Genomic DNA, 52573 nt, shown 5'->3' with positions numbered 1-52573 from the left:
ACCCCGCCCGGCTGTCCCCCCGGGCGGGGTCATTCCGTTTTGGATTCCCGGATTTTGTTGCACCCGCGTCACACAGCAGTGCGAACTCTCCTCCGCGACACCGCAACGTGAGTTGCTCTTGCGAACTATTCGCAATAAGGCTTGTCGCAGGTTCAGGAACTTGAGACGAAGTCGAGGCGAATCGCGACCATCCCGGCCGGTCGCCTCGGGCGCGGAGGCGTGGTGACAGAATCGCCGCGACCCGGCAGGGACATCGCGGCGGGTGGGACACATTCGCGTTTGGGGGCGTGCGTTTGGCGTTGAGAGGTCACAGACACCGGTGCTTGCGAACGGCCGCGGCGATTGCCACGGGCGTGCTGGCTTTTCCGACCGCCGGCCGCGCGGCCGATCTGCCGCTGAAGGAGCCGGCCTTGAGAGCGGTCTATGACTGGACCGGTCTCTATATCGGCGCGCATGCCGGCTACAGCCATGGCTCGTCGCGCTTCGCGCTGAACGACGGCACCGCCATCAGCGACAACGGCGTCTTCAGCGGCATGATCGGCGGCGTGCAGGCGGGCTACAATTACCGCCTCAACTCCGGCTGGCTGGTCGGCGTCGAAGGCGATTTTGCGTTTCCCAACTACATCACCTCGAACTCGATCGTCTCGTTCCTGGCAACGCCCGCCAACACCGTCACCCAGCAATGGGACTACGCCGCGAGCGTGCGCGGCCGCGTCGGCTACACCAGCGGTCCCTGGCTCATCTATGCCACCGGCGGCTTCGCCTGGATGGGGGAGCGCTATTTCGACGTGCCGGCCTCCGGCGCCGAAATCCCGAAGATCCTGAACACGCGGCCCGGCTGGGTCGCAGGCGCCGGCCTCGAATACGCCTTCGCGCCGCATTGGAGCGCGCGGCTCGAATATCTCTACAGCCGCTTCGACGGCGCCAACGTCGCCTTCTCCACGGGCGCGCAATACACGTCCTCGTCGCTCGACTTCCAGCAGGTCAGGCTCGGCCTCAACCGCAAGGTCGATTGGCCGGGCCTGCCGAGCTATGATCCGAAGAGCTCACTGATCGACAGCGAATCGGACCGCTGGGAGATCCACGGCCAGACCACTTATCTGCCGCAAGGCTATCCATCCTTTCCCGCGCTCTATACCGGGCCGAACTCGCTGTCGCCGTCGCGGCAGGCCAAGGCCACCTGGAGCAACAGCCTGTTCCTGAACGCGCGGCTGTGGGACGGCGGCGAGGTCTATTACAATCCCGAACTGCTGCAGGGATTTGGGCTGAACGACACGGTCGGTGCGGCCGGCTTCCCGAACGGCGAAGCGCAGAAGTCGAACTTCCCCTATCCGCATTACAACACCTCGCGCCTGTTCGTGCGCCAGACCTTCGGCTTCGGCGGCGAGCAGGAAGAGCTTGCGAGCGGTCAGCTCCAGCTGGGGCAGAAGGTCGACGTGTCGCGCCTCACGATTCAGGCCGGCAAGTTTCCGGTGATCGACGTGTTCGACGGCAATGCCTATGCCAAGGATACGCGCCGGGATTTCATGAACTGGTCGATCTGGGCGCCCGGCGCCTTCGACTATTCCGCCGACAAGGTCGGCCTCACCTACGGCGTCACCGCCGAGCTCAACCAGAAGCAATGGGCGCTACGCGGCGGCTATTTCCTGATGGTCTCCGAGTCCAACGCCAATCACTTCGACACCAGGGTCGGGGAGCGCGGTCAATATTTGCTCGAGGTCGAGACGCGCTTCTCGCTGCTCGGCCGGCCGGGCAAGCTCAGGACCATCGGCTGGCTCGATAGCGCCAACATGGGCAGCTTCCGCGAGACGCTGGACAATCCCGCGCTCAATCTCGACATCGCGCAGACCCGGCGCGGCCGCCTGAAGTACGGCTACGTGTTCAACCTCGAGCAGGCGATCACCGACGATGTCGGCCTGTTCGGCCGCTGGAGCTGGAACGACGGCAAGACAGAAACGCTGGCCTTCACCGACATTCATCGCAGCCTGTCCGGCGGCGTTTCGATCAAGGGCACGACTTGGGGCCGACCCGACGACGTGATCGGCGTCGGCGGCGCGATCAATGCGATCTCGCAGGATTATCGCGACTTCCTCGCCGCCGGCGGCCTCGGTGTGCTGGTCGGCGACGGCGCGCTGAACTACCGCAAGGAACGTATCCTTGAAACCTATTACGCCTATGCGGTGAACAAGAACATCACCCTCACCGCCGACTACCAGCTCATCGTCAACCCCGCCTACAATGCCGACCGCGGACCGATATCGGTGTTTTCGGGGCGGCTGCACGGGGAGTTCTGAGCGCGACGCGACTTCGGTGCGCGCCTCGTCCTTCGAGACGACCGCGTCGCGGTCTCCTCAGGATGAGGCTAAGCAGCACCGGCGCCCGTGGAAATAGCTGCCGCATAGTCCGTCCTCATCCTGAGGAGCCCGCGAAAGCGGGCGTCTCGAAGGATGGGCCGCGGGCACATCAATGCGATTGCCTCGCAAGTGGCGAGGGACGCTCGTCACGCCGCGCGGATCGCGTCCAGGAATTTTCCGACCTCGGTCTTGAGGCGGCTGCTTTCGCCGGAGAGCGACCTTGCCGATGCGAGCACGTTGGAGGAGGCCGATCCGGTCTGGCTGGCACCGCGCTGCACGTCGACGATGCTGGCGGAGACCTGCTGGGTGCCGCGCGCAGCCTGCTGCACGTTGCGGGAAATCTCGCGCGTCGCTGCGCCCTGCTCCTCGACCGCCGCGGCGATTGCGGACGCGATCTCGGACATGCGGGAGATGGTGTCGCCGATCGACTTGATGGCGCCGACGGAGTCCTCCGTCGCCGTCTGGATGCCCGAGATCTGCTGGCTGATCTCGCCGGTGGCCTTGGCGGTCTGCTCGGCCAGCGCCTTGACCTCGGACGCGACGACGGCGAAGCCGCGACCGGCCTCGCCGGCGCGCGCCGCCTCGATGGTGGCGTTGAGCGCCAGAAGGTTGGTCTGGCCGGCGATTTGGCTGATGAGCTCGACGACGTCGCCGATCCGCCCCGCGGCCCTGGCGAGCTCGCCGACATGCTCGTTGGTCCGCCCGGCCTGCTGCACAGCCTCGCCGGCGATGCGCGCGGAATCCTGAACCTGACGGCCGATCTCGTCGACCGACGAGGCCATCTCCTCGGCCGCGGCGGCAACGGTCTGCACGTTGGTAGAGGCTTGCTCGGAGGCGGCGGCGACGGTCGCCGTGACCTTCTCCGATTGCTCGGCCGTGCTCGTCAGCGTTCCCGCAGAGGCTTCCAGCTCCGAGGATGCCGACGAGACGGTGTTGATGACGCCGCCGATCATGGCTTCGAACTCGCGCGCGATCTGATCCATGCGCTGGCTGCGCTTCAGCTTCGCTTCCGCTTCGATCGCGGCCGCCTCGTCGGCGGACTTCTTGGCGAGCAGCGAATCCTTGAAATGCTGGAGCGAGCCTGCGACCTGGCCGATCTCGTCGCTGCGGCCTGTCGCGGGAATCTCGACCTCGTGCTGCCCGGCGGCGAGCGCGCCGATCACATCGGCGATCCGGCCGAGCGGCGTCACCACGCGCTTGCGCAGCATGATGGTCACGCCACCGAGCGTGCCGAGCAGGGCCAGCACGGCGACGCCGGCGAGCGCGAGCATCGCCAGCGCGCCGTCGCGCGCGGCCGAGGCGCGCTCGGCGGCTTCCGCCAGCGCAGCGTCGCGCACGCCGTAGAACATCTGGATGGCCGGCACGATGACCTTCGCCAGTTCGTCGGCGGTGATGCCGTACTTGCCGTCCGCCCTCGCCGCAGGCATCTCCTTCTCCACAGCCAAGGCCGCTTTTCCAAAATAGGATTCCGTCGCCGCCTTCAACGCGGTGGCGATCCTGGGCGGATTGCCGAGTTGCTCCATGCCGGCTTCGATACGCTCGCGATCGATTTCGACGCGTCCCTGCATGCGATCCATCAGCGAGAATTCGGCCGCCACCAAGGGGCGGCGTGCGGACAGCGCCGGCGATAATGTGGCGGCGCGGCTGCCGGCCGAAACGCGCAGATCCTGCGCGGTTCGCGCCAGGCTTAACAGCGCGGCGAGCGAGGAATCCGCATTGACGACCTGTCCTTCGAGCCGGTTCATGATGGGCTCGATGTTGCTGATAACCTCGGCAACGGCGGGCAGGAAGCCCTTGACCACAGCGCTGTCGCGCGCCGCAAGTGGAACGCTCATTGCGCGATCTGCCGCCGTGTAGACGTCCTTGAGCCGACGGGCGGCGCGACCCAGGGTTTCGATCAGCGTTGCGCTGTCATCGACCACCATGAGCGCGCGCCTTGCGGCCTCGAATCCGGCATCGGCCGCTTTCGCCGCCTTCGCGGCAGCTTCGGTCTGAGCCTGCGTTGCCGCGCCTTCCTGGAAGACGGGGGTGATGTAGGGCGCACGAAGGCCAGCGACGTGCTGGCTAACCGTTAGCATCGCGCCGAAAGCCTCCACCGTCTTGATCGCGTCGGAGCGGTTCGTGAAGATGCGGGCCTGCGGTATCAGCACCTCGGCGCCGAGAATGACTGCAAATACCGTCACCGTCAGCATCGACAGCGCAAAAAGCTTCCCGATCCGCATCCCTCAGGTTCCCCGACTTTACTTCTGCAATGTCGAAAACCTAGCCCGCGGGCCACTAAGGGCTCGTTAAGCAACGATCCGTAGTTCCGCGGGGTGTCAACGTCGCGGACGCCTTTAGGAACGCCGTCGCGCACGGGTTCCCTTTCGGTATGAATAAGCAGAATCGCCAGCACTTCCGCACTGAATACCTATATCAGTGGCTTGCCGGCATTCCCGGCCACACTTGCTTACCTCCGGAACGTCAATGCTTTCGCTCGAACTCGCCATCGTCGTCGTCCTGATCGTTATCAACGGCCTGCTCTCCATGTCGGAGCTGGCCGTGGTCTCGTCGCGTCCGGCACGGCTGTCGCTGCTCGCGGCCAAGGGCGTGCGCGGCGCCGAGCGGGCGCTGACGCTGGCGGCCGATCCCGGCAAGTTCCTCTCGACGGTGCAGATCGGCATCACGCTGGTCGGTGTGCTCTCCGGCGCGTTCTCGGGCGCGACGCTCGGGCAGCGGCTGACGCAATGGCTGCTCGAGCTCGGCCTGTCCCCAGGTATTGCCGACATCGTCGGCGTCGGCATCGTGGTCACGCTCATCACCTACGGCACTCTGATCGTCGGCGAGCTGGTGCCGAAGCAGGTGGCGCTGCGCGACCCCGAGAGCATCGCGGTGCGGGTCGCGCCGGCGATGCACGCGCTCGCGAAAATATCGCTGCCGCTCGTGTTTCTGCTCGACGTCTCCGGCAAGCTGATCCTCACGCTGCTCGGCCGCGGCGGCAAGGCCGAGGAGAAGGTCTCGGAGGACGAGATCCATCACCTCGTCAGCGAGGCCGAGAGTGCAGGCGTGCTCGAACCCGGCGAGAAGGAGATGATCGCCGGCGTGATGCGGCTCGGCGACCGGCCGGTCGGCGCGGTCATGACGCCGCGCACCGAGGTCGACGAGATCGACCTGAACGACGATTCCGCCGCCATCCAGGAGATCATCGCCAAGAGCCCGCATTCGCGCTTTCCCGTCTCAGACGGTGACCGCGACAAGCCGATCGGCGTGCTGCAGGCCAAGGATTTGCTGGTCGCCTATATGAACGAACGCAACCCGGACCTGCGCGCGCTGGTGCGCGAGGCGCCCGGCATCCCGGTGTCGGCAGATGCGCGCGACGTGCTGACCATCCTGAAAGCGGCGCCGGTTCACGTCGGGCTCGTCTATGACGAATACGGTGCCTTCGAAGGCATGGTGACGGCCGCCGACATCCTCTACTCGATCGTCGGCGCCTTTCATTCCGAGGAGGGACCGCCCGAGCCGGCCTTCATCAGGCGCGACGACGATTCGCTGCTGATCTCCGGCTGGATGCCGGTCGACGAGTTCGGCGAACTGCTCGGCATCGAGCTGCCGCCGCATCGCTACAACACGGTCGCAGGCCTCGTGCTGCAACAATTCAACATGCTGCCCGATGTCGGCGATGCCTTCGATTTCGGCGGCTGGCACATCGAGGTGGTCGATCTCGACGGGCGAAGGATCGACAAGATATTGGCGAGCCGATTGACTGAGGTCGAGACGGGGTGAGGCTCACCCTCCGCCGTCGTCCCGGACAAGCGCAGCTCTCGACAACGCGTAGCGTTGTCTAGAGCGGAGCGCTGATCCCGGACCCATAACCACAGGGAAGAGTTTGGCGAAGGCTGGGAGTTGCCAGCTCGCGCTTGCAACTTCTCCCTGGGGTTATGGGTCCCGGGCTCGCGACTTCGTCGCACCCCGGGACGACGGCGGAGTTTGACGCTAGAGCGCGCGTCGAACGCCGAGCTTCACCCGAACCTGACCCCGATCCGCTTTTCCTTGCGCCAGACTACCGTGCAGGTCCGATGCGTGCCGTCGGCCTGGACGAACAGGGTGAAATGATCGGGAATGCCGACGGGGCTGGCGACGTCGAGTGCGGCGCCGGTATCGGAGAGATTGCGGACGGTGCAGTCGATCGCGCCGCCGCCGAACTCGATCGTTCCGGCCTTCAGCACGCGATGTCGGGCCTTGTCGCGTCGCTCGTCCATGGGGCGAATCTACACCCAAAGTTGAACCAGCCGTTAAACCCCACCCTTCGCTCTCGGCAATTTGACCCCCCTTGGCCTATTGCAGCCGCCGCCGGCGTCTCACAGCGCCGGCTGGAACGTCTCGGCGCGCGCCATCTGCCAGGCGTCGCGGAACCGCGGGTCTTCCGTGCCTTCGAGCAGCTCGCCCGGACGCAGCGCCGGATAGAGCTGCGCGAAAGACTTCACCTGGGTCGTCGACGTCCGTTGGCTGAAATGGATCGGCCGCAGCTGCTGCGGATGTTCGAGCCCGGCCGCGGCGATCAGCTCGGTCAGCGAGTGCAGCGTGGCGTGGTGATAATTGTGCACGCGGTCGATCTTGAGCGGCACGTAGAGCGCGCGCGCCCGCGTCGGATCCTGCGTCGCCACGCCGGTCGGGCAGCGGTCGGTGTGGCAGCTCAACGACTGGATGCAGCCGAGCGAGAACATGAAGCCGCGCGCCGAATTGCACCAATCGGCGCCGATCGCCATGGCGCGCGCCATGTCGAAGGCGGTCGCGATCTTGCCGGAGGCGCCGATCTTGATGCGGTCGCGCGCATTGATGCCGACCAGCGCGTTGTGGACGAAATTGACGCCCTCGCGCATCGGCATCCCCAGATGATCCATGAACTCAAGCGGCGCGGCACCGGTGCCGCCCTCATTGCCGTCGACGACGATGAAATCAGGATAGATTCCGGTCTGCAGCATCGCCTTGCAGATCGCCAGGAACTCCCAGGGATGGCCGATGCAGAGCTTGAAGCCGGCCGGCTTGCCGCCCGAAAGGCGGCGCATCTCGGCGATGAACTGCATCATGCCCACGGGCGTCGAGAAGGCGCGGTGCGAGGCCGGCGAGATGCAGTCCTCGCCCATGGCGACGCCGCGGATCTTGGAGATCTCCTCGGAGACCTTGGCCGCCGGCAGCACGCCGCCATGGCCGGGCTTGGCACCCTGGCTGACCTTGAGCTCGACCATCTTGATCTGGTCGTCGCCGGCGACGCGCGCGAACGCTTCGGGATCGAAGCTGCCGTCGAGATGACGGCAGCCGAAATAGCCCGAGCCGATCTCCCAGATGATGTCGCCGCCCATCTCGCGGTGATAGGGGCTGACGCCGCCCTCACCGGTGTCATGGGCGAAACCACCCTTCTTGGCGCCGGCATTCAGCGCGCGCACGGCGTTGGGGCTGAGCGCGCCAAAACTCATCGCCGAGATGTTGAACACCGAGGCCGAATAAGGCTTTGCGCAATCAGGCCCACCGATCACGACACGGAATTTCTCCGTGGCATGCGCCTTCGGCGAGACCGAGTGATGCATCCACTCGTAACCCTCGCGATAGACGTCCTCCTGGGTGCCGAAAGGACGCTTGTCGAGCTCCATCTTGGCGCGCTGATAGACTACCGCGCGGGTGTCGCGCGAGAACGGCATGCCGTCCTTCTCGCTCTCGAAGAAATATTGCCGCATCTCGGGGCGAATCTCTTCGAGCAGGAAGCGGATATGCGCCGAAATCGGGTAGTTGCGCAGCACCGCGTGGCTCTTCTGCAGAAGATCGCGGACGCCGAGCAGGGTCAGCGCGCCGAAGATCAGGATCGGAATCAGCAGGATGTCGAAGATCTTGCCGTCGGAGATGCCGATGCCGATCAGGAGCGCCGTGACCACCGCGCAGATCGTCAGCACGATGAAGCGCGGCGAGAAGGGCAGCAGCAGGGTTTCCATGATCCCCTCCTCCGCCAGCGGCAGGCGTTTCGGGGATGCATGCGTCTTGTTGTCGTCGGCCACGATTCCGATCCTCTCGCCAGCAGAAGGCGTCACGATACGCCCGCGCCTGTCATACGGATATGACGCCGCCCTTGTTTCAGGCTAGCGAATTCGGCCGAGACAAATCAATCAGCCGGATGGACGAATTTTGCGGTGCAGCAGAGGGAGGAGGCGACAGCCGCCACTGAAACTCAGTTGTCGTCCCGGGCAAGCGTCAGCGCAGACCCGGGATCCATAACCACGGGATTACGTGGTGAGAGAAAGCTGTCACTCCGAGCCGTAACACGTCCTGTGGCTAATCGGCGCGCGCTTGGGGCGCGCTTGTCCGGGACGACGAGTGAGTGTGGCGCGCGATCGCGCCACTTCCTCAGCAAAACTCAGCGCTCGACGAAGGCCTTCTCGATCACGAAATGGCCGGGCTTGTTGCCGCTTCCTTCGACGAAGTCGCGGCTCTCGAACATCGCCTTGAGCTCTTCGAGCATCGCCGGGCTGCCGCACATCATGATGCGGTCGGTTGCGATGTCGAGCGGGCCCTGCCCGATGTCGTTGAAGATCTGCTCGGAGCTGATGAGGTCGGTGATGCGGCCGCGATTCCGGAACGGCTCGCGGGTCACGGTCGGATAATAGACGAGCTTATCCGCGAGCAGCTCGCCGAACAGCTCATCCTCGCGCAGGGTCGCGACCAGCTTCTCGCCATAGGCGAGCTCGGAGACCTGGCGGCAGCCATGCACCAGCACGATGGACTCGAACTGGTCGTAAACCTCGGGGTCCTTGATCAGGCTGGCGAAGGGCGCAAGGCCGGTGCCGGTCGAGAGCAGCATCAGCCGCTTGCCGGGAAGCAGGTTATCCGTGATCAGCGTACCGGTCGCCTTGCGGCCGACCAGAATGGTGTCGCCTTCCTTGATCTTCTGCAGGCGCGAGGTCAACGGACCGTCCTGCACCTTGATCGAGAAGAACTCGAGCTCCTCCTCGTGGTTGGCGCTCGCCATGCTGTAGGCCCGCAGCAGCGGCCGGCCATCGACCTCGAGGCCGATCATGGCGAACTGGCCGTTCTGGAACCGGAAGCCGGTATCGCGGGTGGCGCGGAAGCTGAACAGCGTGTCGGTCCAGTGGTGGACGGAAAGAACCTTCTCTCGGTAAAACGCGCTCATGATTTTCGATATTCCGAATAACTGCGGTTTTAGGACAAAAGCGTTGCCCGGCCCTGAAATCGGGGCGGCACCATTTGCCATGGCGGAGGATTTCGCGTGTGTGATCTACGCCATTGAGACCAATAATCAACCTCGTTTCGGATGCAATTGATGCCGGTCAAACCGGCATTTGCGGCAGAACTGGTCACATCATTAAGGAATTTGCTGCCTGGCGCGCGCGGAGGATAATTTCTTTTCCCTCCCGGCCTTCATTGCAGCACTTAATTTCCGGCGCGCTCGCAAGAATTTCATTAACAATAGCTCTGATTTTCAGCCGGTTTGGCGCCGATGCCCGCATTTTTGCGGCTTTTGGCGACAGGAATGACGAAACACCATGGCAAGCGGCGAGCGGATCTTCGTTTCTGCGATCAGGCGGTATTGCGCGGAGAGGGGCATCGCGGTCGATGTCCGCTCCGACGGCTGGCTGATCGCAATGCGCCGGGGGCCCCGGCGCCGTTTCGCCTTCGGCTACGACATCGGCCTCAACAGCGCCATCGCCCATCGCCTCGCCAATGACAAATCGGCCACCGCCGAGGCGCTGACGCTGGCGGAGGTGCCCTGCGTTCCGCATCGGCTGTTCCTCAACCCGAAGCTGGGCGTGCATGTCGCCGGCGCCGATTGGCGCGAGGGGATGCTGGCGCAGCTTGCCCAAAACCCGCAGGGCGTGGTGGTGAAGCCGAACGAGGGGACATCAGGGCGATCGGTGTTCAAGGTGACGACGGAGGCGGAGCTCGACCGGGCGGCCAGCGAGGTCTTTTCGATGAGTACGGGGCTCGTGATCTCGCCCTTTGTCGCGATCGAGGAGGAGGTCCGCGTGGTCCTGCTCGATGACATGCCGCTCGTCGTCTACAGCAAGCAGCGCGGCTCGGATTGGCGGCACAATCTCGATGCCGGCGCAAAGCCGGTGTTGCTGGAGGACGGCGAAGTCCGCGCGGCCTGCGCAAAGCTCGCGATCGATGCCGCGTGCGCCATCGGCATCGTCTTTGCTTCGATCGACGTGGTTCGCGTGAACGGCGAATGGAAGGTGCTCGAGATCAATTCCGGCGTGATGATGGAGGCTCTGGGCAAGCTGCATCCGGAGCTGGTGCAGGCGGCGTATGACGCGGCACTGGATCGGGTGTTTGGCGAGCTTCGCCACGAGCGATAATCACTGCCCATTATTCGCCCCGCGGAAATCGTCGGCCGCGTTGAACGCCTTTGCCGGCTACAACGTAGTCGGCACGTTCACGTTGGCTGGATGTTCCCGTTGTGAAATGGAACGCCGCGCTCTAGCCTTCACGCAACGCATGACGCTTGTGGCCTGCACGTTTCCGGCGGCTGCATCAATAGTCGTCAAGCAAATGAAGGGGGAAACGCCATGAGCGGCAACATCAATCGCCAGATCCTGCTGGTGGAGAAGCCCAGCGGCAAGCTCGGTCCCGAACATTTCAGGATGGTCGAGGGCGCGATGCCGGAGCCGAAGGACGGCGAGGCCTTGCTGCGTGTGCGCTATATCTCGCTCGACGCAGCCAATCGCGCCTGGATGCACGGCGCGACCTATCGTTCCGCCGTCGAAGCCAACAGCGTCATGGCCGGCGGCGCCATCGCCGAGGTCGTCAGCTCGAAGGCAGCGGGGCTTGCGCCCGGCGACATCGTATTCGGCGACACCGGCTGGCAGGAATTTGCCGCCGTGCCGGCGAAGCATCTGACCAAGATGCCGAAGCTCGAGCCGATGACGCACCTTCTCAGCGTGTTCGGCATCGCGGGCCTCACCGCTTATTTTGGCCTGCTTGAGATCGGCAAGCCCAGGGAGGGCGAGACGGTCGTGGTCTCCGCGGCCGCGGGCTCGGTCGGCTCGATCGTCGGACAGATCGCCAAGATCAGGGGATGCCGCGTCGTCGGCATCGCCGGCGGCGCCGACAAGTGCAACTGGCTGACCGCCGAGCTCAGCTTCGATGCCGCCGTGGACTACAAGGATGGCGCGGTGTTCAAGGCGCTGCGTGCAGCGGCGCCTGATGGCATCGACGTCTATTTCGACAATGTCGGCGGCGACATCCTCGAAGCCTGCCTGCCGCAGATGAACAATTACGGCCGCATCGCCTGTTGTGGCGCGATCTCGCAATATGACGGCGCGCCTGCCGCACATGGCCCGCGCGGCGTGCCCGGCCTGATCGTGGTGAAGCGGCTGACCATGCAGGGCTTCATCGTGATGGACTACATGAAGGACAGCGAGCGCGCGCTCGCCGATCTCCAGGCTTGGGTGAAATCCGGCAAGCTCAAGGTGCAGGAGGACATTCTCGATGGACTTGAGACCACGCCGAAAGCGCTGATCGGATTGCTCGCAGGCGAGAACCGCGGCAAGCGCATGGTGAGACTGACGACGTAGTCGCGCCCCAATTGCGCCGACAGAATTGACTTGCGGTAGAGGCCGAAGCGGCCAAAGATGCCGCTCGCGAGCTGACCCTCGCGACGATTGCGCTTGCATATTTTTTCAGGATGGTCGGCGTTCCCGATCGGGCAGGAATTCATTCAAATGTTCAAAACGTTGAAGCATGCGTCGACGCGCACAGCGTTGCTGGCGACAGCACTCTTCGCAACTGCAACAGGAGCGTTCGCGCAGACCGAGGCCCAGAAAAGCGCGATCCGGTCCGCATGCCGCTCGGACTTCATGGCGCATTGCTCGAGCGTGACGCCTGGCGGAGTGGAGGCATATCAATGCCTCGCCAAGAACATGTCGAGCCTGTCGTCGGGCTGCCAAGCTGCGGTTCGCGCGGTCGAACCGGCCGCCGCGCCGAAGACCGAAGCAGCGCCCGCCAAATCTGAACCGGCCAAATCTGAACCGGCCAAGTCTGAACCGGCCAAAACGGAAGCGGCGCCGGCTGCCGCGCCAGCTTCCAAGCCGGGAGCGGCGGCGGCGCCGAAGGCAGCAGCAGCAAAGCAGCCGAGCCCCGCGCAGGTTTCCGCGATCAAGAGCGCCTGCCGCGGCGATTATCCCAAGGTCTGCGCCAGCGTGCCGCCCGGCGGCGCGCCCGCGCTCGAATGCCTGGAGAAGAACAAGGCGAAGGTGTCGGCCGGTTGCGCCAAGGCGGTGAATGCGGCTTTCGGTGGCGGAGCGGCCGCGCCTGCTTCCGCTGCTGCACCGGCCGCAGAGGCGGCGCCTGCCGCGGCTCCGGCCGCCATCGTGCTGCGGCCATTGCTGCCGCGCGAAGAGCTGTTCATCGTGCGGTCGGCTTGCGGCGCCGACATCCGCACCCTCTGCGCCGGCGTGGCGCCCGGCGGCGGCCGGATCATCCAATGCATTTCCAACCGGGCGGCATCGCTCTCGCCGGCCTGCAAGGAGGTGCTCGCGCCTTTCGCGGCGAGGTAAGACGAAGTGGATGGTGTTCATCCGCAGCACGGAGATGAATTGCAGCGTGCGCGACCGGATGTTCGCACGCTGACACGGATACTTTCTTCAGACGCAATTTCGATCACGACAAGCCCCGGGAGGACAACATGCGTTCATTGCTGCTCGTTGCTCCTGCGCTTCTGGCTTTCGCCGCCACCATGACCTTCGAGGCCACCGACGCCAACGCGGTGGTATGCGCGCGCGGCGTCGTTCGCGCCGGCTGCGCCGGCCCGAACGCGGCCGTGGTCGTCCGCAAGCCGGTGCCGGCGGTCCGCTGCACCCGGGTTCTGGTGAACGGGGTCTATGTGAAGCGCTGCGTCTGACCCCCCAGTGGCCAATCCGCCCCGGTTTGACTATGATTCGCACCTGACGGTTTCGGACCCGCAAAACGCGTGTCCGGACACGTGCTTTGGCGTGCCGCGCGCTGTGCAATAAATCCGCTGGCGCCGGACACCGGAGCACATTAGTCTACCCCTAGATAGTAAGTATACTGTCAATTAGGGAGGCAGACGTTGCGGATCGCCGTGATTGGCGGGGGGCCCGGTGGGCTCTACTTCGCCTATCTCTGGAAGAAGCGTCACCCCGAGGATCAGGTCGACCTGTTCGAACAGAACCCGGCCGACGCGACCTGGGGCTTTGGCGTCGTGTTCTCCGACCAGGCGTTGGAGTTCCTGCGCGCCGACGACCCCGAGACGGTCGATGCGATCGCCCCGCACATGGAGAGCTGGGAGAACATCACGCTGCACCTGCATGGCGACAGCGTCGCCATCGACGGCGTCGGCTTCTCCTCGATCGGCCGGCTGGAGCTGCTCAGATTCCTGCAGCAGCGCGCATTCGATATCGGCGTCACGCCACGCTTCGACACGCAGATCCAGGCGATCGACCAGCTCAACGGCCACGATCTGATCGTTGCCGCCGACGGGCTGAACTCGCTGGTGCGCCGCGCCTATGAGGGCGATTTCGGGACGTCGCTGTCCTACTCATCCAACAAGTTCGTCTGGTACGGCACCTCGAAACGCTTCGACACGCTGTCGCAGACCTTCGTGAAGACCGAGCGCGGCGCCTTCAACGCCCATCACTACCGCTATTCGCCGACCATGAGCACCTTCCTGGTCGAATGCGATTACGCCACCTGGCAGGCCTATGGGTTCGCCTACAAGGACGTCGAGCAGTCCAAGGGCGTCTGCGAGGAGGTGTTCGCCGACACGCTCGGCGGCCATTGCCTCGTCTCCAACAAATCGGTCTGGCGCAATTTTCCCTGGATATGGAACGAGCACTGGTCGTTCAAGAACATGGTGCTGCTCGGCGACGCCCTGCATTCGGCACATTTCTCGATCGGCTCGGGCACGCGGCTCGCGATCGAGGACGCCATCGCCCTCGTCAAGGCGCTGGAGTCGGATGCGCATCTTGCGACCGCGCTGCATCGCTATCAGGCCGCGCGCAAGCCCATCGTGCAGAAGCTCGTCAACGCGGCGCGCACCAGTGCGTTCTGGTACGAACATTTCGCCGAGCACATGAAGCTTCCCCTGATGGACTTCGCCTACAGCTACATCACCCGCTCCGGCCGCATCGACGATTCGCGGCTGCGCGCGATGTCGCCGGCCTTCATGGCCCGCTACGAGGCGGCCAGGAACGCCGGAGACGGCGCCGAAGACAAGGGCGGAGATGCGGCATGAGCCATGACATCCGCGACCAGGTGCCGGCGGACAGCGATGGCGCGCGCGAGATCGGCTTTGCCGTTCCCGATATCTACAATGCCGGCCGCGTGCTGTTCGACAATCTCGGCAAGGGCCGCGGCGACAAGCTCGCGCTCCTGGGGCCGGCAGGCACGCGCACTTATGCCGAGCTCTGCGCGGAGGCCTGCCGCTGGGGCAACGGTTTCGCCTCGCTTGGCCTTACGCGCGGCGATCGCGTGCTGTTGTTTCTCGACGACACGCCGGCCTACCCCGCTGCCTTCTTCGGCGCCGTGCGCGCCGGCTTCGTGCCGCTGCTGATCAACACGTTGACGCCGCCGGACCTCTTGCAATTCTACCTCGCCGATTCCGGCGCGACCGTCGCGGTGGCGGATGCGGAATTCGCGGCGCGCTTCAATGCCGAGGCTTGCAGGGAGACCAAGCTGCATACACTGATCGTAGCCAACGGCGCGGCCGGCGAGCACGCGGCGCCGCGGGCGCTCGCGGCGGAGAACTGGCTCGCGCAGTTTTCTGCCGAGCTAGCGGAAGCGCCGACGCAGCGCGACGAAATGGCGTTCTGGATGTACTCCTCCGGCTCGACCGGACGGCCCAAAGGCATCGTGCACCTGCAGCACGACATGGCCTACACCGATGCTGCCTTTGCGCGGAACGTGCTGAAGCTGACGCCTGACGACATCTGCTTCTCGGTGCCGAAGATCTTCTTCGCCTATGGCTTCGGCAATTCCGTCACCTTCCCGTTCTCAGCCGGCGCCGCAACATTGCTGCTGCCGGGCCAGCCGAAGCCTACGTCGATCTTCGCGGCGATCGAGCAGTACAAGCCGACGGTGTTCTTCGGCCTGCCGACGCTGTACACCGCGCTGACCAAGGCCGAGGGCGCGGACAAGACGGATTTCTCGTCGCTGCGCATGGCGCTCTCCGCCGCCGAGGTGCTCTCGGCCGAGGTCTTCAACGGCTGGAAGACGCTCACGGGGCTCGAAATCGTCGAAGGCCTCGGCTCGACCGAGGTGCTGCACATCTATCTCTCCAACCGGCCCGAGCAGAAGAAGCTCGGCGCTGCGGGCCTGCGCGTTCCCGGCTACGAGGTCGCGCTGCGCGACAAGGACGGCCGCGACGTCGGCGACAACGAGGAAGGGATTCTGTGGGTCCGCGGTGATTCCAACACGCCGCTGTACTGGAACCGGCCGGACAAATCCGCCGAGACCATCCGCGAGGGCGGCTGGATCTACACCGGTGATCGCTTCGTGCGGGATGCCGACGGTTTCCACTTCTTCCGTGGCCGCGCCGACGATCTCATCAAGATCTCCGGCCAGTGGGTCTACCCGCTCGAGGTCGAGCTGTGCCTCGCCGATCACCCCGACATCCGCGAATGCGCGGTGTTCGCCGCCGAGCTGCCGGACCGTCGCATGACGCTGAAGGCGGTGGTGGTGATGAACAACCGTGCGGTCGACCAGAGTGAGGCGACGCGCAGGCTGCAGGACTATGTCAAGGGCAGGCTGCTGCCGTACAAATATCCGCGCGAGGTGATCTTCATCGACGAGCTGCCGAAGACGGGCACGGGGAAGATCGACCGGCAGGCGTTGTTGCGGATGTGAGGCGGTAAGCTCACCAGTTTCTCAGTGTCATCGCCCGCGAAGGCGGGCGATCCAGTATTCCAGAAGCGGTCGTGTTTCAGCCGAGAGGCCGCGGCGTACTGGATTCCCCGCTTTCGCGGGGAATGACAGCGGAGATAGAGGCGACAGCATCGCCTCAAACTCCCCTCACCCAGCCTTCCCCAGATGCTCCAGCGCGTCCTCCGCGCGCAGCGGCACGCGTGAGGCTTCATTGTTGAGATCGACGAGCTGCGCCAGAAGGCCCATCAGGGTCTTGCGATCCGCCGGCTTGAGCGGCTCCAGCATCCGCCCTTGCGCGCGCTCGACGGCGGGGATGATCTCGCGCAGGATCGCAGCACCCGACTTGGTCAGATAGAGCAGCTTGATCCGCTTGTCCTCGGGTGCCGGCTTGCGCTCGATATAGGCCTTGGCCTGGAGACGTTCGATCACACTGCCGAGCGTCGAGCGGTCGAAGGCGATCACCGCCGACAGCCGCGTCGCGTCGATGCCGGGATGGGTGTGGATTGCGACCAGCGCGGCATATTGCACCGGCGTGAGATCGAACGCCCTGCACTCCTCCATGAAGATGGAGACCGCGATCTGCTGCATGCGCCGGAACAGATAGCCCGGCGCGGCATAGACTGCGTCGATCGTGATCGGAGGGGGCGGCTTACTCGGCATCGGGCTGCTTCTCCGGCGCGGCATCGGCAAATGCCGGCAGCGCCTTGGCGGCGGCCTCGGCCTGGAGCAGGCGCGGATAGGCGGAGACGTCGACGCCGAAGCGGCGCGCATTGCCGAGCTGAGGCACGAGGCAGAGATCGGCCAGCGTCGGCGCATCGCCGAAGCAGAATGGGCCCTTCTCGCCCTTGATCAGCGTCTCGCAGGCCGACAGGCCCTCGCGGTTGACCCAGGCGGCCCAATCCTGGACCTTCTCCTCGGGCAGGCCGAGCTCACGCAGCCGCGCCAGCACTTTCAGGTTCTGCACCGGATGGGTGTCGCAGGCGATCGCCAGCGCAAACGCCCGCACCTTGGCGCGACGCAGCGGATCCCTCGGCAGCAGCGGCGGATTGGGATGGGTCTCGTCAAGCCATTCGATGATGGCCACCGATTGCGTCAGCACCCCGCCCCCATCGTCCTCCAGCGCCGGCACCAGGCCCTGCGGGTTGATGGCGAGATAGCTGGGGGCGCATTGCTCGCCCTTCCGCAAATGATGCGGCAGATGCTCGGCGCCGAGCCCCTTGAGGTTCAGCGCGATCCGCACGCGATAGGCGGCGCTGGAGCGGAAATAGCCGTGCAGCTTCATTGAGACCTCCCTGCTTTTGTCATTCCGGGGCGACGCGCCAGCGTCGAGCCCGGAATCCATACTCCCGATCGTGGTTATGGATTCCGGGCTCGCCGGGCCACGCGTTGCGCGGCCCTTCGCCCCGGAATGACAACCTTGTATGTCATCCGTCACGTTGACGCTACCTAGATCCTCAGTATACTGTCAATCAACAAACGATCGGGAGCAGCAACCATGGAAGCCGTGACCAAGACGCCGGAACGCGAGGCGTTCTACCGGAAGATCGACGGCGAGAATCTCACCGCGCTGTGGACGGTGATGAGCGACCTGATCACGCCGGAGCCGAAGAGCGCCTGCCGGCCACACCTCTGGAAGTTCGACGTCATCCGAGACTACATGACGGAGGCCGGCAAGCTGATCACCGCCAAGGAAGCCGAGCGGCGCGTGCTGGTGCTGGAGAACCCGGGGCTGCGCGGGCAATCCAAGATCACGACCTCGCTCTATGCCGGCGTGCAGATGGTGGTGCCCGGCGACGTCGCGCCTGCGCACCGGCATAGCCAGTCGGCGCTGCGCTTCGTGCTCGAAGGCAGGGGCGCCCACACCGCGGTGGACGGCGAGCGCACTGCGATGGAGCCCGGGGACTTCATCATCACGCCGTCGATGACCTGGCACGATCATTCCAACGAGACCGATCAGCCGATGTTCTGGCTCGACGGCCTCGACATTCCACTGGTGCAATTCTTCGACTGCTCCTTTGCCGAAGGCGCGAAGGAAGACCAGCAGAAGATCACCAAGCCCGCGGGCGACAGCTTTGCCCGCTACGGCCACAACCTCCTGCCCGTTGATGTGAAGCGGAGCTCGAAGACTTCGCCGATCTTCAGCTATCCCTATGCCTACACCCGCGAGGCGCTGGAGAAGGCCAGGACGAGCCAGGAATGGGACGCCTGCCACGGCCTCAAGCTGAAGTTCAGCAACCCCGAGACCGGCGATTTCGCGATGCCGACGATTGGCACCTTCATCCAGCTGCTGCCGAAGGGTTTCAACACCGCGCGCTATCGTTCGACCGATGCGACGGTGTTCTGCCCGATCGAGGGTAAGGGTCGGAGCCGCGTCGGCGATACAATGTTCGAATGGGGCCCGCGCGACCTGTTCGTGGTGCCGAGCTGGCATTGGGTGACGCACGAGGCGGATGAGGACGCCGTGCTGTTCAGCTTCTCGGATCGGCCGGTGCAGCAGAAGCTGGATCTGTTCAGGGAAGACCGCGGGAACGCGTGAGGCGCCACCCTCTCCTCCGTGATGGCCGGGCTTGACCCGGCCATCCACGTGCCGCTACGCCCGAGGAAAGACGTGGATGCCCGGGTCAAGCCCGGGCATGACGACCTAATCTGTGGCGCTCACCTGCGTCCTCATCGTCGTTCGCGCCTACCGCCAGTGCAACAGCCGCATCTCCAGCCAGCCGATCACCTTCCCCACGACGAGCCCAAACGCCGACAGGATCACGACGCCGGCGAGCAGCTGATCGGTCTGCATCAGGTTGCCGGCCTGCAGCACGAAGGCGCCGATGCCGTATTGGGCGCCGATCATCTCGGCGCTGACGACCAGCAGCAGCGCGACGGAGGCGGTGATGCGGAAGCCGGCGAGGATCGCCGGCAGCGCGCCCGGCCAGATCACCTTGCGCACGATGGTGACGAACGGAACGTTGAAGCTCTGCGCCATGCGGATCAGGTTGCGCGGCACCGCATCAACGCCGCTGTAGACCGAGATCGCGGTCGAGAAGAATACCCCTAACGCAATGGTCGCGATCTTCGGCTCTTCACCGATGCCGAGCCAGAGAATGAGCAGCGGCAGCAACGCGATCTTCGGAATCGGAAACAGCGCCGAGATGAAGGTGATGCCGACGCTGCGCGCAAGGCGCGACAGGCCGATGGCGAAGCCGACGGCGATGCCGGCCGCCGTTCCCAACAGCCAGCCGACGCCGATCCGCAGTAGCGAGGCCGAAACATGCTGCCAGAGTGCGCCGGAAACGGCGAGCTGATAGATCGCACGGACAATTGCGGAAGGGGTCGGCAGAAACAGCGCGTTGACGAGGCCGGCGCTGCCGGCCGCCTGCCAGATCACGATGAGGAGGCCGAGCGCGATCCAGCCGCCATACCGGCTCGAGGCAGGCACGAAACGGGCGCCGCGGAAGCGGACGGGCCGCGTCGCTTCGTTCTTGGCCGCCGTGTCCGTTGCCGCGCGATCAAGCATGCTGGACCTCGCGCTCGGCATCGATCGCCTCGTTGCGGATCAGCGACCAGATCTGGTTCTGCAGGGCCAGCAGTTTTTCGCGGGCCGCCGCTTCGCCGCGGGCCGCGCGCGTCATCGGCACGGGCACAACCTCGCGGATGCGGCCGGGCCGGCGTGACAGCACCACGATGCGGTCGGCGAGCCGCGCGGCCTCTTCGAGATTGTGGGTGACGTAGACCGCGCCCATGCCGCCATCGGCAAGCAGGCGGATGAAATCCTCCAGCAGCAGCTCGCGAGTCTGCGAATCCAGCGCCGACAGCGGTTCGTCCATCAAGAGGATCGCGGGCCTCACCGCAAGCGCGCGCGAGATGCCGACGCGCTGGCGCATGCCGCCGGAGAGCTGCTTTGGATAGGTCTGGCGAAAATCGGTGAGGCCGGTGCGACGCAACGCATCCTCGACCAGCGCGCGGCGCTGCGCGGCCGAGAGCTGGGTATGCAGCAGCGGGAATTCAACATTCTCCTCCACCGTCGCCCAGGGCAGCAGCGCAAAGTCCTGGAACACGAAGGTCAGCGGATTGAGACTGTCCGCCGGCGGCGCGCCGCGCAGCTCGGGCGCGCCGGAGGTCGGCTGCAGCAGGCCGCCGAGGATCGACAGCAGCGTGCTCTTGCCGCAGCCGGAGGGCCCGACGATCGCCACCACCTCGCCGGCCCCGACGGTGAACGAGACGTCGTCGAGCACGGCGAGATCGCCGAAGCGATGGGAGATGTGGCTGGCGATCAGGTCCATGGCGCCCCTTCACTTGCTCCGTCATTCCGGGGCGGCTCGAAGAGCCGAACCCGGAATCTCGAGATTCCCCGGTGCGCAATTGCGCACCTGAGGTCTGGTCCTTCGGACCATCCCGGAATGACAGCGACTATCAATCCGCCTTCACGAATTCCTTGGCGATGATCGCTTCCGCATCAAACCCCTTGTCGACGAAGCCCTGTTCCTGCAGCCACTTGATCTGGTTGTCGACGTTCTTCACGTCGAGCTTGCCGTCGGGATCGATGTAAGCGCAGTTGCCGACCACCTGCTCGACCGGCAGGTTGGTGTACTTGGCGATGATCTCCAAGAGCGGCCTGGTCTTGTCGTTGATCGGGGCGACACCGTCTTTCATCGCGGTGAGGATGACGTCGTGATATTCGCGGTCGGCTTTCGCGAGCACGCCGAGGAATTTCGTCACCAGCGCCTTGTTCGCCAGCGTCTTCGGCGCGGCGAATACCGCGCCCAGCTGCCACGGCGTCTCGTCACCGACCCAGCCCAGGAATTTCGCGCCGCCCTCGTCCATCAGCTTTCGCGCGGTCGAGATCGGCAGCAACGCGGCATCGACGGTCTCGCCCTTGAGCGCAGCGGCGGCATTCGACAGCGATTGCAGCGGCACGATCTTCACATCCGCCAGCTTGAAACCGTATTTGTCGGCGAGCAGGCCGAGCGAATAATGGAAGCTCGATCCGACCTGCGTCATCGCCACGCGCTTGCCCGCAAGGTCCTTCGGCGTCTTCAGGCCGCTCGCATAGGCGTTGTTGCTGGCGAAATAGCCGATCAGGGGATAGCCAGGCTTCTCGCGGCTCATGCCGCCGATCACCTTCAGTACCCCCTTGCCGCCGAGATTGTAGAGCCCGGCGGTGAAAGCGGTGACGCCGAAATCGACGTCGCCCGAGGTGGTGGCGACCGCAATCGGCTGCGCTGCATCGAAGAACTTCAGCTCGACCTCCAGGCCGGCCTCACGGAAATAGCCCTTGTCCAGCGCGATGAAGACCGGCGCCGACGAGGACAGGCGGAGCACGCCGACCTTGGCTTTAAGCGCATCCTCGGCCCGCCCAGTGCCCATTGCCATGATCGCCATCAGGCCCGCTACTGCGAGCCGCGCAATCCCGATCATCCCGTTTCCTCCGCTTTGTCTTGCAGTGCGTTTACAGGCCTTCGGGCACCGCCTGGTCCCGTCCGATGAAGGCGCCCTGTTGTTTCAACGTTTCCTGCAACTTTTCAATGGGGATTTCGCGTGGAATCCGGTTTCCGGACAGCGCCAGCGCGGCGGCGGAACCGGCGGCTTCACCCATCGCGAAGCAGGCACCGGAGACCCGGGCGGCCGACTGGCCCTCGTGGGTCATCGAGGCGCAGCGGCCGGCGACCAGGAGATTGTCGACGCCCTCAGGGACCAGCATCCGGTAAGGCAGCTCGTTATAGCCGCGCGATTCCGGGATCGGCGGGAAGGTGAAGACGACGTCGCCGGGCACATGGGCCTCGATCGGCCAGCCGTTGACGCCGATGGAATCCGCGAACGAGGCGCAGCCGAGCACGTCCTCGCCGCTGAGCTGGTAGCCACCCTTGATGCGGCGGGTCTCGCGGATGCCGAGCTGTGGCGGCAGGTCGACGATGTAGGACTGCTCGAAGCCCGGCACCGTGCTGCGCAGGAATTCGTACGCGGCGAGCGCCTGCTTGCGGCCTTCGATCTCGCCGCGGGTGAGATCGTCGGGCTCGATGCCGTTGATGGCATGGCCGTCCTCGCGCGCCACCTGCGTAAAGTTCACCCGCCATTCGATGCCGGATTTCTGTGGCCGCACGATCGCGCTTCTGCGCGGAAACCTGTGCGTGCCGGCCGCGACGGCCTTTTCCATCAATTGCGGAATGGTGCGCCAGGCCTCGCCGGCCTCTGCGGGATCGATGCCGTTGAGACGGAGCATCATCGAGGGGTAGAGCGGATGGCCATGCTCGTCGCCGATCTCGAACGGCGCGCCGGCCCACACGGCGAGATCGCCGTCGCCGGAGCAGTCGATGAAGATCTCCGCGCGCACCGCCTGCCGGCCGGCCTTGGTCTCGATCAGCATCGCGTCGATGCGGCGCTCATCGGCCATCACGACGCTGGCGCCGAGGGCGTGGAAGAGCATATTCACCTTATGGCTGGCGAGCAGCTGGTCGGCCGCGATCTTGTAGGCGGCGGTGTCATAGGCCTGGGCAAAAACCTTGCCGAGGATCAGATGCGGCGCGTTGAGGCCGTTCAAGCGATCGATCCGCCCCAGCAGCTCCGAGGCCAGCCCCTGCACCAGCCGCCGGTGCTCGCCATGGACATTGCCGTGCAGGCCGCAGAAATTGGTGACGCCGGCCGCTGTGCCCATGCCGCCGAGAAAGCCGTAACGTTCGATCAGCAGCGTCTTCCGCCCCGCGCGCGCCGCTGCGGCTGCCGCCACGATGCCGGCCGGCCCGCCGCCGAGCACGACGACTTCATATTCGCCATAGAGCGGCACTTTGCGCGCTGGTTCGTCGATCGTCGTGGCCCGCATGGCGCGTTCCTTCCCGGAATCTGGTTCGAACTGGATCACGGCTTAGCCGGCGGTCCTCATGCCCGCAAGATCGCGGTTGCTCGCTAACGGTGGACCTGAGACAAGTGCAGGCATGGATTCGTTCATCGTCAGATACTGCTTCGCCGCTTCTATCGCCCTCGCGATCTCGGCCGTTCCCGCCTCGGCCGTGGAGCAAAACTGCCGCTTCATCCCCGCCAAGCCCGATCGCGAAGCCTGCTACAAGCGGCAGGAGGAAGACCTTGCGGCCAAGCGCAAGCCGGCCGCGGCGGCGGCTGAGAGCACGACGCTCGAAACGCTGCGCCAGTTGCGGCAGGACGACGACGCCGTCTACCGCAGCATCAACAACATCTGCCGCGGCTGCTGACGCCTAACCTTTGCCACTGCCCCAATTCGCCGCCCGCTTCTCGGCGAAGGAGGCCAGTCCCTCCGCCGCCTCCGCGCTCTGGCGCTTGAGCGAATGCAGCTCCACGAGCCGCGTGTAAGTAGCATCGTCCACGGCCATGCCGCCGAACGAGCTCTCCAGCGCGAGCCGCTTGGTTTCGGCCATGGCCTCCAGTCCGTTGGCGAGCAGCTGCTCGACCACCTTGGCGCCTGCTGCCTCGAGGTCGGCGAGCGGCACCACCTCGTGGACGAGGCCGATGCGACGGGAGTCTTCGGCGCCGAAGCGCTCGCCTGTGAGCGCGTAGCGGCGGACTTGCCGTACACTAATGGCATCGCAGAGCTGCGGGATGATGATCGCGGCGGTCAGGCCCCAGCGCACCTCGGTGATCGAGAACAGGGCGTTGTCGGCGGCAATCACGACATCGCAGGCCGCGATGACGCCGGTACCGCCCCCGAAACAGCCGCCCTGCACCAGCGCGACGGTCGGAATCGGCAACGTGTTGAGCCGCTGCACGGCTTCGAACGTCGCCCGCGAGGCCGCCTCGTTCGCCTCGCGCGATTGCGGCCGCACGCTGTTGATCCATTTGAGGTCGGCGCCGGCCTGGAAGTGCTTGCCATTGCCCCGGAGCACGACGACGCGCAAATTGGGTTTCCTGCCGAGGTCGTCCATGGCCGCGAGCACGCCTGAGATCAGCGCGCCGTCATAGGCGTTGTTGACCTCCGGCCGGTTCAACGTGACGGTCGCAACCCCGCGTTCATCGAGGCTCCACAGGACGGGGCTGGTACTCATCGGCGGTCCTCCGGTTGTTTGCCGCACACTATGACTGAGCGCGCCTGCCCTGATCCATATCTTTCCGGCGTAGGGCGGCCGCGTCCATCGCATGGCGGCTTGTGTCATGCTGGCGCCGGGCGACACCACGGGATGGACACGGGATATCAACATGCGCATCTGCATTTTCGGCGCAGGCGCCGTCGGCAGCCACATTGCGGTACGGCTGGCGCGCGCCGGCCATGAGGTCAGTTGCGTGATGCGGGGGGCGCATCTGGAGGCAGCCCGCGCGGGTGGCCTCAAGCTGCGCGTCGGCGATTCCGAGGTCGGCGCCAAGGTGAACGCGTCAGGCGATCCGGCTCAGCTCGGCCCGCAGGACGTCGTGATCTCGACCTTGAAGGCGACGGCGCTTCAGGGGCTGGTTTCCAGCATCAAGCCGCTGCTCCAGGACGACACCGCGATCGTGTTCGCGCAGAACGGCATTCCCTGGTGGTACGGTATCGGCCTGCCGCCGCGGCACCCGACACCGCCCGACATTTCATTCCTCGATCCCGGCGGGCGCCTGCGCGCCTGCATCCCGAAGGAGCGGATCATCGGCGGCGTGATCTTCTCCTCCAACGAGGTGATCGCGCCCGGCGTGGTGCAGAACCTGACGCCGGACCGCAACCGCCTCCTGATCGGCGAATGCGACGACCGCAATTGCGAGCGGATCACGAAACTGCGCGGCGTCTTCAACGATGCGCGGCTGGAATCGCCGCCGGTCGCCGAGATCCGCGAGGCGATCTGGTCAAAGCTGCTGACCAACATGTCGCTGTCGGTGCTGTGCCTGCTCACCGGCCAGACCGCGCGCGGCGTGCGCGACGACCCCGCCTTCACGGAGGTGATTCCGCGCATGCTGAACGAGGCCAACGAGATCGCCCAATCTTTCATTCCCGAGGTCAAGCGTGCCAGCCGCAGCGGCCCTGCCCCCAACCACAAGCCGTCGCTGCTGCAGGATTACGAACTCGGCCGCGCCATGGAGATCGACGTGCTGGTGAAGGCGCCCCAGGCCTTCGCGCGCACCGCCGGCCTGTCGACACCGACGCTCGACCTGATCGCAGCGCTCGCGATTCAGAAGGCGCGCGACAAGGGGCTCTATTCCGCGTGAGGCTCAGGCGAGCGCGTCGATCCAGGCCGCGAGCGTGTCCAGCACCTCGTTGAGCGCCTCGTCATTGCTACGGCCGGATTTCTTGAGCACCGCAAAGGAATGGTCGCCGCCTGCGACCTCATGCAGCGTCGCCTTACGCCCGAGCCGCTCGATGACGGGCTCGAGATAAGCGAGGTCGGCGAGCTCGTCGCGCGTGCCTTGCAGGAACAGCAGGGGAATCGCGATTGCAGCGAGGTGCTCGGCTCGCTCGCTCGACGGCTTCTTGGCGGCATGGAGGGGAAAGCCGAGGAAGGCCAGCCCTTTGACATCGGGGAGCGGCGACTTCGACTGCGCCTGCGAGGTCATGCGGCCGCCGAATGATTTTCCACCGGCAACGAGCTTCAGCCCGGGGCAGAGCCGCCCCGCCTCCGCGACCGCTGCGCGCACGCTCGCGTGTGCGATTGCGGGCGGGTCAGGACGTCCCTTCTTCGCTTCCATGTAGGGAAAATTGAAGCGGAACGTCGCAATGCCGCGCTCGGCAAGGCCGGCTGCAACATTCTCCATGAAGGAATGCCGCATGTCTGCGCCGGCGCCGTGCGCCAGGACGTAGCAGGCGCGCGCGTGGGTCGGCTGCGTCAGGATCGCCGAGACCGTGCCGATGCGCTCGATGTCGAACTTGAGCTCTGTCGTCTTGCCCGTCATGACCTACGCAAACCTCGATTTGCATCTAGCGGCGCGTGCCGCTCGCGGGCCAGAGATAGTTCAGGACCTGATCGAGCGTCATCATGATCTCGCGGCGTCCGGCCTCGTTGTTCACAGAGCCGAATTTCTCCTCGAGCGCAAGCTTGGCAAAGCCGTGAACGGTGGACCAGGCCGCCGCAGCCGCCGTCTTCGCCTCCTTCGCGGTGCCGCCGGTCAGCTCGGCGACGACGACCTCGAACGCATGGCCGGCGGCCCTGCTCGCCTGCTTCAGGCGCGCATCGTCGGCAACCAGCCGCTTGTTGGCAAACATCATCTGGAAACGGCCGGGATGCCTCAACGCAAAATCGACATAGGCAAGTCCCTGGGCGTGGAGCTTGTCGCGGGTGCCCTGCTCGCCGGAAGCCGCCTCGCGCAAGGCGCCGGCAAGCGCATCGTAGCCGCGGATCGCCACTTCGGTGAGAAGACCCTGGGCGTTGCCGAAATGATGCGACGGCGCGGCCGGCGAAACGCCGGCGCGGCGTGCGGCTTCGCGCAGCGTAAAGGCTTCCGCACCCTGCTCGGCGAGAATGGCTTCGCTCGCGGCGATCAGCGCCTCCTGCAATTCGCCATGATGGTATCCGACCTCCGGCTTTGGCCGGGTCGGAACGGTGCTGCGCTTGGCGGCGGGGGCCCGTTTCCTCATGCAACTTGACACTGTTCAGATTGCGGCATATCTATCTTAACACTGTTCAGATTGAGCGGACCGGAGTTCGAAATGACCGAAATGCAGAATAGCACCGCGAGCAATCCGGTAAAGCGGCGTCATCTGGTCGGGGGCGCGGCTCTCGGCATGCTCGCAGGTGCGGTCGGCGGCCTTGCCGGCGGCGTGGCGCTCGGCCAGGGCTCGGCTCTGCCGCAGCAGAAGCCGAGCGGCAAGCAAAGATTCGCGGGCAAGGTCGTCATCGTCACGGGCGGCACCTCCGGAATCGGGCGGGCCGCAACGCTGATGTTCGCCGCCGAGGGCGGCCGCGTCGCCTTTTGCGGGCGCAACGCCGACCGTGGCAAGCAGGTGGAGACCGAGGTGCGCGAGTCCGGCGGCGAGGCCGTCTTCATTCGCGCCGACCTGCGCCACGAGTCCGAGGTGAAGGCGCTGGTCGACACGACCATCGCGCGCTACGGACGGCTCGACGTCGCCTTCAACAATGCCGGCATCTCCATCGAGAAGCCGCTGCATGAATTTAGCGCGGCCGAATTCGACGACGTGATCGGCACGGATCTGCGCGGCGTGTTCCTGTCGATGAAATACCAAATCCCGCACATGCTGGAGAAGGGCGGCTCGATCGTCGTCACCTCCTCGTCGAACGCCATTGCGACCTCGGCCAAGCGCTCGGCCTATTCGGCGGCCAAGCGCGGACTGGTCGGCCTGGTTCAGGCCGCGGCACTCGACTACGCAAAGCACGGCATTCGCATCAACACCTTGATCCCCGGCACCACGGACACCCCGATGATCCGCCGGCTCGCCGGCATGGAGGGCCTGCCCGATGCCGCCTGGCATGTCGGCATCGCGCAATGGGCCAAATCCAACGTACCGGGCTTGCAGCGCCTGGCAACCCCCGAGGAGATCGCGGCTTTTGCGCTGGTGCTGGCCTCAGACGATCATCCCTACACGACCGGTGGCCAGTTCGTGATCGACGGAGGAAAGACGGCTCATGGCTAGATCGGACGTCGTGCCGATGCGCTCGATGTCGTGCTTGAGCTCGCGCTTCCGGACCAAGACTGGATGTTCCCGATGAGTCCCGCAACAGATACCCGCGCGACCACGATCTGGAAAAACATCAATCTTCGCGCGTCCTCGGCGCGCGTGCCGTGACGCGCGGAATCCGTCAGCTGACCCGCCGCTCCCGCCCCTCCCAGAACGGCCTGCGCAGCTCGCGCTTCAGCACCTTGCCGGCGCCGGACAGCGGCAACGGCGTCTCGGTGATCTCGATGCTGCGCGGACATTTGTAGCCGGCAATCAACGTCTTCGTGAACTCGATCAGCTCTCCGGTCGAAACCTCCACGCCGCTGCGTTTGACCACAACGGCATGGACCTGCTCTCCCCATTGCTCATTGGGAATTCCGATCACGGCGCATTGCAGCACCGACGGATGCTGCGCCAGCGCGTTCTCGACCTCGACCGAGTACACATTCTCGCCCCCAGAGATGATCATGTCTTTCACGCGGTCGACGACATAGATGAAACCGTCTTCGTCCATGTAGCCGCCGTCGCCCGTGTGCATCCAGCCGTCGACGACGGCGCGCGCGGTCTCCTCCGGCCGTTCCCAATAGCCCATCATCACGGTGTCGCCGCGCACCACGATCTCGCCGACGGCGCCCGCCGGCAACGGCTGGTCGTTCTCGTCGACGATCCGCACCTCGCAGCCGAGCGTGGCGCGGCCGGCGCCGCGATGGCGCCCCTTCTTGCGCCCCTCTCCGACATGCTGGTCCGGATGCAGCAGCGTTGCGATCGGCGACAATTCGGTCATGCCGTAAGCCTGCGTGAATCGCACATGCGGCAGCGCGCGGGCGGCCCGGTCGAGCACCGCCTCGCTGATCGGCGAGGCCCCGTAGATGATGTTCTTCAGGGACGACAGGTCGTATTTGCCGATCGCGGGGTGATCGACGAACATCTGGATCATCGTGGGCACCAGCAGCACGTCTGTGACGCGCTCGTTCTGCATCGCAGCCATCACGCCTTCGGGCGTGAAGCCCTGAACGATCACGTTCGAGCCGCCGGAGAGCAGCAGCGAATACATCGCCGCCCCGTTGGCAAGGTGAAACATCGGAGCCGCATGCAGATAGATCGCACTTGCCGGAAACAGGCCTTCGCCGAGTGCGTTGAGCGCATTGGCCATCAGATTCTGGTGACTGAGCATCACGCCTTTGGAACGGCCGGTAGTGCCGCCGGTGTAGAAGATGCCGGCGAGATCGTCGCTCTTGCGCATGGCGTCGGGCACCCGAGCGCTGCCCGCAACCAAATCCTCATAGCTCTCCATCCCCGCCGGCGCCTCGCCATCGTCGGCATAGATCAGCTTCAGCCCCGGAATGGCGCCGGCGAGCTGCGCGCCGACCTGCGCAAAGGCCTTGTCGACCAGCAGAACGGACGCGCGGCAGTCGCGCAGCGCATCCTCGTTTTCCAGCGCGCTCCAGCGGATGTTGAGCGGCACGATCACGCCTCCCGCCCAGCCGGTCGCCAGATAGAGCTCGAGATAGCGGTCCGAGTTGAAGGACAGCACCGCAACACGGTCGCCGTCCCTGACGCCGCGCGTGCGCAGGCCGCCGGCCAGCCTTGTAACGCGCTCGCCGAGCTCGCCCCAGCTGCGCCGCCGCTGGCCATAAACGGTCGCCAGCCCATTCGGATTGATCTGCAGCGCCCTGCGCAGGCCGTGCGTGATGTTCATCCCGTCTCTCCTCCCGTGCGTTTCTTCCCTGTTGTCTTGCGTCCTGAGTTGCGCCCTTGCGGCGCCCTCGGCGTCTTCTTTGTCGTCTGCAGCCGAACCTCGGCCGCCAGGCCGTCCGTCAGCCGCACCGTGAACTCGTCGGCGATCGCGGTCGGCGACAGCTTGCCCTCCCGCCGATACCAATGGCCGATCCAATTGAGCGAACCCGCGATCGCGAAGGCTGCAAGCTTGGGATCGCAAGGCCTGATCGAACCGTCGGCGATGCCCGCGGCAATGTAACGCCGGAAGGTGGCGTCGATCCGCCTCTTGGCGGCGCGTGCGACACCGGCGTTCCGCTCGGCCAGATCGCGCAAATCGAAACGCACCAGGCTCGCGCCGAAATCGGTCGCCATCAGTTCGGCATAGGCGTGCACCAGCTTGCGCAGCTTGGCGAGACCCGAACCGCCGCCGGCGTTGATTTCCGTGATCACGCCGTCGACGAGTTCGGCGCCCATCGACCAGCATTCGAACAGGATCTCGTCCTTGCCGCGGAAGTAATTGTACAGCGCGGGCTTGGTGATGTTCAGCCGGTCCGCAACCTCGTTCAGCGTCACGCGATGATAGCCCTGCTCCAGGAACAGCTGCACGGCGGCGCGCAGCACCGCCTCGCGCTTCTCGTCGCGGGCGCGGCGCCGGCTCTCGAACGGCAGCCAGGGCGAAGGCGATGACGGCGGAGCGGGCGGCGCTGTATCCATGGTCGGTCGGTTGACTCTGGTGGAGATCGGACGATATGTTACCCATGGGTAAGAAAAAGTCCAACGGGTAATTTATTGGGAGGAAGCGATGTCTGACGTCGTCGTCGCCGGGGTCGGCATGATTCCGTTCGCCAAGCCCGGCGCCAGCGCGCCCTATCACGAGATGGGAACGGAAGCGGTCAAGCTCGCGCTCGCCGATGCCGGCCTCGACTACGAGAAGATCGACCAGGCCTATGTCGGATACGTCTATGGCGATTCCACCTGCGGGCAGCGCGCGCTCTACCCGGTCGGGATGACCGGCATCCCCATCGTCAACGTCAACAACAATTGCTCGACCGGATCGACCGCGCTGTTCATGGCGCGGCAAATGATCGCAAGCGGGGCGCTGGATTGCGTGCTGGCGGTCGGCTTCGAGCAGATGAAGCCCGGCGCGCTCGGCAGCGTCTACACCGATCGCCCGAGCGCGTTCGAGGAGTTCGACGCGGCTGCGGACCAGCTGATCGACGCTCCCGGCATTCCGCTGGCGTTGCGGTATTTCGGCGGCGCCGGGCTCAGCCACATGAAGAAATACGGCACGCCGCTCGACGCCTTCGCCAAGGTGCGCGCCAAGGCGAGCCGACATGCGAAGAACAATCCGCTCGCGCTTTTCCGCAAGGAAGTCACGGCGGACGACGTGATGAACGACCAGGTGATCTGGCCCGGCGTCATGACGCGCCTGATGGCGTGCCCGCCGACCTGCGGCGGCGCCGCCGCCGTGCTGGTCTCCGAGCGGTTTGCGGACAAGCATGGCATCGGCAAAGAAGTACGCATCACAGCGCAGGCCATGACCACCGACACGCCCTCGACCTTCAAGGCCGGCGACATGATGCAGCTGGTCGGCTACGACATGGCCAAAGAGGCAGCCAGCCGGGTTTATGAGAGTGCCGGCATTGGCCCCGGCGATCTCGACGTGGTGGAGCTGCACGACTGCTTTGCTCATAACGAGCTCATCACCTACGAGGCGCTTGGCCTCTGCGGCGAGGGTGAAGCCGGCAAGTTCATCAACGACGGCGACAACACCTATGGCGGCCGGATCGTGACCAATCCGTCCGGCGGATTGCTGTCAAAGGGACATCCGCTCGGCGCCACCGGCCTTGCGCAGTGCTACGAGCTGACGCGGCAGCTGCGCGGCACGGCCGGCTCCACGCAGGTCGAGGGTGCCAAGGTCGCACTTCAGCACAATCTTGGCCTCGGCGGCGCCTGCGTCGTCACGCTCTACAAGCGGCACTGATATCGGCGATGGTCGACCAGTCCGCCGTAGGGCGCAGCTTCACGCCGGTCACCGCGCGCGTGGAGCCCGGCCGTCTCCGCTGCTTCCTCAACACGCTGGGTGAACAGAATCCGGTCTATCGCAATGCGGATGCTGCCCGGGCAGCCGGGTTCACCGGCATGCCGGTGCCGCCGACCTATCTGTTCTGCCTGGAGATGATGGATGTCGACGACCCCTTCGAAATGTTCAGCGCGCTCGGCATCAATCTGTCCCGCGTGCTGCATGGTGAGCAAAGCTTCGCCTATCACGCCCCGGTTCTGGTCGGCGACACCCTGACGTTTCGACCGCTGGTGACCAGCGTCGTGGACAAGAAGGGCGGCGCGATGACACTGATCGGCATCCGATGCGAGGTGACCAACCAGGACGGCGTTCACGTCGCCGATACCACGCGCACCATCGTCGTCCGCAACGAGGCGGCGTCATGACGGCATCCGGAGACATAAGGGCCGGCGACCGCATCGTCCACAAGGTCTTTCCGCCGATCACCCGCCACACGCTCTCGCTCTATTGCGGTGCATCGGGCGATCATAATCCGATCCACGTCGACATCGACTTCGCCAAGGCGGCCGGATTTCCCGATGTGTTCGCCCACGGCATGCTGGTGATGGCCTGTCTTGGGCAGGCGCTGACGGATGTGGTGCCGCCGTCGAAGCTCCGCAGCTTTGCGAGCCGGTTCGTCTCGATCACTCAGCTCGGCGCCAAGCTCACTTGCGAAGGCACCGTGACCGAGCTCCTCGTCGAGGACGGCGAGCGTCGCGCAAGGCTCGCGCTCACCACCAAGGACGATCGCGGCGAGGTCAAGCTCGAAGGCAGCGCCGTCGTCGCGCTGTGACAGCAAGAGGACTCATTCAAATGACAAGACTGCAGGGAAAGGTCGCGCTCGTCACCGGCTCAGGCCGGGGCATCGGGCGCGCGATCGCGCTCAAGCTGGCGCGCGAAGGCGCCAGGGTGGTCGTCAATGACCTCGATGCCGAGCCCGGCAACGCCGTGGTCGCGGAGATCGAGGCACTCGGCGGCAATGCCACTGCCGTGAACGGCAGCGTCGCCGAGGCGGGCTTCGCCGATCGCTTCGTCGGCGCCGCGCTGGACAAGTTCGGCGGGCTGGACATCATCGTCAACAATGCCGGCTATACCTGGGACTCCACCATCCAGAAGATGACCGACGAACAGTTCCAGGCCATGCTCGACGTCCACCTCGTCGCGCCGTTCCGGATCCTGCGCGCGGCCGCCGAGCCGATCCGCGTCTTCTCCAGGAAGGAGGCCGAAGAGGGACGCGAGGTTTTCCGCAAGGTCGTGAACATCTCCTCCATCGCAGGTCTCTACGGCAATGCCGGGCAGGCCAGCTATTCCTCGGCCAAGGCTTCGCTGATCGGACTGACCCGAACCATGTGCAAGGAATGGGGCCGCTACAAGGTCAATGTCAATTGCGTCGCCTTCGGCCTCATCAACACCCGCCTGACCCAGCCGATCGAGGCACAGCAGAAGACCATCGACGTCGCCGGCCGGGACATCAAGGTCGGCGTGCAGCCGCACATGCTCGAAGCCATGTCGCGCATGATCCCGCTCGGCCGCGGCGGTACGCCGGAAGAGGCGGCCGACGCCGTCTATCTGTTCTGCAGTCCGGAATCCAATTATATCAGTGGTCAGGTGGTCGTCGCCGGCGGCGGCCTGATTGTCTGAGAGCGAGGCGCTGATGCATTATCGATCCTCCTGGATGACCGAAGAGCTCGACGTCTTCCGCGACCAGTTCCGCAAATATCTCGCCAAGGACCTGGCGCCGCATGCCGAGAAGTGGCGTGAGCAGAAGATGGTCGACCGCTTCGCCTGGCGCGGGCTCAGCGAGATGGGCGCGCTGCTGGCGAGCGTGCCGGAGGAATATGGCGGCCTGGGCGCGACCTTCGCCTATGACGCCGCCGTGCTCGACGATCTCGAAAGCACAGTGCCGGAGCTGACCACCGGCGTCTCCGTGCACAGCGCCATCGTCGCGCATTACATCCTCAATTACGGCTCGGAGGAGCAGAAGAAACGCTGGCTGCCGAAGATGGCGTCCGGCGAGATGGTCGGCGCCATTGCCATGACCGAGCCCGGTACCGGCTCGGACCTGCAGGCCGTCAAGACCACGGCGAAGAAGCAGGGCAATTCCTACGTCATCAACGGCCAGAAGACCTTCATCACCAACGGCCAGGCCGCCGACCTCGTCATCGTGGTCGCGCGCACCGGCGAGCTAGGTGCGAAAGGCATTTCGCTGATCGTGGTCGAGACCGCGGGCGCGGACGGCTACAAGCGTGGGCGCAACCTCGACAAGATCGGCCTGCACGCCTCCGACACCTCGGAGCTGTTTTTCGACAACGTGACCGTGCCGCCGGAAAACCTGCTCGGCAAGGAGGAGGGCCAGGGTTTTGTCCAGTTGATGCAGCAATTGCCGCAGGAACGCCTTGCGCTCGCGGTCGGCGCCGTCGCCTCGATGGAGCGCGCGGTCAAGCTCACCACCGACTACACCAAGGAGCGGAAGGCGTTCGGCAAGCCGCTGATGGATTTCCAAAACACCGCCTTCACGCTGGCCGAGCGCAAGACCGAGGCGATGATCGCGCGCGTCTTCGTCGATTGGTGCATCGAGCGCCTGGTCGCCAAGGACCTCGATACCGTGACCGCATCGATGGCAAAATATTGGTGCTCGGAGAAGCAGGTCGAGACCGCCGACGAATGCCTGCAGCTGTTCGGCGGCTACGGCTACATGCAGGAATACCCGATCTCGCGCATCTTCATCGATTCCCGCATCCAGAAGATCTATGGCGGCACCAACGAGATCATGAAGCTGCTAATCGCCAGATCCTTGTAGATCAGATCGCTGTCGGGGAGAGGCACGCACGCCTGCACGGCAATCCCAACTCGTCGTCCCGGACAAGCGAAGCGGAGCGGAGCGCCGATCCGGGACCCATAACCACAGGGAGAAGTTGTGACGAAGACTCGGAGTTACGACATCACGTGACAACTAGATCCTGTAGTTATGGGTCCCGGATCTGCGCGCGCTTGAGGCGCGCTTGTCCGGGACGACGAGCGGAGATCGGGGCTACGGCGTTGCCATAAGCGGCCCGCACGCAAACTCCCCTCACCGCGCGCGCCAGTCGCGCGGCCGGCAGCCGAAGCGCTGCTTGAAGCGGCGGGTGAAGTGGGAGAGGTCCGAAAAACCCCAATCGAACGCGATGGCGCCGATCGCGTGCTCCGCCATCGTGGGATTCCTGAGATCCCTGGCCGCGCCGTCGAGACGATGGTCGATGACGTAGTCGGTGAAGCCTGAGCCCGATCGCGCCAGCAGCTTGTGCACGTAGCGCTCGCTGATGCCGACGGCGGCGGCGACGTCTGCGACCGCAAGTCCCGGCTGGCGGAGCCGCCGGTGGATGGCACGTTTCACCGCCAGCGTGGTTGCATCGGCGAGACTCTCGGCTTCAGCGGCGTGCAGGCGGCTGCTTCGTGACAGGCTCACGGCAACCAATTCGATCAGCGCCCGGAACAGCCGCACACCTTCGTCCTCGCTCATCTGCAGCGCGCCTTCGCTGAGCGTGCGCGCGGTCTCGACAATGAGGTGGCCGACGACGGGATCGTCCGAGAGGCGTGCCGCAACGACGTCGAACGAAGCCGGCAGCCGTTCACGCAAGGCTTCTGCCGGCACCCAGAACGAGGCGACGCGCAGCTGCGGGCCACGATCGTGCAGGAGCGCGAACTGGCGGTCGCTGTCGAAGATGCCGACCTGTCCGGGCGACAGGCTGATCTCGCGACCGTCCTGCTGGATGCGGCAGCGGCCGGCCAGCTTCAGGTTGAGGTAGAAGCAGCTACGATCGGACGCCGCAATGTCGGCCGCGGAACGGCGCACCACGTGCTCAGGGAAGCTGACGCGGTTGATCGCGGCATTACCGAGACGGACATGCTCGACGCTGGCGGGAAAGGCGGCGGCGGCCGCCGGCTCCGGCGTCAGATTCATGAAAGCCTGGCAGATTGCCTCGCGATAATAGGCGAATTGCTCGTGAGGCCGTACGCCCACCGTATTCCAGGCCGAGTGGCGTGACGGAACGGGACGCTCGATCTGCTGCATCGGTTCACTCCGAGACCAATACGGTTCACTTCCAGCCAAGCGGCAAATCGGTCGCCGGTCCACACTTGCCGTGCGGCGACGCTGCGCCGATCTAACCACACCCTCGGGAGGAGCCACAATATGTCGACCTACGTTCTCGTCCATGGCGCCTGGCATACAGGCGCCGAGCTCGAGCCGGTCGCCGCGCCGATCCGCGCCGCCGGCCATCAGGTCCATACCCCCACCATCAAGGGCAACCGTCCGGGCGATGCCAAGACGACCGGGTTGAAGGAAGCGATCCGATCGATCGCCAACTACCTCGCCGAGAACGATCTGAAGGACGTCGTCCTGCTCGGCCATTCCTATGGCGGCATGGTCATCACTGGCGTTGCCGACCTCGTGCCGGAGCGCATCCGCCGTCTGGTCTACTGGAATGCCTTCGTGCCCAACGACGGCGAATGCCTCAACGACATGGTGCCGCCGCATTATGTCGGACTGTTCGACGCCATCGCGGCCGAGCGCAGCGACGGCTCGGTGGTGCTGCCCTTCCCGATCTGGCGCGAGGCCTTCATCAACGATGCCGATCTGGAGACGGCGCAGCGCGCTTATGACGTGCTCAATCCGCATCCGCTGGCGACCTTCACCGACAAGATCGCGCTCAAGAGCAATCCGGCCGAGATGCCGCTGGCCAAATCCTACATCAACTGCACCGAGGATACCGCGATGCCGCACAGCCATGGCTGGCATCCGCGCCTGTCGGAGAAGCTCGGCCTGTTTCGCCTGGTGCAGGTGCCGGGAAGCCACGAACTGTGCTTCTCGGACCCGGCGCGGCTCGCCAAGGCGATCATGGAGGCGGGACGCGACTGATCAGTGCGTCATGCGAGCACGTGGTCACGATCCGCGCGCGCCGCTCAATTCGGATGCCACCAGCGGCCGCCGATGACGACGCCTTCGGACACGATCTTGCGATCGCCGATCAGGTGCTCACCGACGACGTCTTCATAGTCGAACTGGCCCTGCCGCACCGAGATCAACGTGGCGTCGCCGACGCTGCCCGGCTTGAGGCTGCCGAGCTCAGGACGCCGCAGCGCCATCGCCGCATTCACCGTCGATGCCGCGATCACATCCGGCAGCTCCATGCCCATGCACAGGAACTTCGACATGGTCGTCACCTGGTCATAGGCCGGTCCGTCGATGCAGAGCTGATGGATGTCCGAGGAAATCGTGTCCGGATGGAAACCATTGGCCAACATGGCGCGCGCGGTCTTGAACGCGAACGAGCCCTTGCCGTGGCCGATATCGAACAGCACGCCGCGCTCGCGCGCTTCCAGTACCGCCTTCTTGACGGTGCCTTGCGCCGTCGCCGGCGTGTTCGGGAAGGGGCGGAACGCGTGGGTCAGCACGTCGCCGGGACGCAGCCGCGCCAACACGTCCTCATAGCTCGGCGGCGGATGGTCGATATGCGCCATCAGCGGCATGCCGACCTCGTTCGCGACCTCGAGCGCGATGTCGAGCGGCACCGCGGCCGACGTGCCCGACGAATGCAGGCCGACGCGCACCTTGATGCCGACGATGAGATCGCGGTTGGCATCGGCCACTTCGGCCGCCTCGATCGGATTCATCAGGCGCAGCTCCTCGCTCTCGCCGACCATGATCCGGTGCGAGAAGCCGAAGATGCCGGCATGCGATACGTGCAAATAGGCGAGGATGCGGACCTGGCTTCTCTCGATCACATGCTTGCAGAAGCCGGCGAAGTTGCCGGGGCCGGCGCTGCCGGTATCGACCGCCGTGGTGACGCCGGAGAGGCGGCAGAACTCCTCGGCATCGATGCCGAGCGAGGTGCCGCCCCAGTAGACATGGGTGTGGAGATCGATGAATCCCGGCGTCACGATGAACTGCGAGACGTCGCGGACATCGGTGCCCGGATCCGCCTTGAGTCCGCTGGCGACCGCGGCAACCTTGCCGCCTGAAAAGGCGACGTCGGTCACCGCATCGAGCTTCTGGGACGGGTCGATCACCCGCCCCCCGCGCAGGATCAAGTCGAAAGGCATCATGGTCTCCGGATGTAGCGGTGAGGCCGCCGGCGTTTGATGGGCCGAAAGGAAGCCCGACTTCTAGCAATTTTTGCGCCGGAGTCCTTCGCAATCAGAGACGTGACACATAACAAATCAGCAATCCCGGGCCGAGCAGCACCCTGACCTGCGACGCAAGAGCTGCCCCCGCCCGGGGTGTTCGCCTATTCGGCGCCAACCGTGGCGAGGCGCATCAGCGCCTTCCGGACACCGGCGCCGTAGGACGGATCAGCCTTCGTACAGTTCGCGATGTGGCGCTCCTGGATGTGGTCGGCAGCCCCGCCGACGGCGCGTGCCGTATTATCGAACAGGACTTGCCGCTGCTCCGCATTCATCATCCGGAACAGGTTGCCCGGCTGTTGATAGTGATCATCGTCGACACGATGATCCCAATGGGCGGCCGCGCCGTCGACCTCAAGCGGTGGCTCATTGAGATCGGGCTGATCGGCCCATTCGCCGCGGCTGTTCGGGAAATAGGTCGGCGTCCTCCCCAGATTGCCGTCTGTCCGCATCGCGCCGTCGCGATGATAGCTGTGATACGGACATTTCGGCGCATTGACCGGGATCAGGTGATGATTGACGCCAAGGCGGTACCGTGCCGCGTCGCCATAGGAGAACAGCCGGGCCTGCAGCATCTTGTCTGGCGAGAAACCGATACCCGGCACGACATGGGCGGGAGAGAACGACGCCTGCTCGACGTCGGCGAAGACGTTTTCCGGATTGCGGTTCAACTCGAAATAGCCAGCCTCGATCAGCGGAAAGTCCGCCTTGGGCCAGACCTTGGTCAGATCGAACGGGTTGAACGGAAACGCCTTGGCTTGGTCATCGGTCATGACCTGCACGCACATGGTCCAGCGCGGAAAATCGCCACGCTCGATGCTCCCGAACAGGTCGCGCTGATGCGACTCGCGGTCCTTGCCGATCAGTGCCTCGGCCTCGGCGTCCGTCAGATTCTCGATGCCTTGCTGCGTGCGGAAGTGAAACTTCACCCAGGTCCGCTCATTGGCGGCATTGAGGAAGCTGTAGGTATGACTACCGAAGCCGTGCATGTGCCGATAGCTCTTCGGAATGCCGCGCTCGCTCATGACGATGGTGACCTGGTGCAGCGCCTCCGGCAGCAACGTCCAGAAATCCCAATTGTTGTCGGCGCTGCGCATCCCGGTGCGCGGATCGCGCTTGATCGCGTGATTGAGATCCGGGAAGCGTAGGGGATCTCGGAAGAAGAACACGGGCGTGTTGTTGCCCACCATGTCCCAGTTGCCTTCCTCTGTGTAGAACTTCAGCGCAAATCCGCGAATGTCGCGCTCGGCGTCGGCCGCGCCGCGCTCGCCGGCGACGGTCGAGAACCGCGCGAACATCGGCGTCTGCTTGCCGACCTCGGAGAAGATCTTCGCTTTGGTGTAGCGGGTGATGTCATGGGTCACCGTGAAAGTGCCGAAGGCGCCGGAACCCTTGGCGTGCATACGGCGCTCCGGGATCACTTCACGATCGAAATGAGCCAGCTTTTCGATCAGCCAGACGTCCTGGAGAAGGGCGGGGCCGCGTCGCCCGGCCGTCATGATGTTGAGATTGTCGCTGACGGGCGCTCCGGTCGCGTGGGTGAGATAGGGTGGTTTTTCGCTCATCTGACGATTCCTGATAAGTGATCTTGAAGTGGAAGGCGGCGGGGCCGCCTCGCGTGACGCCGCTCAGCCGTGCCAATGCGAACCACGGATGACGCTGCAGAAATTGCCGCGATGGAAATGCGGTTCCTTATCGGCGATGACGTCGGCCTTGACGTTGCCGAAGGTCGTGTCCGGCTTGTGCTTGATGCCGTCGTAGAACGCCTGGATGATGTCTTCCTTGAAGTGCGGCGTTCGCGGAAACGCCTGCACCACCGCCTCGCGCTCCTCGTCGGAATAATCCTTGTAGGTGAGCCCGAGAACGTCCATCTCGACACCGGCGGTCACCAGGGCGACGACGGGATGCATGTGCTGCGGCACGCCCGGTGTGGTGTGCAACGCGATCGCGGTCCAGACCGTGTAGGCGTCGGCCTCGGAGATGCCATGGCGGCGCAGGAAGTCGCGCGCGGCGTGCGCGCCGTCCACCTCGAACCGTTCGTGCTTGCTGCCGTGGCCGGGCATCAGGCCGATGTCGTGAAACATGGCGCCGGCATAGAGCAGCTCGCGGTCGAACTTCAGTCCCCGGCGAATGCCGGCCAGCGCGCCGAAATGATAGACGCGGCTGGAATGGTTGAAGAGCAGGTCCGTCTCGGTATCGCGGATGTAATCGGTAATGGCACGCGCCAGCTGGGTATCGGGAATGGCGGCGGCCTTGTTGATCTCGTGCATGACCGGCTCCTGAAAATCTCTGGTGCCGGCAAGATAGATCCGGCCTATCTTGTCCTCAATTGACGTAATACGTCTATAACGGACAAATGCCGGCCGAGGCGGACATGGGTGCGAAACCGAATTCGAAGACCGTTGTCATCGTCGCACTGCCCGGGGTGCAGCTTCTCGACGTCGCCGGCCCGCTCGACGTCTTTGCCGAGGCAAACGTGCAGGCCGGTCGCGAGGCCTATGTGCTTTTCGTGGCGGCGACGGAGCCCGGGCCGATCCGCAGTTCGTCAGGCGTGCGATTGATGCCCGACCGGATCATCGACCGCGGTTTCCAGGAGAACATCGACACATTGTTGATCGCCGGACGCCCGAATGCTGCCGACGTGCCGGCAGACGGCGTCATGACCGATTGGCTCCGCCGGCGGGCCGCCAGGACCCGGCGTTACGGATCGGTATGTAGCGGCGCGTTCTTCCTGGCTGCGGCAGGCCTCCTCGATGGCCGACGGGTCACGACGCATTGGGCGGTTGCGGACCGGCTTGCCGAAAGATTCCCATCGGTCAGCGTGGACAAGGACGCGATCTACGTCACTGACGGCAAGCTGCGCACGGCCGCCGGTGTAACCGCGGGGCTCGATCTCGCGCTTGCTCTCGTCGAGGAAGATCTTGGACGTGAAACCGCGATGAAGGTCGCGAGCCAGCTCGTCATGTTCTTCAAGCGCCCGGGCGGACAAATGCAGTTCAGCCGGAAAGGCGAGAGCGTCCCCGCCGGCCGTGCCGCGCTGCAGGAGCTACAGCGCTGGGTGGCCGCCAATCCTGGGCTCGACCACAGCGTCGCGAGCCTCGCGAAGCGGATGGACATCAGCGCGCGTCATTTCGCGCGGCTCTTCCGTGCCGAAGTCGGCATCACGCCTGCGACCTGGGTTGAGGAGGCTCGCGTCAACGCGGCGAGGCGCCTGCTGGAACTCGGAAACGAGCCGCCCAAACAAGTGGCCCTGCATTGCGGCTTCGCCGACGCGGACACGCTGCGCCGTGCCTTCGTCCGCCACGTCGGCGTGACGCCCGCCGAATATCGCAAGCGCTTTGCGCGGATCTCGGCGTCGGCGATCTAAGGAAAAATGAGAAATGGCGATCCCGGCATGACTCGAACATGCGACCTACGGTTTAGGAAACCGCCGCTCTATCCGGCTGAGCTACGGGACCGCGGAACCCGCCAGCGGGGCGGGTTGCCTGAGGTGTTCATATCAAAGCAAAGGCCGGATCGGAAGCCCTTGCCTCGATCAATGCAGCCGTCGACCGGAGCCCCTACGCCTTGATGTTATTGTCCTTCACCACCTTGCCCCAAGTGGCGACCTGCTTGTCGAAGAAGGTCTTGAAGGCGGCGCCGTCCTGGAGCAGCAGCGTCATGTGTTGCGTCTCCTTCAGCTGGGCGGCGGTCGCGGGCTCGCTCAGGATCTCCTTGGACGCCGCCGCGAAGGCTGCAACGACGTCGGGCGGCGTCCCTGCGGGGGCGAAGATGCCCCACCAGGCCAGCGTCTCGAAGTCGGGAAAGCCGGCCTCGATCGCGGTCTGAGTATCAGGCAGGGCCGGCAGCCGCTCGCGGCCGAGCTGCAGGATCGGTCGCAGCATATTGGTGCCGAGCTGGGCGGCGACCAGCGCCGCCGATCCCGCGATGAGATCGACGTGGCCGCCGAGCACGTCGTTCATCGCCGGCCCACCGCCACGATAGGGCACGTGCATGATCTCGACGCCGGCCTTGCTGCCGAGCACGGTCATGGCGAGATGGCCGAGCGTGCCGATGCCGACCGAGGCGTATTTCACCGCACCGGGGGTTGCCTTGCAGGCGGCGACCACGTCGGCAAAGCTCTTATAGGGGCGGCCGGCGCCGGCCGCGATCACGTAAGGCGCGGTGCCGATCAGCAGCACCGGCATCAGCTCGCGCTCGACATCGACCGGCGGCTTGTCGAGGATCGACGGGATCACGGCGTGGGAATCGAACGTCACCAGGAAGGTCGAGCCGTCGGCCGGACTCTTGGCGACCTGCGCCGCGCCGAGCGCACCGGCCGCGCCCGATTTGTTCTCGACCACCACGATGCGACCAAGCTTGGTCTGCAGGTTCGTCTGCAGCAGCCGCGCCATGGCGTCGGTCGATCCGCCCGGCGGGAACGGCACCACCAGCGTGATCTTGCCGGCCTGCGCCATCGCCGGCGTCAATGCGAGAATAGCCGGCGCGGCCAGCAGCGCCCGTCGTGTGATCGTCATGGTCCCCTCCCTTTATGTGTAGCGCTTTGCTTTTTTGCTTTTGAGCGCTAGGTCGTGCCGAAGCCTGATCCTGCTTTTCTGTATTCTGGCCGAGGCGGACTGAAGATGTCCAGCACGCGGGCGCCGTCCGGGCCGGCGCGCATGGTGTGCGGCACGTTCCCGGGCGTGCGCCAGAAATCGCCCTTTTTCACCGGGATTTCCTCGTCGCCCTGGACGCGGATGGCGGAGCCGTCGAGCAGCACGCCCCACTGCTCCTCGGGGTGATGATGCAGCGTGCCTTGCGCATGCGGTGCCAGCGTCACCACCGACAGCATCGCCTGCTCGCCTGAGAAGATGCGCGTGGTCACCCCGGCGGCAAGCTCGCGGAAGAGTCCGTCGCTGGCATCATCGAGATTGTGAAATTCTTCCTTCTGGCTCACGCCATCCTCCCTTCACGCTCCTCTGATCAGGACTTGCCGTAGGCGCCCTGGTAACGGCCCTCGCGGATCGCCTTCAGCGTCTCCTCCTCGCGCGCGACCTGGACGCGCACCGCGTCCAACAGGGCGGCCGCGCCGGCAGCGGGAAACGACACCACGCCGTCCTCGTCGCCGACGACGATGTCGCCGGGCGCAATCACGCTGCCGCCGATCGTCACCGGCACGTTGATCTCGCCGGGGCCGTTCTTGTAGGGACCGCGATGGATCACTGCGCGGGCGTAGCAGGGGAAGTCGTCGGCCGCGAATGCTGCGACGTCGCGGATCGCGCCGTCGATGACGTAGCCTTCGGCTTTGCGCCATTGCGCGATGTTCTTCATGATCTCGCCGATCAGCGCGCGGGTCTCGTCGCCGCCGCCGTCGACCACGATGACGTCGCCGGGCCCGACCAGATCCAGCGCGCGGTGGATCGCGAGATTGTCGCCGGGACGGGTGCGCACGGTGAAGGCCGTGCCCACCAGCTTGCCGCCGCGGTGATAGGGCCTCAGCCCCACTGCGCCGGGTAGCCGCGCGAGATTGTCCGAGATCACCGACGTCGGCGCGTCCCTGAAACCTTCGATGATATTTGCCGGCGGCTTCGGCACGCTGCTCGCTACGATGGTGATCGTCATGTCAGTCCTTCCTTGCTTGTCTCATTCGGCATGGGCCCGCGCCTTCGAAGGCAAGATCCGGAACGCGCGCCCCTCCTTCATCCACGTCGCACGCTCATCGCGCAACAGGGTGCGCCGAACTTTTCCGGAATCGTCGCGCGGCGGGGCGCTGACGAATTCGAAGCTTTCGGGATGCTTATAGCGGCTGAGCCGGTCCTTGAGGAAATCCGCCATGCCGTCAGCAATGGCCTGACCGTCGGCATCGGGCTCCGGCTCGATGATGGCATGCACACGCTGGCCCAATTCCGGATCGGGCAGGCCCACCACGACGCAGGAGCGCACGCCGGGAGCCTCGGACACCGCGGCCTCGACCTCGGCCGGATAGATGTTGGCGCCGCCGCGCAGCACCATGTCGGCGAGGCGGTCGCCGAGATAGAGATAACCTTCGGCGTCCAGCCGGCCGATATCGCCGAGCGATTCCCAGCCGTCGGCGCGGCGCTTCGGCTCGGCGCCAAGATAATGGTAGGTGGCGTCCTTGCCGTCATTGTTGAGGAAATAGATCTCGCCGGTCTCGCCGGGCGCAACGTCCTTGCCGTCCTCGCCGATGATGCGAAGCTTCGCCATGTCGCCGATCTTGCCAACCGAGCCCTTGTGCGTCAGCCATTCAGTGCCGGAGATGATGCAGGCGCCCTGCCGCTCGGTGCCACCATAGAGCTCCCAAATCCGCTCAGGTCCGAGCCAGCCGATCCAGTTCTCCTTTAGCCACGGCGGCATCGGCGCAGCCATGTGGAAGATCGTCTGCAGGCTCGACAGATCGTAAGAGTTGCGCACGCTCGCAGGCAGCGCCCAGATCCGGTGCATCATGGTCGGCACGAAATTGACCCATTGCACGCGCTCGCGTTCGATCTGCCGCAGCGTCTCCTCGGCGTCGAACTTGGTCAGCCCCGTGAGCTTGCCGCCGACGAACAGCGCGTAATGCGACACGATGAACGGCGCGTTGTGGTAGAGCGGACCGGGATTGAGCAGCGATACGCCGAAGGGAACATTGAGCGGCGGCGCAGCCGCGGTATCGGCCACCGCCGGCTGATGATCGAGAATCACCTTGGGACGGCCGGTCGAGCCGCCTGAGGTCATCGCCTTCCAGTATCGCGCCACCGGCGGCGCCAGCGGCCCATCCGAAAATCCTTCCGGCACGAAGTCGGCAGGCAACCGGTTGGGCGCATTCCAGTCGGCCTCGCCGCCGACCACCAGCGCAGGCTTGAGAATGTCGAGCACGGCGGCGGCTTCGCCGCGCGGCAGCCGCCAAGACAGCGAGGTCGGCGTCGCGCCGCATTTCCACACCGCAAAGGAGGTCTCGAAGAACGCGTTGCCGTTCGGCAATCCGATCGCGACGAAATCGCCGGGCTTGACCCCCTTGGCCATGAATGCCCGCGCGCGGCGGTTGGCGCCGCGCTCGAGCTCGTCCCAGGTCAGCGTGTCCTGCCCGTGACGGATCGCAATCGTGCCGTGTGGTTTGCGTTCCGCGTACCAGCGCGGCACATCTGAGAGCGGCAGCAACATCAGGCGTTTCCATTTCGTCTTCTCGGCGTCGCCGCAGGAGTGAGGCGCTCGCGGCACGAGTGTACCAGCCTGCGGTGAGGGCGCTGTGACTCTCGCGCCACGTCAAGCACAAAATGTCAGCATCGCAGCCCTGAATTTCCTGGGTTCCATGGGTGACAAGCCGGCAAGAAAGGGGCAAAAATCCGGCTCGACTCAGTTCGGGTTGAGTTGCGCAAGGAATGCTCTCGTAGAATGTCGTCGGTCGTTACATCGCGTCGTGCGGCGCTGCTCGCCGTAGGTACAGCAGGTTTTTTCCTGCTGACGCACGGGCATGCCGAGGCGCAATGGTGGAAGCGCGCTCCGGTCGATTTCGAGGAATGCGCCGACGCCGCCGAGAAGGCCGCAACCAAAGCGGAGAAGACGGCCGCCCTCGCCGATTGCAACGCCAAGTTCGCCGGCCGCCGCAAGCCGGGCGGCGGCTATTCCTATTACGATTTCCTCCAGGATCGCACCTTCGACATCGCCGGCCCCAATCCGACGCCGGAGGAGCAGAAGAAGATCGACGAAGCCTATACGGCCTACCTCGCCAACCAGCGCCGCAGCAACGAAGCGGCCCAGGCTATCGCCCGGCAGCAGCGCGAACAGCAGGAGCAACAGTTGCAGCAGCTGCAGCAGGTCGCGCTGCGGACCGAAGTCGCGCGCGTGCCGGTGCCGGTCGAGCGGCCGAAGGTGCAGCAAGCCGCGGGCGCGAAGCCGAAGGCTGCACCTTGCGCCAAGAGCTCGTTCTCCTGCGAATGGCCGCGGCTGTCGGAGAGCTTGAACGACCTGAAGAAGCTGTTCAACCCGACCCCGAGCAAGCCCGCGAAGAAGGGGTGAGTTGCACCCATAACCGTCATTGCGAGGAGCCCTTGCGACGAAAATCCAGGGTCTTTCCGCGGGTGGATTCTGGATTGCTTCGCGGAGCCTGTCATCGGGCGGCGCTTTGCGCCGACCCGGTGGCTCGCAATGACGAGTTGGATGGAGATCAGCTCCCACCCTCAGTTCGTGCGCTTCTTCTTGCCCTGCTTCGGTTTCGCCAACGGCGCAGTCGCCGGCTCCGTCACCGTCGGCGAAGCACCCAACTGCGACCGGCTCTCCTGCAATCGCCTGTCATATCCAGGTGAGTTCATCACCGTCGGCGGCCTCGCATAGGCGAGCGTCGATGTGCCGCAGAAGGCGGTCAGCGCGAGCCCGATCACAAGACGACGTTTCATCGCGCTCCTCCTTTCGGGCGCTACCCCCGGATCTGCTGCGGCGTCATACGGAGCGGACCGTTGCCGGCCGCCTCGGCTTCCTTGATCAGCGCAACAATGCGGCGCATCAGCGGCACGGCGACATGGTTCCGCTCGGCGAGCGCGATCACCGCGCCCTGCAGATAGTCGATCTCGGTCTTGCGGCCCTGCTTCAGATCCTGCCACATCGAGGAGCGCGCCTCGGGATCGATCTTCATGGTCCGGCCCAGGATTGCACCGAAGATCGCATCCGGCAGCCGCAGCAGGGTTGGAGACCAGCTCATCGGGATCGGCGTCGACGACACCGGCACGATGTGGGCGGCCTTCAGCACGGCCAGCCCTTCGGCCATCTGGTCGGCGAACAGCCTGCGCCAGTCGCGGCTGGCCAGTTGCGCGGCAAGCGGCATGTCCGACAGCGCGCTGAGCGCGTTGTTCAGGTTGATGATCAGCTTGCCCCATTGCACGCCGGTGATCTCGCCGCTCGCGCGCATCGTGAGGCCGGCGACCGAGAGCTTCCCGGCCGTGTTCTCCGCATCCTCGCCAACATGAATGTCGCCGGAGGTCGAGCGGTGGAAGCGGCCCTCGCCCATCGCGATCACGTTGAACGGCACCATGCCGGCCAGCACGCGGCGGCCGCCCAGCCGCTCGCGCAGCGCAGCGACATTGCCGACGCCGTTCTGAAGCGAGACGATGACGGCATCCTCAGGCGCATGCTGCGCGATCTGCTCGGCGACAGCAGCGGTATCGGCGCTTTTCACCGTCACCAGCACGATGCCGGCGCTGTGGAAGATCGAGGGATCCTCCGACAGCGCCAGTTGACCCGCGCCGAGCTTGTTCTCGGAGCCGTCGAAATCAGTCAGAAGCAAGCCGAACCGCTCGATCTCGGTCTTTACCCGCGGCCGAACCAGGAGCGCGACGCGGCGGCCGCTGGCGGCCAGCATGCCGCCGACGAAACAGCCGATGGCGCCGGCGCCGGCCACAACGATCGGTCGATCCGCAATCACCGAGCTCACTCCCTGAATGACCGGCCTTCGATAGCAGAGCCGAGCCCGACAACCAATCGCGGCGCATCCGACTTGTAACGGTCATGAGTGCCCCATATCTTCTCGCCCCGGGGGCAGTCAGCGGCGAGCGCTCGCCGAACGAGACGCCAAAGGAGAGCACCATGGGTCTACTCGACGTCCTCAACGGCATGCAGAACGGCCCGCGCGGCCAGAGCACACCGAGCTCCGAGAAATCCTCCGGCGGCATGTCGCCGATGACCATGGCGCTGCTCGGCCTGCTCGCCTGGAAGGCATTCAAGCATTTCACCGGCAACCAGTCCGGCTCAGCGCCCCAACCGTTGCCGACACCCGCGCCTCCGCCGGTGAACGTAGGTCGGGGCGGCGGTCTGAACGACATGCTCAAGGGCGGCCTCGGCGGCCTGCTCGCCGGCGGTGCGGCCGGCAGCATTCTGAGCGGCGGGCTTGGCGATCTCCTCAACCAGCTCCAGCAGAGCGGACACGGTGATGCCGCCAATTCCTGGGTCGGCAAGGGCGAGAACAAGCCAATCGCGCCGGGCGATCTCGCCAGCGCGCTCGGCGCCGACCAGATCGACAGCCTGTCCGCCCAGAGCGGCCTGTCGCGCGAAGAGCTGCTCTCCGGCCTCAGCCAGTATCTGCCGCAGGTGGTCGACCATTTGACGCCGGACGGACGGCTGCCGACCGAGAATGAACTCTCCGATCGGGTCTGATCGGTTCAAAGAGAGGGGAGCACAGTCATGAGCATGGGCGGCCTGTTTTGGATCATCCTGGTCGGCTTCATTGCCGGCCTCATCGCGCGCTGGCTGTCGCCGGGGCCGAACAATCCGAGCGGCTTCATCCTCACCACCATCCTCGGCATTGCCGGCGCGTTTCTGGCCACCTGGATCGGCCAGGCCATCGGCCATTACAGCCCCGACCAGGGCGCCGGCTTCATCACCGCAACCATCGGCGCAGTGGTGGTGCTGTTCATCTGGAATCGGCTGGTGGCGAGCGGCGTGATCAAGGGGTAGCGCTTAGAAGCGGTAACGACGAGAGCACGCCACCTCCTCATCGTCATGCCCGGGCTTGACCCGGGCATCCACGTCCTTCGACCCGAGCGGCCTCACGTGGATGGCCGGGTCAAGCCCGGCCATGACGCGGAGAGGGCGTATCGGGTCTCACGTAATCAAATGCATCCCCGCATCCATGCGCACGACTTCGCCGGTCATGTTGCTGGACGCCGGCAGCGCCAGGAAGCAGACGAGCTGGGCGATGTCCTCCGCGGATGATGCGACCTTCAGCGGCACCTTCGCCACCACGCTGTCGCGCACCTGCTTGGCCTGCGCCTCGCCGCGGCCCTTGGTGAACCAGGGCGTATCGATGTAGCCGGGGCAGACCGTGTTGACGCGGATCAGCGGCGCCAGCGCGCGCGACAGCGACAGCGTCATGGTGTTGAGCGCGCCCTTGCTCGCGGCGTACGCAATCGACGAGCCGACGCCGCTGATGCCGGCGACCGAGGAGACGTTCACGACCGCAGATGGGCGCCCTGAAGCCTTGGCGGCGGCTTCGAGCAGGCTGCGCGCCGCGCGCACCATCTGGAACGGACCGATGGTGTTGACGCCGTAGACCCGCTGGAAATCTTCCGCCGACAGACCGTCGAGATCGGCGTGAGCCACATGTTTGGTGGTGCCGGCATTGTTGACGAGGACGTCGAGCCGGCCCCAGCCGCTCGCCGCCGCGACGATCTTGCGGCAATCCTCATCCTTGGAGACGTCGCCCTGTGCGACCAAAACCTCCGCGGCGCCGGCCTTGCGGCAGGTCTCGGCCGTCGCCTCGGCTTCCTTGTGGCTCGACGAATAGTTGATGACGAGCCGCGCCCCGCTGCGGGCGAGAATCTCCGCAGTCGCTGCACCCAGCCCGGATGCCGACCCCGTCACGATTGCGCACAAGCCGTCTTTTACCATCCGGATTTCCTTCCCCTGTATCTGGTGTGGCGTCCTGTTTAGCGAGTTTGCCGCGCCCTGCAAATCGAGCAAACTCCGCTAAGCGGAATTAGCATTTCCTGAAGCCTGGCCCCATGCCCACGCCGCAGATGGACCTGCGATCAACGCTTGTCAGGGCCATGGCTTTTTCCGATCATCGGGCGCAAGAAGAGACTGCGCACTGGCCGATCAGACCGGACGCGCCAATGGCAAGATACGGGGAACGCTGTGGCGGAGAGTGACAATATCGTCGTCGAGACCGCGGAGAAAATCTTCGCAGATCTCGCCGATCCGCAATCCATCAACAACGACAAGAACAACTCCTGGCAGGCGCCGCTGTGGCAGGCGCTGAGCGAAGCCGGCCTGCCGCTGTCCTGGGTGCCGGATGATGTCGGCGGCTCGGGTGCGAGCCTCGCCGACGGCTTTGCGCTGCTGAACGCCGCCGGCCGTTTCGCAGTCGCGGTGCCGCTGGCTGAGACCATGCTGGCGGGATGGCTGCTGGCACAGGCCAAGATCACATCGCCCGAAGGCGAGATGACGGTCGTGCCGGCGTCGCCGAAGGACAGCATCGCCCTCGATGCCGACGGTGCGCTCTCCGGCCGTGCGCGCGGCGTGCCCTTTGCCAAGACGGCGAAGCATTTTGCCGTGCTGGCGCACGGCAAGGACGGTGTTTCCATCGCGCTGATCGACGCGGCCAAGGCGCGGATCGAGGCCGGGCTCAATGTCGGCTACGACCACAGCGATACCGTCACGCTTGACAAGGTCCAGCCCGTCGCCATCAAGCCCGCGCCGAAGGGCTTTGAGCAGACCCATCTGATGCTGATGGGCGGCGTCGCGCGCAGCCTCCAGATCGCCGGCGCGCTGGAATCCATGCTCGACATCTCCGTGCGCTATTCCAACGAGCGTGTCGCCTTCGAGAAGAAGATCTCGAAATTCCAGGCCGTGCAGCACAATCTCGCGCGCCTTGCCGGCGAATCCGCCGCGGCGCTTGCGGCGGCGACGTCCGCCGCCGACGCCATCGCCAATGCAAGATCGTTCAACGACGAGATCTATCTCGAGGCCGCCTCGGCAAAGATCCGCTGCGCGGAAGCCGCCGAGAAAGGCGGCGGCATCGCGCATCAAGTCCATGGCGCGATCGGCTTCACCATGGAGCACATCCTGCACCGCTATTCGCTGCGCGCGCTGGCCTGGCGCGACGATTTCGGCTCGGAAAGCTACTGGGCCGTCGAGCTCGGCAAGCTCGTCGCAAGCCGTGGCGCCGACGAATTGTGGCCGCTCGTGGCATCGCGCTGATCCGGGAGAGAGACACAATGACTGCTGCCCTCCGTTTCGATCCGATCCGCCTGCCCGAGAAATGCGAGCAATTGCGCAAGGAAGTGCGCGCCTTCCTCGCCGAGGAGATCGCCGCCGGCACTTTCGATCCGCACAAGCCCAATCGCGAGGACACCGACGCGCCGGAATTTTCCCGCCGGGTCGGCGCCAAGGGCTGGCTCGGCATGACCTGGCCGAAAAAGTATGGCGGCCAGGAACGCTCCTTCCTCGAGCGCTACGTGGTGACCGAGGAGATGCGCGTCGCCAACGCGCCGACGCGGCGCTTCTTTGTCGCCGACCGCCAGAGCGGGCCGGTGCTTTTGAAATACGCGCCCGAGCACATCAAGATGGAGATCCTGCCGCGGATCTGCCGCGGCGAGATCTGCTTTGCGATCGGCATGAGCGAGCCGAACTCCGGCTCCGACCTGTTCGCGGCGAAGACGCGCGCGACCAAGACCGAGGGCGGCTATCTCATCAACGGCACCAAGATCTGGACCTCGTCGGCGCATATCGCCGACTACATGATCGCGATCTTCCGGACCTCGCCGCCGACCAAGGAAAACCGCCGCCACGGCCTGACCCAGTTCCTAGTCAAGATGAAGCAGCCGGGCATCAAGGTGAACCCGATCGGCCAGATCACCGGCCAGTACGAGTTCAACGAGGTGGTCTTCACCGATCACTTCATCCCTGATGATCACGTGCTCGGCGAGGTCGACGGCGCCTGGAAGCAGGCGACGAGCGAGCTCGCCTATGAGCGCTCGGGTCCCGAGCGCTTCCTCGAAACCTATTACGTGCTGACCGAGCTTGTCCGCGCGGTCGGCCCCAACCCGGACACGCGCAGCGCCGAGGGCATCGGCCGCCTGGTCGCGCAGCTCCACACCATGCGGCGCATGTCGGTCTCGGTGGCCGGCATGCTGGAAGCGGGCAAGGAGCCGGTGGTCGAGGCATCCATCGTCAAGGACATCGGCACGGTCTGGGAGCAGCAGCTGCCGCATCGCGTGCGCGATCTCGCCGCATTCGTCGAGGAGACCGCGACCAACCGTGAGACGCTGGAGCGGCAGCTCGACTTCGCGATCAAGACCGCGCCGAAACTTACCATCCAGGGCGGCACCACCGAGGTGCTGCGCGGCATCATCGCCCGCGGATTGGGTCTGCGTTAAGTCAATCGAGGATCATCATGAGCACCTATCAAGATATCGGCGTCGAGAAGGTCGGGCATGTCGGCACCATCGAGATCCGCCGTCCGCCGCTCAACTTCTTCGATATCTCGCTGATCAACCAGATCGCGGACGCGCTCGACGAGTTCGATCGCGACATCGAGATCCGTGCGTCCGTGCTCTCCGCGCAGGGCAAGGCGTTCTGCGCCGGCGCCAATTTCGGCGATCCGGCGCGGCAGGCCCAGGAGGCGCGCGAAGCGGAGAAAAAGGGAGATCCGGCCGACAGTCTCGGCCCGATCAACCATCTCTACATCCAGGCCGTGCGCATCTTCCGCGCCAAGAAGCCGATCGTTGCCGCCGTGCAGGGCGCGGCCATCGGTGGCGGTCTCGGGCTTGCAGTGTCGGCCGATTTCCGCGTCACCTGTCCCGAAGCGCGCTTCTCCGCAAACTTCACCAAGCTCGGCTTCCACCCCGGCTTCGGCCTGACCGTGACGCTGCCGGAGCTGATCGGCAAGAACAACGCCGAGCTGATGTTCTATACCAGCCGCCGCGTCACGGGCGAGGAAGCCTACAAATGGGGCCTCGCCAACGAGCTGGTGCCGCAGGACCAGGTCAAGGCGGCCGCGATGAAGCTCGCCGGCGAGATCGCCGAATGCTCCCCGCTCGGCCTGCTCTCCACCCGCGCCACGATGCGCAATGGCCTTGCTGACCGCGTGATGGCCGCGACCAATCACGAGCTCGCCGAGCAGACGCGGCTGCGCGCGACGGACGATTTCAAGGAGGGCGTGAAAGCCACGGAAGAGCGCCGCGCGGCGAATTTCAAGGGAAAGTAAGCCGGGGCAGTAGGGTGGGCAAAGGCGCAAAGCGCCGTGCCCACCATCGCTTCATTTGTGTGGCGGAATTGGTGGGCACGCGTCGCTTTGCCCACCCTTGTATTAGCGCGCCGGGTTAGGATGGCCATGTTCCATGAGGAATGGCCCAGCCCGGGTGGCCACCCGAACTGGGCCGCCGATCGATCGGATCGATGCCCACCGAAGCCTTG

General features: G+C 65.2%; 51 protein-coding genes and 1 tRNA gene. 25 read left to right on the top strand and 27 right to left on the bottom strand.

Translation table 11 applies throughout. From position 1 onward, the window contains the following. Positions 1 to 323 precede the first annotated feature (323 nt). Entirely contained in the window at positions 324 to 2294 is a 1971-nt protein-coding gene (locus tag I6F17_RS35195) for a carbohydrate porin (protein WP_225131053.1), read from the top strand. A 206-nt stretch (positions 2295 to 2500) separates the two neighbouring features. On the opposite strand, the gene I6F17_RS35190 is transcribed toward I6F17_RS35195, so the two are convergent. Further along, a complete protein-coding gene (locus tag I6F17_RS35190) occupies positions 2501 to 4576 on the bottom strand; it encodes a HAMP domain-containing methyl-accepting chemotaxis protein (protein ID WP_225131051.1) in 2076 nt (691 codons plus the stop codon). A 244-nt stretch (positions 4577 to 4820) separates the two neighbouring features. Between I6F17_RS35190 and I6F17_RS35185 the strand changes: the two genes are divergently transcribed. Further along, positions 4821 to 6116 (top strand): hemolysin family protein, encoded by a 1296-nt coding sequence (locus tag I6F17_RS35185; RefSeq protein WP_225131049.1) that lies wholly within the window; start codon positions 4821 to 4823, stop codon positions 6114 to 6116. 236 nt (positions 6117 to 6352) lie between these two features. Here I6F17_RS35185 and I6F17_RS35180 read toward each other — a convergent pair whose 3' ends face one another. From I6F17_RS35180 to I6F17_RS35170, 3 genes are all read right to left on the bottom strand, one after another. After that, positions 6353 to 6592: a PilZ domain-containing protein gene (locus I6F17_RS35180; protein WP_036014228.1), complete on the bottom strand. Its 240-nt coding sequence runs from the start codon at positions 6590 to 6592 to the stop codon at positions 6353 to 6355. A gap of 99 nt (positions 6593 to 6691) precedes the next feature. Next, a complete protein-coding gene (locus I6F17_RS35175) occupies positions 6692 to 8317 on the bottom strand; it encodes an FMN-binding glutamate synthase family protein (RefSeq protein WP_036014247.1) in 1626 nt (541 codons plus the stop codon). Positions 8318 to 8736: 419 nt separating this feature from the next. Next, positions 8737 to 9510 (bottom strand): ferredoxin--NADP reductase, encoded by a 774-nt coding sequence (locus I6F17_RS35170; RefSeq protein ID WP_036042414.1) that lies wholly within the window; start codon positions 9508 to 9510, stop codon positions 8737 to 8739. A gap of 373 nt (positions 9511 to 9883) precedes the next feature. On the opposite strand from I6F17_RS35170, the gene I6F17_RS35165 reads away from it, so the two are divergent. The 6 genes from I6F17_RS35165 (at position 9884) to I6F17_RS35140 (ending at position 16202) form a co-directional block, all read left to right on the top strand. Beyond that, on the top strand, positions 9884 to 10696 hold the full coding sequence (locus I6F17_RS35165) for a RimK-like protein (RefSeq protein WP_225131047.1): 813 nt from the start codon (positions 9884 to 9886) through the stop codon (positions 10694 to 10696). 210 nt (positions 10697 to 10906) lie between these two features. After that, positions 10907 to 11914, top strand: coding sequence for an NADP-dependent oxidoreductase (locus I6F17_RS35160; protein WP_225131046.1), 1008 nt, complete (start codon positions 10907 to 10909; stop codon positions 11912 to 11914). Between the two features lie 147 nt (positions 11915 to 12061). Continuing rightward, a complete protein-coding gene (locus tag I6F17_RS35155; RefSeq protein ID WP_225131045.1) occupies positions 12062 to 12895 on the top strand; it encodes a cysteine rich repeat-containing protein in 834 nt (277 codons plus the stop codon). Between the two features lie 128 nt (positions 12896 to 13023). Next, positions 13024 to 13239, top strand: a complete 216-nt coding sequence (locus I6F17_RS35150) for a hypothetical protein (protein ID WP_036042430.1) — start codon at positions 13024 to 13026, stop codon at positions 13237 to 13239. Positions 13240 to 13428: 189 nt separating this feature from the next. Beyond that, positions 13429 to 14592 (top strand): FAD-dependent monooxygenase, encoded by a 1164-nt coding sequence (locus I6F17_RS35145; protein ID WP_225131044.1) that lies wholly within the window; start codon positions 13429 to 13431, stop codon positions 14590 to 14592. Continuing rightward, positions 14589 to 16202: a benzoate-CoA ligase family protein gene (locus I6F17_RS35140; RefSeq protein WP_225131043.1), complete on the top strand. Its 1614-nt coding sequence runs from the start codon at positions 14589 to 14591 to the stop codon at positions 16200 to 16202. Before I6F17_RS35145 ends, I6F17_RS35140 begins: the two co-directional genes overlap by 4 nt. A gap of 165 nt (positions 16203 to 16367) precedes the next feature. Here I6F17_RS35140 and I6F17_RS35135 read toward each other — a convergent pair whose 3' ends face one another. Both I6F17_RS35135 and maiA read right to left on the bottom strand, forming a co-directional pair. After that, positions 16368 to 16880, bottom strand: a complete 513-nt coding sequence (locus tag I6F17_RS35135) for a MarR family transcriptional regulator (RefSeq protein WP_225131042.1) — start codon at positions 16878 to 16880, stop codon at positions 16368 to 16370. Further along, on the bottom strand, positions 16870 to 17502 hold the full coding sequence (maiA, locus tag I6F17_RS35130) for a maleylacetoacetate isomerase (protein WP_225131041.1): 633 nt from the start codon (positions 17500 to 17502) through the stop codon (positions 16870 to 16872). Before maiA ends, I6F17_RS35135 begins: the two co-directional genes overlap by 11 nt. Before the next feature lie 213 nt (positions 17503 to 17715). On the opposite strand from maiA, the gene gtdA reads away from it, so the two are divergent. Further along, the gene (gtdA, locus tag I6F17_RS35125) at positions 17716 to 18756 is read left to right on the top strand and encodes a gentisate 1,2-dioxygenase (RefSeq protein ID WP_225127063.1); all 1041 of its coding nucleotides are present in this window, start codon (positions 17716 to 17718) and stop codon (positions 18754 to 18756) included. Between the two features lie 147 nt (positions 18757 to 18903). Here the strand turns inward: gtdA and I6F17_RS35120 are convergent, their stop codons facing one another. From I6F17_RS35120 to I6F17_RS35105, 4 genes are all read right to left on the bottom strand, one after another. Further along, positions 18904 to 19728, bottom strand: a complete 825-nt coding sequence (locus tag I6F17_RS35120) for an ABC transporter permease (protein ID WP_225131040.1) — start codon at positions 19726 to 19728, stop codon at positions 18904 to 18906. Beyond that, positions 19721 to 20494: an ABC transporter ATP-binding protein gene (locus I6F17_RS35115; protein WP_036042447.1), complete on the bottom strand. Its 774-nt coding sequence runs from the start codon at positions 20492 to 20494 to the stop codon at positions 19721 to 19723. The genes I6F17_RS35120 and I6F17_RS35115 overlap by 8 nt, the downstream gene beginning before the upstream one ends. 130 nt (positions 20495 to 20624) lie before the next feature. Next, positions 20625 to 21629, bottom strand: coding sequence for an ABC transporter substrate-binding protein (locus tag I6F17_RS35110; protein WP_225131039.1), 1005 nt, complete (start codon positions 21627 to 21629; stop codon positions 20625 to 20627). 31 nt (positions 21630 to 21660) lie between these two features. Continuing rightward, positions 21661 to 23028 (bottom strand): FAD-dependent oxidoreductase, encoded by a 1368-nt coding sequence (locus I6F17_RS35105; RefSeq protein ID WP_225131037.1) that lies wholly within the window; start codon positions 23026 to 23028, stop codon positions 21661 to 21663. A gap of 112 nt (positions 23029 to 23140) precedes the next feature. Here I6F17_RS35105 and I6F17_RS35100 point away from each other — a divergent pair, with 112 nt between their 5' ends. After that, entirely contained in the window at positions 23141 to 23413 is a 273-nt protein-coding gene (locus tag I6F17_RS35100) for a hypothetical protein (protein ID WP_036042449.1), read from the top strand. 3 nt (positions 23414 to 23416) lie between these two features. Here the strand turns inward: I6F17_RS35100 and I6F17_RS35095 are convergent, their stop codons facing one another. Continuing rightward, positions 23417 to 24220: an enoyl-CoA hydratase-related protein gene (locus I6F17_RS35095; RefSeq protein ID WP_225131035.1), complete on the bottom strand. Its 804-nt coding sequence runs from the start codon at positions 24218 to 24220 to the stop codon at positions 23417 to 23419. A gap of 151 nt (positions 24221 to 24371) precedes the next feature. On the opposite strand from I6F17_RS35095, the gene I6F17_RS35090 reads away from it, so the two are divergent. Next, on the top strand, positions 24372 to 25346 hold the full coding sequence (locus I6F17_RS35090) for a ketopantoate reductase family protein (RefSeq protein ID WP_225131034.1): 975 nt from the start codon (positions 24372 to 24374) through the stop codon (positions 25344 to 25346). A 3-nt stretch (positions 25347 to 25349) separates the two neighbouring features. Here the strand turns inward: I6F17_RS35090 and I6F17_RS35085 are convergent, their stop codons facing one another. Both I6F17_RS35085 and I6F17_RS35080 read right to left on the bottom strand, forming a co-directional pair. Continuing rightward, the gene (locus I6F17_RS35085; protein ID WP_225131033.1) at positions 25350 to 26027 is read right to left on the bottom strand and encodes an alpha/beta family hydrolase; all 678 of its coding nucleotides are present in this window, start codon (positions 26025 to 26027) and stop codon (positions 25350 to 25352) included. Between the two features lie 25 nt (positions 26028 to 26052). After that, a complete protein-coding gene (locus tag I6F17_RS35080) occupies positions 26053 to 26709 on the bottom strand; it encodes a TetR/AcrR family transcriptional regulator (RefSeq protein WP_225131032.1) in 657 nt (218 codons plus the stop codon). A gap of 72 nt (positions 26710 to 26781) precedes the next feature. Here I6F17_RS35080 and I6F17_RS35075 point away from each other — a divergent pair, with 72 nt between their 5' ends. Continuing rightward, on the top strand, positions 26782 to 27723 hold the full coding sequence (locus I6F17_RS35075; RefSeq protein WP_225131031.1) for an SDR family oxidoreductase: 942 nt from the start codon (positions 26782 to 26784) through the stop codon (positions 27721 to 27723). Between the two features lie 166 nt (positions 27724 to 27889). Here the strand turns inward: I6F17_RS35075 and I6F17_RS35070 are convergent, their stop codons facing one another. Together I6F17_RS35070 and I6F17_RS35065 are read right to left on the bottom strand one after the other, a co-directional pair. Beyond that, the gene (locus I6F17_RS35070) at positions 27890 to 29446 is read right to left on the bottom strand and encodes a long-chain fatty acid--CoA ligase (RefSeq protein WP_225131030.1); all 1557 of its coding nucleotides are present in this window, start codon (positions 29444 to 29446) and stop codon (positions 27890 to 27892) included. Further along, positions 29443 to 30180 carry a TetR/AcrR family transcriptional regulator gene (locus I6F17_RS35065; protein ID WP_225131029.1) on the bottom strand — a complete coding sequence of 246 codons (738 nt, stop codon included), beginning with the start codon at positions 30178 to 30180 and terminating at the stop codon, positions 29443 to 29445. Before I6F17_RS35065 ends, I6F17_RS35070 begins: the two co-directional genes overlap by 4 nt. Positions 30181 to 30268: 88 nt before the next feature. Here I6F17_RS35065 and I6F17_RS35060 point away from each other — a divergent pair, with 88 nt between their 5' ends. Genes I6F17_RS35060 through I6F17_RS35040 form a run of 5 tightly spaced genes read left to right on the top strand, consistent with a single transcriptional unit; the run spans position 30269 to position 34328 of the window. Beyond that, complete coding sequence (locus I6F17_RS35060) at positions 30269 to 31450, top strand: lipid-transfer protein (protein ID WP_225131028.1); 1182 nt, start codon at positions 30269 to 30271, stop codon at positions 31448 to 31450. An 8-nt stretch (positions 31451 to 31458) separates the two neighbouring features. After that, on the top strand, positions 31459 to 31914 hold the full coding sequence (locus I6F17_RS35055) for a MaoC family dehydratase N-terminal domain-containing protein (RefSeq protein ID WP_225131027.1): 456 nt from the start codon (positions 31459 to 31461) through the stop codon (positions 31912 to 31914). Further along, entirely contained in the window at positions 31911 to 32321 is a 411-nt protein-coding gene (locus I6F17_RS35050; RefSeq protein WP_225131026.1) for a MaoC/PaaZ C-terminal domain-containing protein, read from the top strand. The genes I6F17_RS35055 and I6F17_RS35050 overlap by 4 nt, the downstream gene beginning before the upstream one ends. A 20-nt stretch (positions 32322 to 32341) precedes the next feature. Continuing rightward, positions 32342 to 33169 (top strand): SDR family oxidoreductase, encoded by an 828-nt coding sequence (locus I6F17_RS35045; RefSeq protein WP_036042460.1) that lies wholly within the window; start codon positions 32342 to 32344, stop codon positions 33167 to 33169. A gap of 13 nt (positions 33170 to 33182) precedes the next feature. Next, positions 33183 to 34328, top strand: coding sequence for an acyl-CoA dehydrogenase family protein (locus tag I6F17_RS35040; protein WP_225131024.1), 1146 nt, complete (start codon positions 33183 to 33185; stop codon positions 34326 to 34328). Positions 34329 to 34598: 270 nt separating this feature from the next. On the opposite strand, the gene I6F17_RS35035 is transcribed toward I6F17_RS35040, so the two are convergent. Next, positions 34599 to 35579 (bottom strand): helix-turn-helix domain-containing protein, encoded by a 981-nt coding sequence (locus tag I6F17_RS35035; protein WP_225131023.1) that lies wholly within the window; start codon positions 35577 to 35579, stop codon positions 34599 to 34601. Positions 35580 to 35699: 120 nt separating this feature from the next. Here I6F17_RS35035 and I6F17_RS35030 point away from each other — a divergent pair, with 120 nt between their 5' ends. Continuing rightward, positions 35700 to 36425 carry an alpha/beta hydrolase gene (locus tag I6F17_RS35030; protein WP_225131021.1) on the top strand — a complete coding sequence of 242 codons (726 nt, stop codon included), beginning with the start codon at positions 35700 to 35702 and terminating at the stop codon, positions 36423 to 36425. Positions 36426 to 36469: 44 nt separating this feature from the next. Here the strand turns inward: I6F17_RS35030 and I6F17_RS35025 are convergent, their stop codons facing one another. The 3 genes from I6F17_RS35025 to I6F17_RS35015 all read right to left on the bottom strand — a co-directional run bounded on the left by I6F17_RS35025 (position 36470) and on the right by I6F17_RS35015 (position 39960). After that, the gene (locus I6F17_RS35025; RefSeq protein WP_225131054.1) at positions 36470 to 37609 is read right to left on the bottom strand and encodes an amidohydrolase/deacetylase family metallohydrolase; all 1140 of its coding nucleotides are present in this window, start codon (positions 37607 to 37609) and stop codon (positions 36470 to 36472) included. Positions 37610 to 37794: 185 nt separating this feature from the next. Further along, on the bottom strand, positions 37795 to 39255 hold the full coding sequence (locus I6F17_RS35020; RefSeq protein WP_225131019.1) for a catalase: 1461 nt from the start codon (positions 39253 to 39255) through the stop codon (positions 37795 to 37797). 63 nt (positions 39256 to 39318) lie between these two features. Next, positions 39319 to 39960 (bottom strand): HD domain-containing protein, encoded by a 642-nt coding sequence (locus I6F17_RS35015; protein ID WP_036042464.1) that lies wholly within the window; start codon positions 39958 to 39960, stop codon positions 39319 to 39321. A 104-nt stretch (positions 39961 to 40064) separates the two neighbouring features. Here I6F17_RS35015 and I6F17_RS35010 point away from each other — a divergent pair, with 104 nt between their 5' ends. Further along, positions 40065 to 41057 carry a GlxA family transcriptional regulator gene (locus I6F17_RS35010; RefSeq protein ID WP_225131017.1) on the top strand — a complete coding sequence of 331 codons (993 nt, stop codon included), beginning with the start codon at positions 40065 to 40067 and terminating at the stop codon, positions 41055 to 41057. Positions 41058 to 41071: 14 nt separating this feature from the next. Here the strand turns inward: I6F17_RS35010 and I6F17_RS35005 are convergent. The 5 genes from I6F17_RS35005 to I6F17_RS34985 form a co-directional block, all read right to left on the bottom strand. After that, positions 41072 to 41148, bottom strand: a tRNA-Arg gene (locus tag I6F17_RS35005). A 102-nt stretch (positions 41149 to 41250) separates the two neighbouring features. After that, positions 41251 to 42207 carry a tripartite tricarboxylate transporter substrate-binding protein gene (locus tag I6F17_RS35000; protein WP_225131015.1) on the bottom strand — a complete coding sequence of 319 codons (957 nt, stop codon included), beginning with the start codon at positions 42205 to 42207 and terminating at the stop codon, positions 41251 to 41253. Between the two features lie 47 nt (positions 42208 to 42254). Beyond that, a complete protein-coding gene (locus I6F17_RS34995) occupies positions 42255 to 42626 on the bottom strand; it encodes a cupin domain-containing protein (RefSeq protein WP_036042482.1) in 372 nt (123 codons plus the stop codon). Positions 42627 to 42652: 26 nt separating this feature from the next. Continuing rightward, complete coding sequence (locus I6F17_RS34990) at positions 42653 to 43291, bottom strand: RraA family protein (protein WP_225131014.1); 639 nt, start codon at positions 43289 to 43291, stop codon at positions 42653 to 42655. 21 nt (positions 43292 to 43312) lie between these two features. Next, entirely contained in the window at positions 43313 to 44830 is a 1518-nt protein-coding gene (locus tag I6F17_RS34985; protein ID WP_225131012.1) for an AMP-binding protein, read from the bottom strand. A 231-nt stretch (positions 44831 to 45061) separates the two neighbouring features. On the opposite strand from I6F17_RS34985, the gene I6F17_RS34980 reads away from it, so the two are divergent. Next, the gene (locus tag I6F17_RS34980; protein WP_225131011.1) at positions 45062 to 45685 is read left to right on the top strand and encodes a hypothetical protein; all 624 of its coding nucleotides are present in this window, start codon (positions 45062 to 45064) and stop codon (positions 45683 to 45685) included. A gap of 161 nt (positions 45686 to 45846) precedes the next feature. On the opposite strand, the gene I6F17_RS34975 is transcribed toward I6F17_RS34980, so the two are convergent. Further along, on the bottom strand, positions 45847 to 46062 hold the full coding sequence (locus tag I6F17_RS34975) for a hypothetical protein (RefSeq protein ID WP_081493829.1): 216 nt from the start codon (positions 46060 to 46062) through the stop codon (positions 45847 to 45849). A 20-nt stretch (positions 46063 to 46082) separates the two neighbouring features. After that, complete coding sequence (locus tag I6F17_RS34970; protein ID WP_225131010.1) at positions 46083 to 47084, bottom strand: 2-dehydropantoate 2-reductase; 1002 nt, start codon at positions 47082 to 47084, stop codon at positions 46083 to 46085. A gap of 161 nt (positions 47085 to 47245) precedes the next feature. Here I6F17_RS34970 and I6F17_RS34965 point away from each other — a divergent pair, with 161 nt between their 5' ends. Beyond that, on the top strand, positions 47246 to 47812 hold the full coding sequence (locus I6F17_RS34965) for a YidB family protein (RefSeq protein WP_036026322.1): 567 nt from the start codon (positions 47246 to 47248) through the stop codon (positions 47810 to 47812). A gap of 33 nt (positions 47813 to 47845) precedes the next feature. Beyond that, positions 47846 to 48112 (top strand): GlsB/YeaQ/YmgE family stress response membrane protein, encoded by a 267-nt coding sequence (locus I6F17_RS34960; RefSeq protein ID WP_036014563.1) that lies wholly within the window; start codon positions 47846 to 47848, stop codon positions 48110 to 48112. A gap of 147 nt (positions 48113 to 48259) precedes the next feature. On the opposite strand, the gene I6F17_RS34955 is transcribed toward I6F17_RS34960, so the two are convergent. Then, positions 48260 to 49045, bottom strand: a complete 786-nt coding sequence (locus tag I6F17_RS34955) for an SDR family oxidoreductase (RefSeq protein WP_225131009.1) — start codon at positions 49043 to 49045, stop codon at positions 48260 to 48262. A 246-nt stretch (positions 49046 to 49291) separates the two neighbouring features. On the opposite strand from I6F17_RS34955, the gene I6F17_RS34950 reads away from it, so the two are divergent. The 3 genes from I6F17_RS34950 to I6F17_RS34940 are packed head-to-tail and all read left to right on the top strand — an operon-like array spanning position 49292 to position 52364. After that, positions 49292 to 50356: an acyl-CoA dehydrogenase family protein gene (locus tag I6F17_RS34950; RefSeq protein ID WP_225131008.1), complete on the top strand. Its 1065-nt coding sequence runs from the start codon at positions 49292 to 49294 to the stop codon at positions 50354 to 50356. A 17-nt stretch (positions 50357 to 50373) separates the two neighbouring features. Then, a complete protein-coding gene (locus I6F17_RS34945) occupies positions 50374 to 51534 on the top strand; it encodes an acyl-CoA dehydrogenase family protein (protein ID WP_036014568.1) in 1161 nt (386 codons plus the stop codon). Positions 51535 to 51551: 17 nt separating this feature from the next. Next, positions 51552 to 52364 (top strand): enoyl-CoA hydratase/isomerase family protein, encoded by an 813-nt coding sequence (locus tag I6F17_RS34940; RefSeq protein ID WP_036042498.1) that lies wholly within the window; start codon positions 51552 to 51554, stop codon positions 52362 to 52364. The last annotated feature ends 209 nt before the right edge of the window (positions 52365 to 52573 follow it).

It is taken from the genome of Bradyrhizobium sp. NBAIM18, assembly GCF_020193825.1.
GTDB lineage: Bacteria > Pseudomonadota > Alphaproteobacteria > Rhizobiales > Xanthobacteraceae > Bradyrhizobium > Bradyrhizobium yuanmingense.
This window is presented reverse-complemented; position numbering and strand designations above follow the sequence as displayed.

Bases quoted from the DNA above. Each gene is read 5' to 3' on its own strand.
- I6F17_RS35190 (WP_225131051.1), bottom strand. From the start codon at position 4,576: ATGCGGATCGGGAAGCTTTTTGCGCTGTCGATGCTGACGGTGACGGTA.
- I6F17_RS35185 (WP_225131049.1), top strand. From the start codon at position 4,821: ATGCTTTCGCTCGAACTCGCCATCGTCGTCGTCCTGATCGTTATCAAC.
- I6F17_RS35180 (WP_036014228.1), bottom strand. From the start codon at position 6,592: ATGGACGAGCGACGCGACAAGGCCCGACATCGCGTGCTGAAGGCCGGA.
- I6F17_RS35175 (WP_036014247.1), bottom strand. From the start codon at position 8,317: ATGGAAACCCTGCTGCTGCCCTTCTCGCCGCGCTTCATCGTGCTGACG.
- I6F17_RS35170 (WP_036042414.1), bottom strand. From the start codon at position 9,510: ATGAGCGCGTTTTACCGAGAGAAGGTTCTTTCCGTCCACCACTGGACC.
- I6F17_RS35165 (WP_225131047.1), top strand. From the start codon at position 9,884: ATGGCAAGCGGCGAGCGGATCTTCGTTTCTGCGATCAGGCGGTATTGC.
- I6F17_RS35160 (WP_225131046.1), top strand. From the start codon at position 10,907: ATGAGCGGCAACATCAATCGCCAGATCCTGCTGGTGGAGAAGCCCAGC.
- I6F17_RS35155 (WP_225131045.1), top strand. From the start codon at position 12,062: ATGTTCAAAACGTTGAAGCATGCGTCGACGCGCACAGCGTTGCTGGCG.
- I6F17_RS35150 (WP_036042430.1), top strand. From the start codon at position 13,024: ATGCGTTCATTGCTGCTCGTTGCTCCTGCGCTTCTGGCTTTCGCCGCC.
- I6F17_RS35140 (WP_225131043.1), top strand. From the start codon at position 14,589: ATGAGCCATGACATCCGCGACCAGGTGCCGGCGGACAGCGATGGCGCG.
- I6F17_RS35135 (WP_225131042.1), bottom strand. From the start codon at position 16,880: ATGCCGAGTAAGCCGCCCCCTCCGATCACGATCGACGCAGTCTATGCC.
- maiA (WP_225131041.1), bottom strand. From the start codon at position 17,502: ATGAAGCTGCACGGCTATTTCCGCTCCAGCGCCGCCTATCGCGTGCGG.
- gtdA (WP_225127063.1), top strand. From the start codon at position 17,716: ATGGAAGCCGTGACCAAGACGCCGGAACGCGAGGCGTTCTACCGGAAG.
- I6F17_RS35120 (WP_225131040.1), bottom strand. From the start codon at position 19,728: ATGCTTGATCGCGCGGCAACGGACACGGCGGCCAAGAACGAAGCGACG.
- I6F17_RS35115 (WP_036042447.1), bottom strand. From the start codon at position 20,494: ATGGACCTGATCGCCAGCCACATCTCCCATCGCTTCGGCGATCTCGCC.
- I6F17_RS35110 (WP_225131039.1), bottom strand. From the start codon at position 21,629: ATGATCGGGATTGCGCGGCTCGCAGTAGCGGGCCTGATGGCGATCATG.
- I6F17_RS35105 (WP_225131037.1), bottom strand. From the start codon at position 23,028: ATGCGGGCCACGACGATCGACGAACCAGCGCGCAAAGTGCCGCTCTAT.
- I6F17_RS35100 (WP_036042449.1), top strand. From the start codon at position 23,141: ATGGATTCGTTCATCGTCAGATACTGCTTCGCCGCTTCTATCGCCCTC.
- I6F17_RS35095 (WP_225131035.1), bottom strand. From the start codon at position 24,220: ATGAGTACCAGCCCCGTCCTGTGGAGCCTCGATGAACGCGGGGTTGCG.
- I6F17_RS35090 (WP_225131034.1), top strand. From the start codon at position 24,372: ATGCGCATCTGCATTTTCGGCGCAGGCGCCGTCGGCAGCCACATTGCG.
- I6F17_RS35085 (WP_225131033.1), bottom strand. From the start codon at position 26,027: ATGACGGGCAAGACGACAGAGCTCAAGTTCGACATCGAGCGCATCGGC.
- I6F17_RS35080 (WP_225131032.1), bottom strand. From the start codon at position 26,709: ATGAGGAAACGGGCCCCCGCCGCCAAGCGCAGCACCGTTCCGACCCGG.
- I6F17_RS35075 (WP_225131031.1), top strand. From the start codon at position 26,782: ATGACCGAAATGCAGAATAGCACCGCGAGCAATCCGGTAAAGCGGCGT.
- I6F17_RS35070 (WP_225131030.1), bottom strand. From the start codon at position 29,446: ATGAACATCACGCACGGCCTGCGCAGGGCGCTGCAGATCAATCCGAAT.
- I6F17_RS35065 (WP_225131029.1), bottom strand. From the start codon at position 30,180: ATGGATACAGCGCCGCCCGCTCCGCCGTCATCGCCTTCGCCCTGGCTG.
- I6F17_RS35060 (WP_225131028.1), top strand. From the start codon at position 30,269: ATGTCTGACGTCGTCGTCGCCGGGGTCGGCATGATTCCGTTCGCCAAG.
- I6F17_RS35055 (WP_225131027.1), top strand. From the start codon at position 31,459: ATGGTCGACCAGTCCGCCGTAGGGCGCAGCTTCACGCCGGTCACCGCG.
- I6F17_RS35050 (WP_225131026.1), top strand. From the start codon at position 31,911: ATGACGGCATCCGGAGACATAAGGGCCGGCGACCGCATCGTCCACAAG.
- I6F17_RS35045 (WP_036042460.1), top strand. From the start codon at position 32,342: ATGACAAGACTGCAGGGAAAGGTCGCGCTCGTCACCGGCTCAGGCCGG.
- I6F17_RS35040 (WP_225131024.1), top strand. From the start codon at position 33,183: ATGCATTATCGATCCTCCTGGATGACCGAAGAGCTCGACGTCTTCCGC.
- I6F17_RS35035 (WP_225131023.1), bottom strand. From the start codon at position 35,579: ATGCAGCAGATCGAGCGTCCCGTTCCGTCACGCCACTCGGCCTGGAAT.
- I6F17_RS35030 (WP_225131021.1), top strand. From the start codon at position 35,700: ATGTCGACCTACGTTCTCGTCCATGGCGCCTGGCATACAGGCGCCGAG.
- I6F17_RS35025 (WP_225131054.1), bottom strand. From the start codon at position 37,609: ATGCCTTTCGACTTGATCCTGCGCGGGGGGCGGGTGATCGACCCGTCC.
- I6F17_RS35020 (WP_225131019.1), bottom strand. From the start codon at position 39,255: ATGAGCGAAAAACCACCCTATCTCACCCACGCGACCGGAGCGCCCGTC.
- I6F17_RS35015 (WP_036042464.1), bottom strand. From the start codon at position 39,960: ATGCACGAGATCAACAAGGCCGCCGCCATTCCCGATACCCAGCTGGCG.
- I6F17_RS35010 (WP_225131017.1), top strand. From the start codon at position 40,065: ATGGGTGCGAAACCGAATTCGAAGACCGTTGTCATCGTCGCACTGCCC.
- I6F17_RS35000 (WP_225131015.1), bottom strand. From the start codon at position 42,207: ATGACGATCACACGACGGGCGCTGCTGGCCGCGCCGGCTATTCTCGCA.
- I6F17_RS34990 (WP_225131014.1), bottom strand. From the start codon at position 43,291: ATGACGATCACCATCGTAGCGAGCAGCGTGCCGAAGCCGCCGGCAAAT.
- I6F17_RS34985 (WP_225131012.1), bottom strand. From the start codon at position 44,830: ATGTTGCTGCCGCTCTCAGATGTGCCGCGCTGGTACGCGGAACGCAAA.
- I6F17_RS34980 (WP_225131011.1), top strand. From the start codon at position 45,062: ATGTCGTCGGTCGTTACATCGCGTCGTGCGGCGCTGCTCGCCGTAGGT.
- I6F17_RS34975 (WP_081493829.1), bottom strand. From the start codon at position 46,062: ATGAAACGTCGTCTTGTGATCGGGCTCGCGCTGACCGCCTTCTGCGGC.
- I6F17_RS34965 (WP_036026322.1), top strand. From the start codon at position 47,246: ATGGGTCTACTCGACGTCCTCAACGGCATGCAGAACGGCCCGCGCGGC.
- I6F17_RS34960 (WP_036014563.1), top strand. From the start codon at position 47,846: ATGGGCGGCCTGTTTTGGATCATCCTGGTCGGCTTCATTGCCGGCCTC.
- I6F17_RS34955 (WP_225131009.1), bottom strand. From the start codon at position 49,045: ATGGTAAAAGACGGCTTGTGCGCAATCGTGACGGGGTCGGCATCCGGG.
- I6F17_RS34945 (WP_036014568.1), top strand. From the start codon at position 50,374: ATGACTGCTGCCCTCCGTTTCGATCCGATCCGCCTGCCCGAGAAATGC.
- I6F17_RS34940 (WP_036042498.1), top strand. From the start codon at position 51,552: ATGAGCACCTATCAAGATATCGGCGTCGAGAAGGTCGGGCATGTCGGC.